This is a genomic window from Duncaniella freteri (assembly GCF_004766125.1).
GTDB lineage: Bacteria > Bacteroidota > Bacteroidia > Bacteroidales > Muribaculaceae > Duncaniella > Duncaniella freteri.
Genome location: NZ_SJSA01000001.1, coordinates 745,490 through 803,160, shown reverse-complemented (window position 1 = coordinate 803,160; position 57,671 = coordinate 745,490). Strand labels below are relative to the sequence as shown.

Here is a 57,671-nt window from a genome sequence, read left to right as displayed (position 1 = left end):
GGCATGGTGGTTGACTTCCAGACACGCCAGGGTCAGAGGGGGCCGTTCGGAATTCTCAAGATAGAGGATTTCACCGGCAGTGTGGAATTTATGCTTTTCGGTCAGACCTACATAGATTTCCATAACTACGGTATCCCAGGGACTCCGATACTTATTGCCGGACAGTATCAGCGACGGTTTGCCAATTCGGACCTTCGCTTCAATATCATGAATATACAGCTTCTTGAGAACGTCAAAGGGAAGCTCGTGAAGAATATAACCATCGAGCTGGATGTATCCAAGATGAACAAGTTCCTGATGACACTTATCGATGAGAAGGTGAAAGGTGACGGAAATCCTGAGGGAGAGTTGGCGTTCCGTGTGTTTGATCCGTCAATCAACAGGACTCTGCACATGTCGTCGGCTCGGCGCATCCATATCACCCGCGGGCTTGTGGAGGCTCTTGAGGAGGAGAACATCAGTTATTCTATAAATGATTGAACACTACTTTAGTATTATATAATAATTTTATTCAACTATTATCACTATGACATTTACCGATCAGAACGTACATGAGATTATCGCTTCGGGTCAGCCCGTAGTCATCGACTTCTGGGCCACATGGTGTGGTCCTTGCGTGCGTATGGCTCCCATCGTTGAGGAGCTCGCTCAGGAGTATGAGGGGAAAGCCGTTATCGGCAAGTATAACATAGAGGAGGAGAATGACCTCGCTATGAAATATCGCATAATGTCGATCCCCACCATCCTTTTCTTCAAGAATGGTGAGCAAGTACCCAGCCTCCGTATGGCAGGTGCTCAGCAGAAGGCTGACCTTCAGGCTCGAATCGAGGAGCTTCTCGCGCTTTAATAACGTGTAGAGTAGCCTATAACCCCAAAACATCGAAGCAGGGACAGGCTTTTGCCGCAAATTCTCTGTGTCCGTGTATTGTAACATCGGGAAACCGCTCTTGCAACATTCCAATAAGGTTGCGCAGGGCGGTTTTCTGTGCATCGGTGCGGGTGTCGGCAGGTGTCTTTCCGTCTGATTCCAGTCCTCCCACATACGCTATTCCTATGGATGTAGCATTGTAGCCTTGACAATGGGCTCCGATACGTTCCAGCGGACGGCCTTCATGGATGGAGCCGTCAAGATATATCACATAATGATAGCCTATTCCGGAAGATCCTCGGGCTTTATGCCAACGGTCGATATCTGATACTGTGACATGACGTCCGCGAGGGGTTGCGGTGCAGTGGAGAATGATTCGGTTGATGGTTCGCATAACTTTGATATGAGTGGATGATACTGCAAAGTTATGCTGTGGAAGATGCCTGGAAAGTGCGATTATATCGCACAGGACCGGATGTTATAAGGATGGTTCTTCTCTCAGATGATAGTTGTTGCGGAGAGATTCAAATAATGACGGTGATGATTTGAGTATACGGGTGTCTTCAAGTATGTCGTAGTTGAGCATGTCGGGGATGATGCGGTGTGGTACCGGTGCGACAGATGGAGCGTCGGCACTAAGCGGGATGTCGAGCCTCAGGTGATGTGATAGCTCGTCAAGTACCATCTGTGAAGCTCTTATTTTGCCTTGGCGTGAGTATCCTGCTATATGAGGTGTGGCTATTAGGGCTTGTTCAAGTAGCTGCAGGTTTATGTTGGGTTCCCCCTCCCAGCAGTCTATTCCTAAGGCAGATATTTTTCCTGATTCAAGTCCGTTAATAAGAGCAAGGGTGTCGGTTACAGGACCTCGGGCGGCGTTGAGGATCAGTGGTCTGCGTTTAAGGTTTGAGATGAAACTGTTGTCGATGAGGTGATAAGTCGGGTGATCGCCTGTTCGTGTCAGAGGGGTGTGCACTGTTATGACATCGCATTTGTCAGCGATATCGCTGAGTGAGGAAAAGCGGTATGAACCAGATGATTGCCTCTGTAGCGGAGGGTCGTTTACAATTGTCTTTATGCCGAGACCTTCTGCCCATCTGATTAGAACCGAGCCAACGTTGCCAGCACCTATCACTCCGAGAGTGATATCTGATAAGGATCTGGTGTCCCCGAGATATGTGCTGATGGCTGAGAGCACCCATTGTGCGACTGCCGGGGCATTGCATCCTGGAGCATTGGCAACGGTGATGCCGCGCGAGGCACAGTAAGGGAGGTCTATGTGGTCGGTGCCGATCGTTGCAGTGCCGATGAAACGGCATTTTGAATCTTTAAGCAGAGTGGCGTCGCAACGCGTGCGGGTGCGTATGATAATGGCATCGGCATCCTTGACGGTTTCGTTGGTTATCTCGGTGCCTGTCATCGGGATGGCTTCACCTATGGATGAGAGAGGCTTGGAGACAAAGGGGATATTGCGGTCAAATATTATCTTCATTTCAGATTAGCCCATAGATATAAGGAGGTGTATGCGGCAAAGAGCAGCACTATCAGTATGTAGCCGCGTCGCGAGGCTGTAGCCCTGAAGAAATGTCCTACCTGAAATGCCACACATGCGTTGAGGAGTGTCATATAGTCGGGAAGTGCTGTGAAGTTTATGATGGCAAGAATACCTGTATAGATGCCGAGCAAAGCAAGAAATCCGTTGTAGGCACGTGCGCGTGCGTTGAATCCGAGAATACGCAGAAGGTTGATGCTGCCTAACAGGAAACCGATAGCCATCGTAAGAAGCACGGTGCAGAGAAATGGCAGGGCTTCGGGAGATTGCAGCAGTATGGTAGGCGGGGTGAAAAATATGTGTGGCAGCTGAGGTATAGGCATGAGGTCGAGACCGAATACTATCCATGGCGGAGTGAATATGCCTATGAGTGCCGCTATGATTTTCTTTGTCCTCAGTATGCGCATCTGCGCCAGTCCTATTACGAAGAGAGGGATAAAGAAAAGGAATTTCCAGTCATATAGAGTCCCTACGCTAAGAATGGCGAATATAAGGAAAATACGACGGTTGCTGTGAGGCTCGTTGTACAGAGTGAACAGAATCCACATGCAGAATATCATGCATGCCGCCAATACCGAGGAGGTACCTGCAAAACAGCTCATGAATGGTGTGGAGCAGGTGATGAAGAGGAAGTAAGCCGCAAAGAACACTGACAGCGTGCGCAGGATATTGAACTGCCGGTTGATTGCTATCATTGCCCATGCGGTAGCCGAAAGCACAGCAAAGTTGACTCCCCAGGATAGTTCGGGCATAAAACCGAGCCATCCTGAGGGTGTCAGTGACGGAAGAGCTCTCCACGTCATCCATGCCGAGACAACCGCAATGATTGCCCCGACTCCGCGCGAGCGGATGAAGTTAGTGAAGCGTGTCTCTTTTCGGGTCATTTACGGGATTGTTCGATGGCTTTGAGATCAGCACCGATGTCGCGGCGGAAATATTTACCCTCATAGGTCACTCCGGAGGCACCAATGAACGAGTTGGCAAGAGCTTCGTCAATATCCTTGCCGTATGCGCTGCATGCTATGACACGTCCGCCTGATGTGGCGAGAGTTCCGTCAGGATGCAGTTCAGTGCCGGCATGGAAGAAGATCACATCTTCAACCTTGTCAAGCCCGGAGATTGTTTTCCCCTTGGGGTATGAGCCGGGATAGCCGCCTGACACTACCATGACGGTAGTCGCGTAGCGTGGATCGATGGAAAGGGGCATTGTGCCGAGATTGCCCTCGGCCGCTGCGCGGAGCAGAGGCAAAAGGTCGGAGGCTATGCGGAGCATCACTACTTCGGTCTCCGGATCGCCCATACGTACATTATACTCTATCACCATCGGCTCACCGTTGACCTCTATGAGTCCGAGGAATATGAACCCGCGGTAGGTGATGCCTTCCGATATGAGTCCGTTGACAGTGGGTATTATCACGCGCTCTTCAACCTTTTTCATGAATGTCTCATCGGCAAACGCCACAGGGCTTACCGCTCCCATGCCGCCAGTGTTGGGTCCGGTGTCCCCTTCGCCTATACGCTTGTAGTCCTTTGCCACAGGGAGTATGCGGTAACCTCCGTTGCCATCGGTGAGAACGAACACAGAGCATTCTATGCCTTTAAGGAATTCTTCTATCACGACTGTGGCTGATGACTTCCCAAACATGCCTGAAAGCATCTCGCGAAGTGAGTTCTTCGCTTCGTCGAGAGAGTCGATTATGAGCACACCCTTTCCGGCTGCGAGACCGTCGGCCTTCAGTACATACGGCGGGCGTAGCTCTTCAAGGAATTTTTCTCCTTCGGCGATTGTCTCAGCTGTGAAGCTGCGGTAACGTGCTGTGGGGATGCCGTGACGCACCATGAATTGTTTGGCGAAATCCTTGCTGCCTTCAAGAGCAGCTCCAGCCTTGGAAGGTCCTACTATTAGCGGCGCATGCTCACGCCCCTGAAAGTAATCGTATATTCCAGCCACAAGAGGATCTTCGTTGCCAACTACGATCATGTCGATGCTCTTTTCGTCAGAGAATTTAGCAATCGCATCAAAATCGAGGGGTGACAGGTTGACATTCTCGCCATAATTGCCTGTGCCACCGTTGCCCGGAGCAATGTACAGATGTCTGAGTGCCGGGCTTTGTGAGATTTTCCAGGCAAGGGCGCATTCGCGGCCTCCTGAGCCGAGGAGTAATACTGTCATGGGTGAAATTTTTTCCTGTAGAGTTTCGCCGGCGTTGAACGGGCTTTTTTCGGGATGATTGCTCACGGGATATCTTAGGGTATTGAGGGTTTGCTGAATGGACATTATTATATAAGGATGGAGTGGTTGGCTATGCCTTGGAGCATTTCTTATTCATTGCTTTCCTTGTTGTCGCCTGGTGCATCCGGGCGTTTCCATCCGCGTCGGCGGGTGCGCATGAACGTACCTCCTGCCGATGGGAGCGATGGCATCTTGGGTGATTCACCAAGGCTCTTGAGAGCATGGATATTGCGACGGCGTGCGAGGAGTTCTTCTGCCTCGTCACGGAAATCCTCGCGTGATGTCTCACGTCCCTGATGTCTGAAACGGCGTTCTCCTTCTCGGGCTGTTTCTTCCTTGAATTTCCTGCGACGTTCCTCGTTTCGGGCAAATCCGCCTGCTTTCGGACGGTATTTCTCGCTCAGAGGAGTGTCCTTTGGCAAGCCTCGGCGCGGACCAGAGGGCTTGTCACTGCGTTTGCCTCCCATACCTTTGCTGCGTGCGTCGCGAGTCCATTCGGAGTCGCTTTTGCGGGCTAATTTCTTGTTTCTCTCTTCACGGACGGGACGGTCGCCTTTTATGGTGCCGCCGGATGCTCGGAAGTCGCTCTTGGAGCCTTCGAAACTTACGTATTCGCGGAGTTCGCAGTCGAGACCTCCGTTCTGCATCTGTTCGCGCACCGACGGTGTAAGACCTATGTGGGTTAGGCAGTCGTCGTTGGAGGATATCACCCATGAGTGATATCCGCAGAACACACGTTTGAACTTGGTGCCCATTGTGCGGTAAAGACCTTCGAGGTCCTCGGGCTTGATACGTTCTCCATAAGGAGGATTAGTGATTATCACACCCGGAGTGCCAGCCATAGGAGCTTCTTCCCATTGCTGTATGGAACGTACTTTCAGGTTGATGTATTCGTCGACACCTGCCGAAAGCACATTGCGTTCTGCGATATCAATTGCCTTAGGAGAGATGTCGGAGCCGTATATCTTGAATGGTATTTCGCGAGGCTCTTCCCCCTCATGAAGCACGGACTCGAAAAGTTCGGGATCCCAGTCGCGCCATTGTGAGAATGGCCATGTCTCACGGTAGGAACCGGGCTTGATTCCTGCCGCGATGAGGGCCGCTTCGATAAGGAATGTTCCTGAACCGCACATAGGATCGATGAGGGGGCAGTCGCCTCTCCATCCGCTCTTGAGTATGATTCCAGCGGCGAGCACCTCATTGATCGGGGCATCGGTCTGTGCTACACGCCATCCGCGTTTGTGGAGTGATTCTCCTGATGAGTTTAGTGAAAGGGTTACGCGTGTGCCGTCGATATGTACATTGAGCATCACATCGGCATCGCTCAGTCGTACTCCGGGACGCTTGTCGGGACCGAAGCGGTCCTTGAACCAGTCGACGATTGCGTCCTTGACACGATAGGTCACGAACCTGGAGTGGGTGAATTCATTTGAATGGCTGGTGGTGTCGATTGAGAATGTCTTTCCTAAGGTTAACACACCGCCCCAGTCGTATTCCTTGACCATCTCATAGAGAGTGTCAGGGTCGGAGGCTATGAATTTGTATATGGGGCGCAGGATGCTGAGTGCGGTACGGCAACATAGGTTGGCACGATACATCATTGCGAGGTCTCCCTCAAAGGATACCATACGGCATCCCGGCTCGACATTTTCTGCCCCGAGTGTGCGGAGCTCTTCGGCGAGAACCTCTTCAAGACCTTTAAGGGTCTTGGCTACCATTTCAAATTTCTGTGACATATTGTATTTTAATATATGAGAGGGGAAAGATATTTTAGCGTGTGGAGTGGGGGAAAGGGCTGTCGGGAGGAACTTGAGTTTGCGTCATAGCCTCGGTTGGGTTACAATGTCCGGTTTCATGCCACAGGACTCTCGGAGGAGTCTCTATTTTTGTTGCCGGAGGCTGTGAGGTTAGCGTGACATCACCTGATTGTATGCGGTCAAGTGGGTGGTGTGTTCCATTATTTAAATGTATCGACTCTGCAAAGTTACGATTTTTACCCGGAATTAACACGACCGACGGATGATTTGTTGATATTTTATCATTTAAAAAGTGGGTGAATGCATGAAAATACCGGGGACATAAGAACCATAGGTTTATAAATCTCGGTGGTTCTTATGTCTCCGGTAGATATCATGTCCCCTTCGATTGAGGGGGCGGCTAAGATTGATTACAGAGCCTTGGAGATGTTGTAGCGTGCAAATTCGAGGTCGTTGGCTGCCTGGGTCGCATATTTGCGGTCAAGCTTGATGGCCTGACGTAGATTGGATGTCACCATCTGCTCGTTGCCTGTGCGTGCGCCAAGCACTGCCATCAGGTAGTAGGTAGTAGCGTCGGGGTTGGCGATAGCTGCAAGTGTTCCTTTGGCTGCATTGTAGTCTTTGTTGAGGATCTGTGCGAGAGCCGCATTGTTGCTCTTATCGTTTCCGAAAGCCTTTACAGCAGCTTTCACATCGCCCTGCTTGAGATAGAGGAGTCCGAGTGCCGGTGAAAGCTCATTGAGTCCGGCTGCCTTGCCGAAAGCGGTGTTGGCGGCACGGTAGTCATCGTTTACGAGTGCTACGAGACCCTGGTTCATCTGTGATTCGGGGGCGTTGGCGTTGATGCGTGCTGCTTTCTTGAAGCTTGCCATTGCTGCATCGTAGTCACCCTGCTGGTACTGCACCTTGCCGAGGTTGTTGAAGCCGCGGTAGTCGTTTGGGAAGAGGCGGGTGGCAGTGGTGTAGATGGCTCCCTTGCGTTTGAGGTCGTCGGTGAGTGTGGCGGTGTAGAGAAGCTCGTCGACGGTGAGAGTGGACGGATCGGTGTTGAATGCCTTGTTGAGCTGCTCATCGCTCTTTCCGATCACGTTTACGCTTGCTGTGATGCGTGAGTAGCGGAGCTGCGGAAGGATCTCTTCGGCAAGCTGGTCGAATACGCTTGAAAGGTTGCGGATTTCGCGCTCACGCTGTTCGGGATCTTTGTACATTGAGAGCACGCTGAGGATAAGGTCCTTGTCCTGGATGTTGCTTGCTGCAACGAGCTTCTGGAAGCCTTCCCAGTCCTCGGGGGTGAAGTTGGCGGTAAGTTCGCCGAACTCGGTGATGTTGTCCTTCTTGAGCTGTTTGTTGAGATAGTCGGAGGTGTTGGTCTCACGGTTCTGGGCAAGACGGGTGTTGAAGTCAATACCGCCTTCGGGAGAGGCGTATGACTGGATATTGATCTCTTCGATCACACGAGTTGTGTCGCCTGAGGCTGCGCGGAGGTCGCGGTGCAGACGGAGCACTTCATCGCTGTTGAGCTCACTCTTGCGGAGGTTTGCCTGATTGATGAGGAAGTGTATGTCGGCGGAGTATTTTTCGTTGATGATACGCTGGAACTTGTCGTTGGCAGTGGCTGGTGTGAGGGTCCCGGCATTGGCGAGTGCAGCTGTGGCTACTACACCGTTTGCCACCTTGACGCGTGGCAGTACATACTGCTTGCCTTTCTGCTGTACTTCAAAGTTGAGGTAGAGCTCGGACTTCTGCATGTCGGGCTGGTAGAGATAGTTGACAGGGATGGTCACGGTGCCTCCGTTGTCGTAGGAGATCACGGGGTTGTTGCCGCGCACTTTCTCTCCCTGGAAAGTCATGGGTGCTGCTTTCTCCTCGGTTGCGCCGTATACGAGCACCGGGGTCACTGACACAGTGGCGTTCTTGACAAAGAATTTTGCCGGGATGTGACCTGTGACGGTTGCCGGTACATGGGTGCCAACGACTTCGAGAGGATTAGGATTGGTGGTGAAATAGTCGGCTGCAAACTGGTTCATCTTCTTGCTGCATCCTGTGAGGGCCATTGCGGACCCAACGAGCAGTGCGAACCCTGAAAGCTTGTTCATAATGATTTTGACTTTGAGGTTGATTGGTTGGATGTGTGAATTGTTTTTGTCATGTGCTATGACTGGCGCAGGGCTTACCTGTGCTATATAAAGCTATTGGCAAAGGTAGTATCTATTAATGAGGAATGCAAACGGCAATTGTTAACATAATACAAAAGCTGGTGTTATATTTTTCTTTGATAGCTGTTTTTTACAGAAAACGACATTTAATTTCCGTTATTCTGACTAATTTATGCAAAAAATGTCCGAAATACAATTGGAAATATGTACCTTTGCCCTCTTAAAACACATAATAATCATTTAAGTAATTAACAATCCTTATTTTACCGAAATTAGCCGATGAGAAGATGGCGCATTGAGGACAGCATGGAGTTGTATAACATCCAGGGCTGGGGTCGTAAGTATTTCTCCATCAATACTAAGGGCAACGTGGCTGTGACTCCGCGTGAGGGGTATGCCTCGGTCGACCTTAGGGAGGTTATGGATGAACTGCAAGTGAGAGATATCACGTCGCCGGTGTTGCTGCGTTTTCCTGATATTCTCGACAACCGTATCGAGAAGATTTCCAATTGTTTCGCTGTCGCTTCACAACAGTACAACTACGAAGGTCAGAACTATATAATCTACCCTATCAAGGTCAATCAGATGCGGCCTGTGGTGGAGGAGATTGTGACCTATGGGGAGAAATTCAATATAGGACTGGAAGCCGGCTCAAAGCCTGAGCTGCATGCTGTCCTTGCTACCAATATAAGGGAGAATGCCCTCATCATCTGTAACGGCTACAAGGATAAGACTTATATTGAGCTTGCCCTCCTTGCTCAAAAGATGGGCAGGCGTATATATATCGTGGTTGAGAAACTCAACGAGTTACGTATAATTTCCGAGGTTGCCAGACGTATGAACCTGCGCCCTAATGTCGGGTTGCGTATCAAGCTTGCCTCGTCCGGTTCAGGAAAATGGGAGACGAGCGGAGGCGATCAGTCGAAGTTTGGTCTGAATTCTTCGGAACTTCTGGAGGCTTTGGATTATATGGAACGCAATAAGATGTCTGATTGCCTGAAGCTCATACATTTTCATATTGGGAGTCAGATAACCAAGATCCGTTTTATCAAGAATGCTATCCGAGAGGCTGCCCAGTTCTACGTCAATCTGTGCAATATGGGATTTGATGTGGAGTTCATAGATATTGGGGGAGGCTTGGGTGTCGACTATGACGGCTCTCGCAACTCTGCATCCGGATCGTCCATGAACTATTCAATTCAGGAGTATGCCAACGACGCTGTGTCCACTCTTGTGGATGCATGCGAAAAGAACGGATTGAAGCAGCCTAATATAATCAACGAGAGCGGACGCTCGCTCACTGCGCATCATTCAGTGCTTGTGTTTGAGGCTTTGGAGACCACTCAGCTGCCAATATGGAAAGATAACCGCGAGGTTGACGAGGGTGCTCATGAGCTCATCAAAGAATTGTACAATATATGGGACAAGATAGACCAGCAGAACATTCTTGAGAGCTGGCATGATGCCTTGCAGATACGAGAGGAGGCTCTTGACCTGTTCAGCCTTGGAATGCTCGACCTTAAGATGCGTGCTCAGATGGAGGAGCTGTTCTGGTCCATAGCGCGCGATGTGTGTGATATTGTCAACGGTATGCGCCATGCCCCAGAAGAATTGAAGAAGGTGGCAAAGATGATACCTGACAAGTATTTCTGCAACTTCTCGCTGTTTCAGTCGCTTACGGATTCATGGGCGATTGATCAGGTGTTCCCGATAATACCTCTGTCGCGTCTTGACGAGAAGCCAACTCGTACCTGTACAATTCAGGATATCACATGCGATAGTGACGGAAAGATATCTAACTTCATATCCAACACCGGAGCTACAGCAAGTTCTCTGCCTGTGCATCCTGTCAAGCCCGGCGACCCATACTATCTTGGAGTGTTCCTTGTGGGGGCATATCAGGAGATACTTGGGGACATGCATAATCTGTTTGGCGATACTAATGCTGTGCATATATCTGTATATAAAGACCGCTATGAGATAGACCGTATTATTGATGGGGAGACGGTTGCCGATGTGCTTGATTATGTGCAGTTCAATCCCAAGAAGCTTGTGCGCAATGTCGAGGCGTGGGTGACATCATCGATGAAGGAAGGCAAGATCTCTCCCGAGGAGGGTAGGGAGTTCCTTAGCAATTACCGCTCAGGACTGTATGGATATACATATATAGAGAAAGACTGATGCGCTATTTCATGCGTTTGAGCTATCGCGGGGAGCCGTTTCACGGTTGGCAATGCCAGCCTGGGGCGGTGACTGTGCAGGAGGTGATAGAGGGTGCTCTGTCACAGGTGATGCGTGCTCCGATGAAGATTGTCGGTGCCGGTCGCACTGATGCCGGGGTCAATGCCCGCATGATGGTGGCGCATTTTGATGTCGAAGCTCCGGTCGCATGCGTGTCCCGCCTTATTGCCAGCCTGAATGCTATAGTCGGCAAGGATATTGCTATACAGGATGTATATCGGGTGCCTGACGATCTGCATGCGCGGTTTGACGCCACCTCGCGCACCTATCATTATTATGCTGTCACGGAGAAGTCGCCGTTCTTTTATCCGCTTAGCTGGAAGGCTCCTGCCTCGCTGGACTTCGACGCTATGAACCGTGCGGCATCTCTTCTGCTCGCCACAAGCGACTTCACATCGTTTGCCAAGTTGCATGCCGATACCAAGACTAATATATGCCGTGTCACCCATGCCGGGTGGCATCGGGTAGGCGGTGAGGATAGCGGAGTCTGGGTGTTTGTCATCACTGCCGACCGTTTCCTGCGCAATATGGTCAGGGCTGTTGTCGGCACGCTTGTGGAGGTAGGGCGCGGAAAGATATCCGTAGAGGAGTTCGGGCGTATTATCGAGCGCAAGGACCGTTGTGCGGCAGGAACCTCGATGCCGCCTCAGGCCCTGTATCTTTGGGATGTCACTTACCCTGAGTCAGAATCGGCTAACAAACAGGAATAATAAGCCACATGTTTTAATATCTATTAACATAAACAGGCGCGTCTATGACGCGTCCGTTTGCTATCTTTGTCAGGAAATAATAACATCGCATTATGAAAAGGACTATTATTGCAATTCTCGTATTAGTCACCTCTTTGGGGCTAAGTGCTCAATCTCTCTTTTGGGACAGTTCGGATCCTGATAGGACTGTGACTTTCGGTGCTCGTCTGGGATGGAATTTCGCTAAGATGGCAGGAAAAGGCAGCGGGCTTTTTGGTGACCGAAAGGGGATTGCTGTTGGTGCGGAGGTGGATGTCAACCTTATAAAGAGTTTTTCAATCAATTCTGGTCTTTTCTTCACTATGAAGGGCGCAAAGAGAGATGGAGAGATGACAGTCGGCGACATTATGGGTGTTAAGTCCTCTTTGGCATTTGCTGTCAATTTTCTGGAACTTCCGGTATATGCGTCATATCATCTTCGTTTTACTCCGGAATCTGATCTCCAGATATTTGCCGGACCTTATTTCGGTGTCGGTGTTTACGGTAAGATGGGGCTGAAATTGCGGGACCAGGAATCGTTTGACAAGTCAAAGGTCAATCTGTTTTCCGACAACGGTTTTCATCGTTGGCAGTATGGTATCGGACTCGGAATGTCCTACACCCATGCAAGCCGTTATGTGATCGGATGGCAGTACCAGTGGGGAGTCCGTGATGTGGCTGAACTTATGGATAACCAGTGGAACACATTCCAGATTTCCGTCGGCTATAATTTCTGAAATATTTCGGAGGGATGTGTGATGGCAAATATCCATATCCCTCTTAAAAATAGTTGGATTAAAAGAGGGGGGAATTGAAGAAAAATTTCTATATTTGCACAGCCAAAAGCGCGCCTGCCTTTGTCCGGGAGCGTCTTTTGCTGTACATGGCACTCTGTCACAGATGAATAACCTTATTTGAAAATAAGATATAACTCATACATATGATAGCATTAGCAATTCAAAATGCAACCTTAGCGGTGGTCGCGCTCTGTACGGGCATCGCCTTGGTGGCTGTTGCTCTTTGGCTCGCCGGGCTTATTTCGCCACGGTCGTTCAACCCTCAGAAGGGCGAGGCTTATGAATGTGGTATCCCTACCCGTGGAGAGTCTATGGCTCAGTTCAAGGTGGGATATTATCTTTTTGCCATCCTCTTTCTGATGTTCGATGTCGAGACCGTGTTCCTCTATCCTTGGGCGGTGCGTGTGCACGAGCTGGGCACAGAGGGTCTCACAGCGATTGCAGTATTTTTCGGAATCATAGTGCTGGGTCTCGTATATGCCTGGCGGAAAGGAGCTCTTGAATGGAAGTAACTACGCAAGGCATGCCCTACGAGGCATGGAAAGATAATGAGTATATCGAGAAACTCGTAAAAGAGCTTCAGGAGAGCGGTACCAACGTGATAGTCGGTTCGCTTGACAAGCTCATCAACTGGGGGCGGTCCAACTCTATCTGGCCACTCACTTTCGCCACCAGTTGTTGCGGCATTGAGTTCGTGTCGCTTGGCGCGGCGCGTTACGACATGGCGCGTTTTGGCTGGGAAGTAGCACGTGCCTCACCTCGTCAGGCTGACTTCATGATGGTTGCAGGTACTATAGTCCACCGTATGGTGCCGGTGTTCCGCCGCCTCTATGACCAGCTTGCCGAACCGAAATATGTGATAGCCTGTGGCAGCTGTGCCATCTCTGGCGGTCCTTTCAAGAAGAGCTACCATGTGGCTATGGGCATAGAGGATATCGTGCCGGTTGACGTGTTTGTCCCCGGTTGTCCTCCTCGTCCGGAGGCTATGATATATGGCATCATGCAGCTCTCAAGAAAGATCAAGGTCGAGAAGTTCTTCGGCGGAGTCAACCGTCAGGAGAAACAGCAGGAGTTCCTGAAGTCTCATCCTGTAGAGGGTGTCAACGACTAAACCATCATTATTGTAGAATACTTATCACACCTTAATATAATGGCAAACATCCAGGAAAAGATTTCCAAGCTGTTTCCCCAGGCCGCTTTCGCTCAGACCGATGTCCTTGAGATGACCATCGCCGATGAGCAGTGGCACGACTTGGCTCACACTCTGCGTCATGATCCGGAGCTCTCATTTGACTTTCTTGTCACAATTGCCGGCATGGACTGGAAAGAGAACGGTCTTGGCTGCATCTATGAGCTTGTGGCCACCTCACGTAACGAGCGTGTATCTGTCAAAGTGATGGCTACCGGCGATCGTGAGAAGCCTTTCATTCATTCTGTGTTCGATATCTGGGATATCGCTACCGTATATGAACGTGAGGTATATGACTATTTCGGCATAATATTCGTCAACAATCCGGATATGCGTCGTCTCTTCCTTAATATTGACTGGAAGGGGTATCCGTTGCGCAAGGATTATAACGATGATCCTGATATCAATCCCGTATCCATAGAGAACGAACGTCAGACCGACTTTACCGATACATGGGTGGAACGTGAAGGCAAGATTGTGAAAGAGGAAAGACGTATATTCCAGGCTGATGATTTTGTGGTCAATATCGGTCCTCAGCATCCTGCGACTCATGGTGTGCTTCGTTTCCGCACAGCAGTCGACGGTGAGATCATAAAGAAAATCGACCTGTATCTCGGCTATATACATCGTGGCGTGGAGAAGATATGCGAGGTGGATACCTATCCTCAGACCCTCCATTTCATGGATCGTCTCGACTATTTCTCGGCGCATCCTTACCATCACTGTCTGTGCATGCTTTACGAGGAAGCTATGGGGATACAGATTTCACGCCGTGCCCAGGTGATACGAGTGCTTATGGACGAGCTCTCACGTATCGCTTCCCACTGTCTGTTCTTCGGCACCTATTGTATGGACCTTGGTGCTACTACGATGCTGTTCTATACACTGCGTGTGCGTGAGCAGATTCTCGACATCATGGAGAAGACTTGCGGAGCTCGTATGACATTCAATTATGACTGCATAGGAGGTGTGATGCAGGATCTTCACCCTGACTTTGTGAAGGATGTTCACGCCCTTCTTGATGTGCTTCCCGCCAATATCAAGGAATACAATAAGATATTTACCGGCAATGTAATTGCCCGCGACCGTATGGAGAATGTAGGTGTGCTCTCTCGTGAGGATGCCATCTCTTGGGCTGTGACAGGTCCTAACGGACGTGGCTCAGGCTGGGCATGCGATGTGCGCAAGACATTCCCCTACAGCATTTACTCCGAACTTGAGTTTGACGAGGTGGTGCGCTCTGAGGGTGATGCTATGGCCCGCTTCAAGGTGCGTATGGACGAGATGGTCCAGAGTGCACGCATCATAGCTCAGCTTATCGACAATATTCCGGAAGGGGAGTATTGCGTGAAGGTGCCTAAAGTGGTCAAGCTTCCTGCCGGCCATTGGTTCAAGATGGTGGAGGGTTGCCGCGGCACATTCGGCATATACCTTGAGAGCGATGGCTCCGCTTCACCGTATCGCCTGAAGATAGTGCCTCCGTGTCTGCCAGCCGCAGCTGTTGTTGACCACATCACTTGCGGACAGAAGATAGCCGACCTTATCACTATCGGCGGATCTATGGACTACATTGTCCCAGATATAGACCGATAGCCGAATGGATGGCTTCCACAATATAGAAATACACGATTATAATATACCAATCATATATCCATAACAAGATTATGCAAGACTTATCAGTAGGAACTGCCTGGTTTCATTCCTTCCTGCTCGGTTACATGCCCGAGTGGCTTGCTGTCACCCTTGAGTGTGTGCTCGTAGGAGTGGGGTTGATGCTCCTCTATGCGGTCCTCGCCCTGTTCTATATTCTTTTCGAGCGTAAGGTGTGTGCCTATTTCCAGTGTCGTCTCGGTCCTAACCGAGTAGGTCCCTGGGGATTGTTACAGAGTGTTGCCGATATGTTCAAGATACTTATAAAGGAGCTTATCTCGCTCAATCATATCGACAAATTCCTTTTTGCATTGGCTCCTTATCTGGTGATCATAGCTTCTATGCTCGCGTTTGCGGTGCTTCCATGGGGCAACGGTCTACAGATTATTGATTTCAATGTCGGTATCTTCTTCCTGCTCGCAGTGTCCTCGATAGGTGTGCTCGGTATACTTCTCGCAGGATGGTCGTCCAACAACAAGTTTACTCTTATCGGAGCTCTCCGTTCCGGAGCGCAGATGGTAAGCTACGAGCTTTCGATGGGCTTGTGTGTCGTTACAATGGTAGTGATGGCAGGCTCTATGAGCGTTACCGATATAGTGATGGCTCAGGAACATCTGTGGTTCATATTCTCAGGTCACATCCCTGCCATTATCGCATTTGTGATATTTATGATAGCCGGTACAGCCGAGACCAATCGTGGTCCTTTTGACCTTCCTGAAGCGGAGAGTGAGCTTACGGCAGGATACCATACCGAGTATTCTGGTATTCATTTCGGATTCTTCTATCTTGCGGAGTATCTCAATCTTTTCATTGTTTCAGGTGTGGCTGCACTGCTGTTTTTCGGCGGGTGGATGCCTCTGCATATCCCCGGGCTTGATGCATTCAACAATGTAATGGACTATATACCTTCGGTGGTATGGTTCGTAGGCAAGGCCGTCGCTCTGTCGTTCATAATCATCTGGTTCAAGTGGACATTCCCTCGTCTGCGTATTGACCAGCTGCTCACACTTGAATGGAAATATCTCCTCCCCATCAACCTGTTCAATCTTGTGCTGATGGTGATAGTGGTGACCTATAGTCTCTACCTCTAAAATACCGTTAATACCATACAAATAATGTGGCGCGTCCGCTCGTGGACCGCAATCTAATTAAAGACAATCGCGATGAGTGAAAAATATGGCAAAATCGTCCAGGTGATCGGACCTGTGGTCGACGTGATGTTTGACGGCGATGGCAATGTCATCCCTCCCATCTACACTGCTCTCAAAGTAGTGCGCCCCGACGGCACCGAACTGATACTCGAAGTGGAGCAGCATATCGGTGAAAAGACCGTACGTTGTGTGGCTATGGAGAGTACCGACGGTCTCCAGCGCGGAGCTCGTGTTGACAATCTTGAGCGTCCGATTGCTGTCCCCACCGGCGATCAGGTGAAAGGTCGTCTGCTCAACGTCATCGGTGATGCCATTGACCGTCTTCCCGCTCTCGATCGCACGGAATTGCGCCCCATACATCAGCCAGCCCCCGAGTTCGATGACCTTACAATCGGCACGGAGATTCTTTATACCGGTATAAAGGTGATCGACCTTCTTGAGCCTTATAGCAAGGGTGGCAAGATCGGTCTCTTCGGAGGCGCAGGCGTGGGCAAGACAGTGCTCATTATGGAGCTCATCAACAATATCGCCAAGGGGCATAACGGCTTCTCGGTGTTCACTGGTGTGGGAGAGCGTACACGCGAGGGTAACGATCTTCTCCGCGAGATGATTGAGAGCGGCGTTATCAAGTATGGTAAAAAATTTGAGGAAGGGATGGAAAAAGGCGAATGGAATCTTGCCGACGTGGATATGTCGCAGGTGAAGGATTCGCAGGCCGCACTCGTGTTCGGACAGATGAACGAGCCTCCGGGCGCACGTCTGCGTGTGGCTCTTTCAGGTCTTACCGTGGCTGAGCAGTTCCGCGATCAGGATGGCGGAGGTAAGGATATCCTTCTGTTCATCGACAACATCTTCCGTTTCACTCAGGCTGGTTCGGAGGTGTCCGCTCTTCTCGGACGTATGCCGTCGGCTGTTGGTTACCAGCCTACACTTGCCTCAGAGATGGGTGCACTCCAGGAGCGAATCACATCCACAAAGAACGGTTCAATCACATCGGTCCAGGCTATATATGTCCCAGCCGACGACTTGACCGACCCCGCTCCCGCCACTACATTCAGCTTCCTTGATGCCACTACAGTGTTGTCACGTAAGATCACTGAGCTTGGTATCTATCCTGCTGTAGATCCATTGGAATCCACATCTCGTATTCTCGATCCCAACATCATAGGTGAGGATCATTACAATACTGCCCAAGCTGTAAAACAGCTCCTTCAGAAGTACAACGAGCTTCAGGATATCATCGCCATCCTTGGTGTCGACGAGCTCAGCGATGAGGATAAACTTGTCGTGGCTCGTGCTCGCCGCGCACAGCGTTTCCTTTCGCAGCCGTTCCATGTGGCAGAGCAGTTTACCGGTCTGCCGGGCGTGATGGTGCCTCTGAGCGAGACTATCCGAGGCTTCAAGATGATTCTTGCCGGCGAGGTGGACGATCTGCCCGAGCAGGCATTCCTTAATGTAGGCACAATCGATGATGCTATCGCCAAAGGCAAGAAGCTTCTTGCCGAGGTGGGAGCTTGATCCGGATGTGACAGCATCTTTCCTCAAAAAGTCAACATTCTAAGAATCATAACAAGCCGATGACACTTAAGATAATTTCAGCTGATGACATTATGTTCCAGGGTGATGCCTCTGTGGTACATCTGCCCGGGACTATGGGGGCTTTCACAGTGCTTCCCGGTCACGCATCTCTAATATCCACCCTTACTCCCGGCACTGTACGCTACACCTCGGCCGATGGGGAGCATTCTGTGAAAATAGAAGGTGGTATTGTCGATGTCGACAGCGATATAGTGTCGGTGTGTATATATTAACCCTCTTGACGACGATGAAACAGATTTTCACAACAATAGTTCTTGCGCTCATCGCTCTTGTCGCTCCGGCATCAGCCATGGCTTCCGGTCATGACAGCGGGGAGAAAGAGGGTATCGATGCTCAGGCTATAATCTTTGAGCATCTTGGTGACGGCTATGGATGGGAAGTCCCGTTCAATCACCACAAGCGTATCCCTCTCCCGGTGATAGTATGGGGCTCTGACGGATTGCATGTGTTCTCTTCGTCACGTGTCACGCACGGCGATGTATATCGTGACGGTAATGCAGAGTTCAAGATTGCCGGAGCCGACAGCCCTTACAAGGGAAAGATTGTTGAGATAATCAATGGTCAGGAGGTAAAGCCGGCTGTGGATATCTCAATCACAAAGAACGTTTGCGGTGTGTTTATCGCAGTCATACTTTGTGTATGGAGCATCCTGTCAGTGGCTCGTTGGCATCGCACCCAGGGGATGAAAGGTCCCCGCAGGATGGTCGGAGCCTTAGAGTTGGTCATTCTCTTTGTGTATGACGGTGTGATCAAACCCACACTCAAGAACAAGGCAGGCAAGTTTGCTCCCTACCTCTTGACAGTGTTCTTTTTCATTCTCATAATGAACCTTCTCGGACTCATAGTGATTTTCCCCGGTGGAGCCAATCTCACCGGCAATATCGCGGTCACTCTCGTCCTTGCATTGATGACCTTGCTCATCACAAATATCTTTGCCACTAAGCATTACTGGAAAGAGATATTCAATCCCGATGTACCATGGTGGCTTAAATACCCTCTGCCGATTATGCCCCTTATAGAGGTTTTCGGTGTGTTCACCAAGCCTGCGGCATTGACTGTGCGTCTCTTCGCCAATATGATGGGCGGACATATGATAGTGATCGTGCTCACTCTTCTCATCTTTATCTTTGCGGCAATGGGTCCGGTAGTGTCCGGTGCAACCGCAGTGGTGTCGGTGATATTCTCGGTGTTCATGCTCTGTATAGATGTCCTTGTAAGTTTCATACAGGCATATGTGTTCACGATGCTTTCAACCCTGTTCATAGCTCTCGGGCAGGAAGAGGGGCATGAAAAGCATGAGGCAACAGAAAAAGCGGTAGTCCCGCATAACCCATGAGACCGTAAGTCAGGTGTCATTACTGAAATGATCGTAATAAATCCAAGAATAATTATCTCTAAAAAATAACCTCTCAAAATTCTACAGTTATGTTAGCAATGATTTTAGCAGCTATCGAAGGAACTCTTGGCATTGGTGTATGCATCGGTGCAGCAATCGCAGCAATCGCTGCCGGTCTCGGTATCGGCAAGATCGGTGGCGCAGCCATGGAGGCAATCGCCCGTCAGCCCGAATCGACTGGTGACATCCGAAGCAACATGATCGTGATCGCAGCTCTTATCGAGGGCGTTGCTCTCTTCGCTGTCATCGTCTGCGTACTTGCAATGTTCGTAGGCTAATCTTTGGCAAATCCCAGCTATGGAACTATTCACGCCTGATTTTGGCCTGATATTCTGGATGTTCGTATCGTTCGCCATCCTCTTCGTCATACTGTGGCGGTGGGGCTGGCCCGCGATTATGAAGGGAGTATCCGACCGTGCCGACCTCATCGACAAGGGTGTGGAGTATGCTCAAAGTGCCAAAGAACAGCTTGACCATGCCCGCGAAGAGGCGGATAAATACATAGCAGAAGCCCGTCGCCAGCAGGCTGATATGCTTCGTGAAGCCGATAAGATGAAGACTCAGATCATCGAGGAGGCCCGCGTTGCTGCTCAGACTGAAGCAAAAAAGGTGATGGACAACGCCAAACTGACAATCGAGCAGGAACGCAAGGTTGCTCAAGAGCAATTCCGCAACGAAGTTTCAGCCTTTGCTCTCGACATCGCCCAGAAGGTGGTGCGCAACCAGCTGAAAGAGGAGAAGGCTCAAGAGAAGCTTGTCAACTCTCTGCTCGACGAAATCGAGAAACAGAACTAAGATTTCACCCCTACTAATCTTAAGCAATGAACCAAGGTCTAATCCCCAGCCGCTATGCAAAGGCTCTTTTTGAGTATGCATCGGAGCACGATTGCGACAAACTCGTGTTTGAGCGTATGCAGGCTCTTTCCGAGGCGTTTGCTTCAGAGCCTTCTCTTGTCAAGGCTGTGAGAAATCCATATGTCTCGCGCCGTGACAAGATACAGCTGCTCACAACAGCCTCAGGCTCCACTGAGGGCGATAGCGCCATGACACGTTTCATGGAGCTGCTCGCTGACAACAATCGCCTTGATATGGCACGCGACATAGCCTTGGCTTATCTTAAGATCTATCGCCGGGAGCATAACATATGCCTCGTCACTGTCACTTCTGCCGCACCAATGGCGGAGGCTGAGGAGAAGAGGCTGAAACAGCTCATCCAGCGACACCTCGGCTCGGCTACTATGGAGTATAATCATCTGATAAATCCTGATCTCATAGGAGGCTTCCAGGTGAGCATTGACAACGAGAAACTTGACGCGTCCGTTGCCAACGAACTCAAGCAGCTGCGTCTGAAACTTTTAAACTAATCCCACATTTTACAATCAGTCTTACCAATGATTAACCCAAGCGAGATTTCTCAGGTACTGAAGCAACAGTTGGAGAATGTCAACTCTAAGGTGTCGTTTGAAGAAACCGGCATCGTCCTTGAAGTGGGAGATGGCGTAGCCCATGTGTACGGTCTCGACAACGTATGCGCCAACGAGCTCGTTGAGTTCGAGAACGGCGTCAAGGGCGTGGCTCTCAATCTTGAGGAGAGCAATGTCGGAGTCATCCTCCTCAACAACGTCAATAAGGTCACCGAAAACATGACCGTCAAGCGCACCGGTGAAATTGCTTCAATCAACGTCGGCGACGGCGTGTTTGGGCGTGTGATCAATGTGCTTGGACAACCTATAGATGGTCGTGGTCCCATATCGGGCGAGCTTCTGCCTATGCCTCTTGAGCGTAAGGCTCCAGGTGTGATTTTCCGTCAGCCTGTGAAGCAGCCGCTTCAGACCGGACTTAAGGCCATCGATTCAATGGTGCCCATAGGTCGCGGACAGCGCGAGCTTATCATCGGCGACCGTCAGATAGGTAAGACTGCCGTGGCGATCGATACTATCATCAACCAGCGTAAGAATTTTGAAGAGGGTAAGCCCGTCTACTGTATCTATGTCGCCATCGGTCAAAAGGCTTCATCGGTAGCAGCTATCGTTGAGACTCTACGTCAGCATGGCGCGCTCGACTATACTGTAGTGGTTGCAGCCACTGCGTCCGACTCGGCATCAATGCGTTATTATGCTCCGTTTGCCGGAGTGGCTATCGGCGAGTTCATCCGCGACACCGGTCGTGACGCTCTCATCGTTTATGATGACCTCTCCAAGCAGGCTGTGGCATATCGTGAGATCTCGCTCGTGCTCAAGCGTCCGTCAGGACGTGAGGCATATCCTGGTGATATCTTCTACCTGCACAGCCGTCTGCTTGAACGTGCCGCCAAGATTATCGACAATCAGCAGGTGGCAGCTAACATGAACGACCTCCCCGCATCACTCAAGGACAAGGTGAAGGGTGGAGGTTCGCTGACCGCGCTTCCTATCATCGAGACTCAGGCGGGAGACGTGTCAGCCTACATTCCTACCAATGTGATTTCAATTACTGACGGTCAGATATTCCTTGAGACCGCACTCTTCAACCGTGGTATCCGTCCTGCCATAAATGTGGGCATCTCAGTGTCGCGTGTGGGCGGTAGCGCGCAGATCAAGTCAATGAAGAAAGTTGCGGGCACTCTGAAGATCGACCAGGCTCAGTTCCGTGAGCTCGAATCGTTCACCAAGTTTGGCGGAGACATCGACGCTGTAACCGCACGCGTGATTGACAAGGGCAGAAAGAACGAGCGTCTGCTCATACAGCCCCAATATTCCCCTATGGCTGTAGAGGATGAGGTAGCAGTCATCTACTGCGGCACACGCGGACTTCTTGAGAATGTCCCGGTAGAGAAAGTGGCTGAGTTCGAGAAAAACTTCCTCCAGCTCATGCATGCCAAGCATCCTGAAGCCATGGACGCTATACGCGCCGGCAAGCTTGATGATGACATCATCGGGAAGCTCACCTCGGCGGCTGCCGAAGTAGCCGGGGCTTACAAGTAACGAAATCTAAAAAGATTAAACAGACATAAAAGTCTCATCCCACCTTCCAATACATGGCAACACTTCGCGAACTTAAAGGACGCATCGGTTCTGTGGCATCCAGTGAGAAGATCACCGGAGCTATGAAGATGATCTCATCTGCCAAGATGCACCGTGCCGAGGCCGACCTGCGGCGGCTTCTTCCATTCCGCAGCCAGATCGAGACAATCATCGGCAATCTGCTCTCAGCTGATGCAGAGTTCTCGTCACCTCTTACAGAAGAGCGCGAAGTGAAGCGTGTTGGGATAGTGGTATTAGGTTCTGACGACGGATTGTGTGGTGGTTACAATATAAATATCTTCAAGGACTTGCTCGTGCGTCTTAGAGAGTGTCGCGAGAAATGGGGCGAGGATATAGATTTCACCATCTTCACGGTCGGACGCAAGATACATAAGGCTGTAGCCAAGCTCGTTGATCATCACATCACAGAGGTAAATGACGAGAGTGTCAACTCTAAGTGTGGTCCGGATGTCATAAAGCGGTTCGCCGGTATGCTCAGCGATCGTTTCCTCTCAGGAGAGCTTGATACTGTGCAGCTTCTGTATATGAACTTTCAGAGTGTGAGCCGACAGAGAGTGCGTTATGAGCAATACCTTCCGGTAGATGCGTCGACTTTTTCCGCCGAAGGTGTGAAAGCTCTGTGTCGCCCTTACCTGTTTGAACCTGATGCCGCATCCATATTCCGTTCGGTGCTTCCGATGTTCCTGCTTTCAGTGATGCAGGAGATCTTTACTGAAAACCGTGCTTCCGAGCAGGCGGCACGCATCATGGCAATGCAGAGCGCGAACGACAATGCAAAGAACCTGCTCGAACAGCTTCAGCTTGAATATAACAAGCTGCGCCAGCAGAGCATAACCACCGAACTGCTCGATATAATCGGCGGTCAGGTGAAAAATTAGAATAAAACCAATATTCAATAGCCAATCCTTCAACATGGGTAGTGTAAAAGACTATTTCTCCAATCTCGGGTCGGGTATCGCAAGCCTTATTAAGGGTATGTCGGTCACCGGCAAGGAATTTGTCACCCCCAAGATTACCGAAGAGTACCCCGACAACCGCGACAATCTTCCAGTGGCGGACCGCTTCCGTGCGGTGCTTACGCTCAAGTATGATGATCAGGGCAACCACAAGTGTATCGCTTGCGGCACCTGCGAGCGCGTATGTCCCAATGGTACAATCAATCTTGACATCAAGCAGGTAGAGACCTGGGATGGCAAGAAGAAAAAGAAACTCGACAAGTATATGTACGATCTCGGCAGCTGCACATTCTGTCAGTTGTGTGTGTGCGGCTGTCCTACTGACGCGCTTGAGTTCAGCAATGATTTCGAGCAGGCAGTGTTCACCCGCGGAAAGCTTGTCAAGAAACTCAATTATCTTCCCGAGAAGGAGGAGCCTAAGCCCACCCCAGAGCAGATCGCCAAGATGCAGGCTGAAAAGGAAGCTAAGATCGCAGCCGCAGAGGCTAAAAAGGCAGCGGTGTCCGACGCGTCTGCCGCCGATGCAGACCCGCTTGCCGGAATTGAGCTTAACGATGCTCAGAAAAAGGCTCTTGATGCCGCAGCTTCCGACCCCGAGAAGCTTGAGAAGATTCGCGCCGCAATCATTAAGGCAGCCCAGCTCAAGGCAGCCAAGAACGGTGCTACAAATAGCTAAATCATCTACAGTATATGGAATCAGTAGGAAGTACAATTAGTTACTGGATAATCGCTGTGGCGATTGTCGTCTTTTCGGTACTTACTGTCACCACGCGTAAGATCCTTCGCGCTGCCACCTATCTGCTCTTCACCCTCTTTGCCACAGCCGCGCTTTATTTCAAGCTCGACTATGAGTTCCTCGGGGCTGTGCAGATTGCCGTTTATGCCGGAGGTATAGTGGTGCTGTTTGTATTCTCGATACTCCTTACCACACGTCCGGGTGACAACACTGCGCAACTTGAATCGCGCAAGCGAGCCCTCGGTCTGGTCGGAGCTATCGCTGCTGCCGGTGCTTGCGGATGGGCTCTTTGCTCACGTTGCGCCGACATGTTCACCTCAGTCCCCGATATGTCTAACCCCACTATGCAGGAGGTAGGCACAGCCATGCTCGGCACCGGTCACGGTCAGTATCTGCTCCCGTTCGAGGCTGTCAGTGTGTTGTTGCTCGCTTGTATTATAGGTGGCGTAGTGGTCGCCCGCAAACGTTAATCCCCCGATACGATTATGGATATAACATTAATTTGGTATCTGGTCCCCGCCCTGGTGATGTTCTGCTGCGGGGTTTACGGCTTCCTAACCCGCCGCAACATGATAGCTATGCTTATCTCGCTGGAGCTAATGCTCAACGCTGTCGATATTAACTTTGTCGTCTTTAACCGTTATCTGTTCCCCGGCACCAATGACGGCTGGATGTTCACGCTCTTCGGCATAGCCATTGCCGCCGCAGAGACCGCGCTCGCCATAGCCATCATAATCAATCTGTTCAGGGTGAGCAAGGATATCGATGTCGCCGACACAACCAAAATGAAACACTAATAGCGATATGGATATAACAATTCCTGTACTTATATTGGCTATTCCGTTCTTCATGTTCCTCTTGTTGGGACTTGCAGGCGTGAAGATGAGCCACAAGATGGCCGGCACGCTCGGCACTATCGGCATGGGCACAGTGCTTGTCCTGTCATATTACACTGCGTTCACATATTGGTTCTCCGGTGCTCCTGAATTCATTGACGGTACTACGCGTCTTCAGTACACTGTGTTCAATCAGACTTGGTTGCAGTTCACTCCTGCTCTTGCCATCAAGATAGGTTTCCTTCTTGACCCAATCTCGGCATTGATGCTTGTAGTCATCCCTACCATTTCATTTATGGTACATGTCTATTCGCTCGGCTATATGCATGGAGAGAAAGGCTTCCAGCGTTATTACGCTTTCCTGTCGCTGTTCAGTTTCTCGATGCTTGGTCTGGTTGTCGCCACCAATATCTTCCAGATGTATATATTCTGGGAGCTTGTGGGAGCTTCATCATTCCTTCTCATCGGATTCTTCTACACATTGCCCAGTGCAGTTGCGGCTTGTAAGAAGGCGTTTATCGTCACTCGTTTTGCCGACCTCGGTTTCCTTATAGGTATCCTTATCCTCTCGTTCTATACCGAACAGCTCGATTTCCTCCCGATGACACAGAATCCTCAGGCTGTGTTCGAGTCATTCGGCGGAGCTACATTCATGGGGGCTTCTGTCCTCACATGGGCGTTGGTTCTCATATTCACCGGAGGTATGGGTAAGTCGGCAATGCTTCCTCTTCACATTTGGCTCCCCGATGCGATGGAGGGTCCTACCCCAGTGTCGGCACTCATTCACGCTGCTACCATGGTGGTCGCAGGTGTTTATCTCGTCGCTCGACTCTTTCCGCTGTACATGCTTGAGGATGCTGCGCTGACATTCATCACTGTTGTCGGAGCTATCACGGCATTCTATGCAGCTTGTGTGGCATGTGCACAGATCGATATCAAGCGTATCCTCGCGTTCTCCACTATTTCGCAGATTGCGTTCATGATGGTGGCTCTTGGTGTTGCCTCCAAATATGGCGAGGCTATCCATGAGGGTCTCGGATACATGGCATCAATGTTCCATCTGTTCACTCATGCGATGTTCAAGGCACTCCTTTTCCTTGGAGCCGGTTCGCTCATCCATGCGGTTCACTCCAACAATTATACAGCCATGGGCGGTCTGCGTAAGTATATGCCCATCACCCATATCACATTCCTCATCGGCTGTCTCGCTATTGCAGGCATCTGGCCTTTTGCCGGATTCTTCTCAAAGGATGAGATTCTTACAGCATGCTTTGCCAACAGTACTTTCTGGGGAATCTGGATGATGATTGTTGCCGCTATGACAGCGTTCTACATGTTCCGTATGTACTTCCTTATCTTCTGGTGGGACAATCCCGACTATGAAGCACGAGTGAAGGAGCAGGAAGCCCACGGTCATCATGCCTCCATGCCTCATGAGTCGCCTTTCACAATGGCTTTCCCATTGGTGTTCCTTGCCATTGTATCCTGTGTGGCAGGTTGGGTGCCCTTCGGTGAGCTCGTTACTTTTGACGGTCATGAGTATCATATCCATATCGACTGGTCTATTGCAAGCATGAGTATGGGTGTGGCTATCCTTGCCATAGCATTTGCTGCATGGCTGTATATGAAGAAGAACGACAAGCCTGCGCGTATGGCTGATTCCTGCCGCTGGCTCTGGACTGCTGCCAACCGTCGTTTCTATTGGGATGAGATCTATCTTTGGATCACTCGTAAGGTTATCTTCGATAGCATCTGTAAGCCTATCGCATGGTTTGACCGTCATATCATCGATGGCACTATGGACGGATTCGCTTATGTCACCAATGTGGCATCGGGAGCTATCAAGGGACTTCAGAGCGGAAAAGTTCAGATGTATGTGTGGTGGTTCCTTATCGGAGCAGTCCTGCTCGGTGTAATTGCCGCAGTGTGCGTGCTGTAATAATGTTAATGTAGCAAATATAGTAACGATATGTTCTCAAATATATTAATCTATTTCGTGGTCATCCCCTTGATTATGCTCTTGGGGCTGTTCCTCTGCCGCGACATAAAGCAGATTCGTGCCGTGGCGGTAACCGGCTCGATCGCGCTCACCGCACTGTCGATATGGCTTCTGGTTGATTACTTAGGGCTGCGCGCCGCCGGCAATGATGCCCCCATGCTCTATCTTGGGTCGTGGGAATGGTTCGCACCTCTTAACATACATCTTGCTGTGGGTGTCGACGGTATATCTATCGCCATGCTCATACTTACAGGTGTCATTATGATCACCGGAAGCTTTGCGTCCTGGGAGATTGCCCAGCCCAAGGAATTCTTCTTATGGCTCATCCTCCTATCAACCGGTGTGTATGGCTTCTTCATATCTCTTGACCTGTTCACAATGTTCATGTTCTATGAGGTAGCTCTTATCCCGATGTATCTTCTTATCGGTGTTTGGGGGTCAGGCAACAAGAACTATTCAGCCATGAAGCTTACACTTATGCTCATGGGTGGTTCGGCTTTCCTGATGCTTGGTCTCATAGGTATATACTATCATTCCGCACCTGAGGGTCAGCCTCTGACATGGAACATTCTTGAGATTGTCGAGAATGAATCCATCTCCCTCGGATGGCAGAAGTTCCTCTTCCCGATGACATTCGTAGGTTTCGGTGTGCTTGGAGCTATGTTCCCGTTCCATACATGGTCACCTGACGGTCACGCATCGGCTCCTACGGCAGTGTCGATGCTTCATGCCGGAGTGCTTATGAAGCTTGGCGGTTACGGATGTTTCCGTGTTGCCATCTATCTTATGCCTCATGCAGCTCATGAACTCGCTTGGATATTTATCATTCTCACCGGTATCTCGGTGGTGTATGGTGCATTCAGCGCGTGTGTGCAGAACGACCTTAAGTACATCAATGCTTACTCCTCGGTGTCACACTGCGGTCTGGTGCTCTTCGCAATCCTAATGCTTAACACCACAGCGATGACCGGAGCCATCATGCAGATGCTTTCTCACGGTCTGATGACTGCTCTCTTCTTCGCGCTTATCGGTATGATATACGGACGTACTCACACTCGCGACATCCGTGAGATGGGAGGCATGATGCAGATTCTTCCCTATTTGTCGGTCTGCTATGTGATTGCAGGTATGGCATCCCTCGGACTCCCTGGCCTCTCGGGCTTCGTCGCTGAAATGACTATATTTGTCGGATCATTCCAGCACACCGATCTGTTCCACCGAGTGTTCGTCATCGTAGCATGCAGCTCGATAGTCACCACTGCGGTCTACATCCTCCGCGTGGTTGGCAAGCTCCTGTATGGTCCTGTATATGACCAGCATCATCTGTCACTCACCGATGCAAAGTGGTGGGAACGCCTGTCGACAGCCACACTCATTGTGAGTGTAGCCTGCATAGGATTCTTCCCCAATTTCTTTGCCGACCTTATCAAGTTCACATTCAGCCCAGAGATATTCACTGTCCTTGGCCTGCACTAATATCTAAGAATTAAGCAATGGATTATTCACAGTTTTTAGCCCTCAAGCAGGAGATCGGACTGCTGATAGTATTTCTGTTAGTATTCCTCTACGACACTTTCGCACCTCGTAAGTCGCAGGGGGCTCTTCCGGTAATCTCCACAGTGCTGATGCTCGTGCTTACCCTATGGGGCTTCTGTCCCACCGTCAAGGCGGATGCAGTGGCATTTGCAGGTATGTATGTGTCATCTCCGGTGATGGTGGCAATCAAGAACATTCTCAATGTGGGTGTGGTCATCGTGATGATACAGTCTATAAAGTGGGCGAACTCCGAGTTCACATCTGTGCGCCGGGGAGAGTTCTACGAACTGATTCTCCTCACGCTTTTAGGCATGTACTTCATGATATCTAGCCGTCATTTCCTTATGTTCATCATAGGTCTTGAGACAGCTTCGCTCCCCTTGTGTGCACTTGTCGCTTTCGATAAAAACCGTTATGAGAGCCATGAGGCAGCCATCAAGTATGTGCTTACCGCGGTGTTCTCCTCGGCTGTGCTTCTGATGGGTCTTTCTTATGTGTACGGACTCACAGGTTCGCTCTACTATGCGGACATAGCCCTTTTCTGTAGCTCCAATATGGGAGTAATGATGGTAGTGGCACTTGCGTTTGTCATGGCAGGTTTCGGATTCAAGATATCACTTGTTCCGTTCCATCTTTGGACAGCCGACGTATATCAGGGTGCACCCACATCGGTAACCTCATATCTCTCGGTGATATCCAAAGGCTCTGCCGCGTTTGCGTTCCTTGTGGTGCTTACCCAGGTGTTCGGCACCCTTTACTCCGCAGCATGGGAGTGGATGCTGTATGCTCTGATTGTGCTGACTATTACCGTTGGTAACCTCTTTGCAATGCGACAGGTCAACATGAAGCGTTTCCTCGCGTTCTCTTCTATTTCGCAGGCAGGATATATCATGCTTGCTGTGATAGGTGACAATGCCATGGGAGTCTCAGCCTTGATGTTCTATGTGCTTGTATATGTGTTCTCCAATCTTGCTGCATTCGGTGTGATCGGTGCTATTGAGAATGCTTCCGGCAAGCTTCTGATGACCGATTACAACGGTCTATACAGGGCCAATCCCCGCTTGGCGTTCACAATGATGCTTGCAATGTTCTCTCTGGCAGGTATTCCTCCGTTTGCAGGATTCTTCAGCAAGTTCTTTGTGTTCACATCCGCCCTTAACGGAACCGAGTCGGTGGCACTTTATGTGCTCGTGCTCATTGCGTTGATCAACACTATCATATCGTTGTACTACTATCTCCTTGTTGTCAAGGCGATGTTCATCAACGATAGCGAACAGCCTATCGCTACATTCCGTTCAGCTTGTTCGGAACGTCTGGGCATGTGGATATGTGTTGCAGGTATCATAGGTCTTGGTATCATCAGCTATTTCTACAACTATCTTCTTACAATTGGCTGACAATTGTAAAAATATCTAAAACAGTCTCCGGCTTTAGGGTGTCATCCCTACTGCCGGAGACTGCAATATCCACTATATTTTAACTTTATATTAAAATGGGTGCAATAGGCATATTTGATTCTGGTTACGGAGGTCTGACCATCCTAAAGGAGATACGCAAGGCTCTTCCGGATTATGATTATATATATCTTGGTGATAATGCAAGGGCTCCCTATGGCACGCGTTCGTTCGATGTGGTGTATGATTTCACACTTCAGGCTGTCAGGGATCTCTTTGCCCGGGGCTGCGAAATGGTGATACTTGCATGCAACACAGCTTCAGCTAAGGCGTTGCGTTCAATCCAGCAGAGGGATCTGCCTTCTATTGATCCTCAAAAAAGGGTGCTCGGAGTGATCATCCCCACCGTCGAAGCTCTCGACAAGGTGAGTGGCAACGGTAACATAGGAGTCCTTGGCACACCTGGTACAGTATCGTCGGGGACTTATGAGATCGAGATTGCCAAATTTCTTCCGGCGTTCCGGACTGTCTCGGTGGCATGTCCCATGTGGGTGCCGTTGGTTGAGAATAAGGAATATGATTCTCCCGGGGCCGATTATTTTGTTAAGAAGTATGTGGAACAGCTCTTTTCCGAAGAGCCTGAGGTTGACACTATAGTCCTTGCCTGCACACATTATCCTTTGCTCCTCAAGAAGATCGAGGCTTGTGTGGCAGGTAGAGCCAGGATTATTACCCAGGGATCGCTTGTGGCATCAAGCCTTGCCGATTATATGAAACGTCATCCCGAAATGGAGTCGCGTTGCACAACGGGTGGTACTGTCACATACCTGACAACTGAAAATCCTGACAAATTTGTTGATCTTGCCGGTATATTCATGGAGGAGCCAGTCAAGGCTACCAGAATAGAATTGTAGGAAAATATATGACATGTCTCCTCTCTCTTCAATATTCTCGTCTTTGACAATCCTAACAGTAAAAATGGTTCAACGCATCTATAAATGTCTGCTTCCCGCACTATTGTGTATCGGTGTGGAATCCTGCTCATCCGATTCTTTGCAGGGTACGGTTGACGCAGGCAGTCTGTCGATATCGGTCGAGACTGACAGCAGAGCTGTTATAGCCGGTAAAGATGGTTCGATTGTTGACACAGGATATTTGCCTGCCGATGGGACAGTATCTCTCACATTGTTTTCTTCTGTAGGAGGGTCTTCCCATACATGGGAAGACATCGGCGACTTCCCTCAGGGTGAGTATTATTTCGCCGGAAGTTATTCCCTGGAGGCAAGGAGTGGCGACACTATGATCGAGGGATTTGACACACCGGCATTCTATGGTGAGAAAACAGTACAGGTTGTCAAGGATAAGGACACACAGGCAGTAGTCAAATTGTCGCTTGCAAACTCGCTCGTAAAAGTGGTCTATACCGATGCTGCCAAGTCGGCATTCCGTTCATTATCGGCACTTGTGCATACTATAGGTGGCGTGTATCACACCTGTCTTATAGACGAAGACAGGTATCTTTGCTTGAAACCGGGCAAGACGGAGCTGTCTCTCGATGTGCAGCTCACGGATGGGAGCCGGATTGTATTTCCTGCCTATACATTGCAATCGGCTGATGCCGCTAATACCTATGAGCTGACTGTTGATTGTGAAGAGACACAGGATGGCCCGGAGTTGACTGTCAGTGGTGTGGAGGGGGACAGGTCGGTAACACTGACTGAAGAATTTATAAATGCTTCCGGACCGGTCCTCACCTCATCCTGGAATCCTGACGACATCCTGGAACTTCCCGAAGGCAATCTTCCATCCGAAGTTTATTCAGTATCCGTAGAATCCTCTGTACCGCTTACCTCTCTCATGCTATCGGTGTTGTCCTTACCCTTGGGTGAGGATGGATTTCCTGGGGAAGTGGATCTGCTTAATCTTGCTTCCGGACAGGATGTCTTGTTGCGGGAACTCGGTCTTGTCTACGATGTTGACCGTTCAGGAGGAACGGTCGATTACACCAGGCTGCTCGGACGGTTGGTGTATCTGACCTCCGAATCGGAGGTTTCGGCATTCTCTCTTGTAGCTACGAGTGCAGATGGGAAATCGTCTCAGCCTGTGACCTTATATGTGCGCTCTATGCCGGTGGAGATATCAGTGAGCAAGATATATCCTGTCACGATGGGTGTCGACAAGGCTCGTGTTGATGTCAGGTGTGACGAGTCGGGGTTCAGGGATCATGTGGAGGTTGAAATATTCGATGCAGCCGCCGACAAGTGGGACAAGATCACAGACGTGAGCATTGAGCCTATCGGAGCTCACGAGTATTCTTTGTCGTTTGGTGTGCCTTCAGGAAGCACACCTGTCGATGTCAGGGTCCTGTATTGTGAGGAGGTGCGTGCCACATTGGAAATTCAGCGTAAGATGCCTCCGTTCCGAATTGAGGTGGATGCTTTCGCCACTATGGCAGGCGTGAAAGTGATACCTGAAGACCCCTCTATGCTCGAATCCATATCTTCCATGACCCGAGTCTATGTCAATGGTGAAGAAGCTCCCCTGTACCTTCAGCTTAAAGATTTGGGAATCTTCTCTGTGATAGGGCTTTCACCGAACACTTCGTATACATTCAAGGCTACGATGATGTCGGGCGTGGACGATATAGAATTCACCCCCGAAGTCACTGTCACCACTGAAGGCACACCACAGCTTCCTAACTATGACTTTGAGGACCGCGATGAGGGTGTCAGATACAAGGGGCTTAAGTCGGGAGGCCGTTATTCCCAGACAGTAGTAGAGATATTCAACTGGCAACACTCTATAGACATAGAGCAGGAGGTGCCTAAGAACTGGGCAAATACCAATGCAAAGACATTTGCATTGTCATCGACCAATCATAACACGTGGTATATGCAGCCGTCGGTGTCGCTTACTCGCGATCCGGTGTTCAGCCAAAGTTTTGCCGTGGAGCTGTCGTGTGTAGGTTTTGATCCTAACGGTAAGCCTATACCAGATTATACTCAGGTGGGCAAGCCGTATCTTGACTATTCCCCGATTGTTCCTGAGATAGCCTATAAAGCAGCCGGCAAACTGTTTCTTGGAGATTATCGGTATGATCCGGCTACAGTCACAGAGACATATACTGAAGGCATAACGTGGAATTCTCGTCCGTCATCACTTAACGGTTACTACCGTTATTTCCCATGTGAGGGTGACCGTTCCGACAGCGGTCTTGCTATTGTAGAGGTGCTCGGAAAGCATGACGGTGAAACGGTGGTCATAGCTTCCGGGACAGCCAGACTGGAGCTCGCATCAAGCTACACTGCATTCAGTGTGCCGTTGACCTATACGATGTTCGGGGTCAAAGCATCAAGTATCAAGGTGATGTTCTCTGCATCGAGCCACATCGGGACAATCGCTGAAGAGACTCATGATGTAGTCACTGTATCTAATCCGCATACAGCCTCCTCGGTGGGTGGACGCCTGTGGATCGATAATGTCACTTTGGCTTATTGATGCCCCTTATTTTAATTTATGATATTATTTTGATTTCTATGAAACGTATTTTCACAATTTTCACACTGTTGTTTGCGGTGCTTTTTTCATCTAACGATGTATCGGCACAGTCATTGTCTGATCTGCTGCGAGGTCTCGGTCAGGGACAATCCGAATCGACATCAGGCTCTGCTGAGGGGGATTCCTCAAAGAAAGGCGGGCTTAGTGACATATTGTCGGGAGTAGCCGGAGCTCTTGGGATCGGTAATTCCAAAGCTGGCATTGAGCAGCTTGCAGGCACTTGGTCATACTATGCTCCCGCTGTGAGCTTCAAGAGTGATAATTTCCTTTTGAAAGCGGGAGGTGCCGCAGCCGCAGCGAATATAGAGAAGAAACTTGAGCCTTACTATAAGACAGCTGGTCTGACCTCTCTTGTCGTAACCATCAATACGGATTCGACATTCACATTCAAAGGTGGTCGAGCCAGCCTTAGCGGACGTATAGAGCGGAATGAACAGAATGGGACATATCTGTTCCATTTCCAGGCATTCAAGAAAGTAAACATTGGATCAATGGAGGCTTTCATATCTCTCAATGGCAAGAATGATATGACTCTGACATTCGATATATCCAAGCTCATGACATTGATGCAGAGGATCAGTGCACTATCAAGCAACACTACACTCAAAGGAGCTTCCGCACTGCTTAATAAGTATGATGGTATGACGGCGGGATTCGATCTTAAGAAGACTGCCGAAGCTACAGACACGAAGAGGTGATCCCTCGAAAAAGTCTCGTAATGGTATCGGTAATCATACCGGCATATAATGCGCAGGCATATCTCGGGGAATGTCTTGAGAGTGTGCTTGCGCAGTCGTTTTACGATTGGGAGGCTATTGTTGTCGATGACGGTTCCACGGATTGTACTTTTGAAATAGCTCAAAAGTATTCGGCTCTCGACAGAAGGATAAGGGTGCTGTCAACTGATAATAAAGGTGTCTCCTCGGCGAGGAATTCAGCTATCTCTTGCATCAAGGGTGAATGGTTCACTTTTCTTGACAGCGATGATATGCTTTATCCCTATGCTCTGAGAGCCATGCTTGATGTAGCAGAAGGTGCTGATGTGATATGCGGAGGTTGTGAGCGTGGAGACACGGTTGATGATACCAGACGGAATGTCAATAATGTCAGGCATAGGGTTGTGTCAGGTGCCGAAGCTCTTAAAGAAGGGCTTTATCAGACCGGTATCCAGGCTTCGGCTTGTGCCAAGCTGTATAAAACGGATGTTTTCAGGGATGTGATGTTTCATGCGGATATCCGTTATGAGGACCTTTTGTACTATTGTGATGTTATGATCAGGGCATCACAAGTGAGAGTGATTGATGTCCCGGTTTACTTCTATAGGGATCATTCCGGTAGCTTTGTCAACACAATGTCGTCCGATCGCCTGGATGTGTTGAATGTAGTGGAGATGATCGAGGAGAGATTTAGGCATGATGCCGGTCTGTCCGCAGCCGCACATGACCGCAGGCTGAGTGCTAATTTCAACATGTACGGATTACTGTCGGTTCACGATAGGGACGGAAGATATTCCGAAGTGAAGAAGCGTTGCTGGGAAGTGATAAAAAGATACCGTTTCGCAAGCCTGCTGAACCCTGAGGTGCGCCTGAAAAATAAGGCTGGTATTTTAGTTAGTTGCCTGGGGGGGTAATTTTAGCTCTGGTTTCGAGGCTTGTGTATAGGTGATGTTTCCCTCGATCTGATTGTTGAACAGGTCCCTTTCCGGATCGTGTATCCATCCCCATTTGTTGAAGTATCGGATCATGTTGACGATATGTATCCCGAGCATTCGGAGCGATTTGTACGATGCCGCTTCGTGGTGATGGACTATGGTTGCCCCAGGCCAATATACTGTGAGATAGTTTCGGTGTATGCGGCGTGTGAGATCGATATCCTCGGGGTACATGAAGAACCGCTCATCGAAGATTCCGGTGTCCATGAGAGCTTTTTTACGTATGAACATAAAGCTGCCCTGATGATAAGGGATGTTCCATGTGCGCTCCTGGTCGAGATGCTTGAGCAGATAACGCTCACGTATGCCACGGAACCATCCTTCAGGAAAGAACCGGCGTATGAACACATCGGCAGGGGTAGGGAGACGGCGGCATGAGTACTGTTTGTCTCCGTTTGTGCCGAGCATTTTGGGCTGAAGCATTCCTGTGGAGGGATGTGAGTCCATATATTTTTCGATATCCTTGATGATCTCCGGAAAGAATTCTACATCGCTGTTCATGACCAGATGATATTCACCCGGGAGTGGTAGTTCAAGGCGTATGGCTGTGTTATGTCCTGCGCCGTATCCGGTGTTGTCGTTTGGCAGATATGTGACTTTCGGTTTGTCTGAGCACCATTTATGCAGATGGTCGCTCCGGGAGTTGTCAATTATATATATGCGTGATACGCACCGGGAGTCGAGCGACTTCAGGCAACATTCGAGCTGTGAGAGCGGGGTATGGAATGTGACGATGGAGACACTGACCATTTCTGTTGGGGATATACATGGAAATAACGATTTTCGTACAAATTTATTGCTATTTGCAGTGAGTGTCGGAATTGTTTTGTATTTTTGCGTGGGATAAAGTGTATCCCGGGAAATATAGCTGAGGTATGAAGATATTTAGCACTGAAAATATACGCAAGATCGACCGTGTCACCATCGAAGAGGAGGGGGTGAGCTCTCAGGAGCTTATCCGCCGTGTCGCCGAGGCTGTCACGAGTGAGATTGTGGCACATTGGAGCCCCTCGACTCCCGTGGTGATTTTTGCCGGTTCTGGCAATAATGGCGCGGATGCCCTTGTGGTAGGTCGTATGTTGCTTGAGGCTGGGTTCTATCCGCGCATACTGCTTTTCAACTTCCATGGAGATTCTTTGTCAAGAGATTGCCGTCAGGCGAAGCATGATCTTCTCGCTACCGGCTATCAAGGGCTCGTAGAGATCATTGACCGTGCCGAACTTCCAACGCTCACTCCAGAGCATCTTGTGGTTGACGGTCTGTTCGGCTCAGGGCTTAGGGAGCCTTTGGAAGGTGGATTTATGATGCTTGCTCGTGTCATCAGCGAGTCAGGGGCAACAGTCATATCCATAGATGTGCCCTCGGGAATGTTTGGCGACTGGAATGCGCGTGTGATAGGGCGCAATGTGGTTCATGCCAACCTCACTATTGCCGTTCAGTTCCCTCGTCTCGCATTTTTCCTCAGTGATAATGCCGATCTTGTGGGCCGGTGGAAAGTAATTGATATCGGTCTGAGCGAACGTGCCATACTGAATACCCCCACCAAGTATTTCTATGTTGAGCGCGATGAGGTGAGTGCCGTGCTGAAATCCCGCAAGCCGTTTTCGTCAAAAGCCGATTATGGTCACGCTCTCCTGTTTTCAGGATGTTACGGAATGACCGGTGCTGCGGTCATGGCTGCACGCGGGGCATTGCGTAGCGGTGTCGGCAAGCTTACTGTGCATAGTGCGCGTGCGGCATTCCCGGTTCTTCAGGGACAGGTTCCGGAAGCATTGTTCTCTCCTGACCGTCAGGATTATGTAATATCCGATATGTCAGCCCGATTCAATTGCTCTGCTATCGGCGTAGGTCCGGGAATCGGCACAAACGATGCAACACGCGGAGCTTTAGAAACACTGATAAAGAGCTATAAACGTCCTCTTGTGATTGATGCCGACGCTCTGAATGCCATAGCGCAGAATCAGTCGCTTCTTGATCATATAGCTCCGGGCTCGATACTCACACCTCACGCCGGGGAGTTTGACAGGATATTCGGCGCACAGACTTCTGCCGAGGGAAGGCTACTCAAAGCTATAGAGGTGTCGCATCGCTATAAGATCCTTATAGTCCTTAAAGGGCATTATACAGCTACAGTGCGCCCCGACGGCAAAGTGTTCTTCAACTCTTCCGGAACCCCTGCGATGGCAACTGCCGGTAGCGGAGATGTGCTCACCGGTATCATAACTTCGTTGCTTGCACAAGGGTACAAACCGGAGTCAGCCTCAGTGGCAGGGGTGTATATCCATGGGCTTGCCGGAGAGATTGCCGCTGATACTCATGGTGAATACGGAACCACCGGAATGGATATTGCCGATGCTGTGGGACGTGCCATAAAAGTAATAATGGAATAAAAAACATTCTACCTCAAATTCTATACTTTCAAGAACGTAATGAAAAAGCAGATAATAGCGTTTGCACTCGGAGCATTGACCCTGCTGGGTGCGTCGGCTCAGAATACCTCCAAGCTTACAGCCACAAAAGCGAATGAATACGGACTTATCTATACGCTTCCGCTTACGGCATTCAATGTGACTATTGCAGTTGAAAAGACGGTCAAAACACCAGGAGAGTTTTATCAATATGCCAAGAAATATCTTAATGCCGACCCTATACTTGCCCCCTCGGTAAGCTGGCGTATCACAGAGGCTGCCATAGAGCAGACCGCTTTTCCTGATGAGCAGGAGCGTTATCTTGTCACCCTCAAGAACGGCAGTGGTGCTTTCGTAACGGTGAGTGACGACAATTTTCCTATATCACTGAATGATGAGGCTTACCGGTGGTCGTGTCCGGTGGTCAATCTGCCAGAAGCCAAGAAGGCTCGTCCTACAATCCTTCAGCTCCCTATAGCCCGCCAGGCAGTGACCCCTGAGATGATTCAGAGTAAATCGTCGGCAAAACGTGCCGAACTTGCCGCCGCCAAGATATATGAGCTTCGCAATATGCGCAGTGAGATAATTTCCGGACAGGCTGATGCCATGCCGTCCGATGGTGCAGCCATGAAACTTGCCCTTGATCAGATCGCATCACAGGAGGAGGCTTTGACTGCTATGTTTCTCGGCACGGTGCAGACCTCTACAGAGGTGCGTACATATAATGTAGATATTCCTGCCGAGGGTGCGCCTGAGCGTAGAGTTCTTGCGCGTCTGTCGATGGTCGACGGACTTGTTGCCCCCGACGATCTTTCGGGCTCACCGATATATGTTACCGTGTCTCCGCAGACTCGTGGCGCACTTCCGGTAAATGACAAGGGTATGACCAAATCATTCCCTAAAGGCGGGGTTGCTTACCGTATTCCTGGGACAGGTCTTGTAAGTGTGAGCTTTGACGGCAAGACTCTTGTCGGCGGAACATACGATGTGGCGCAATATGGTGTGGTGTTCGGTCTCGATCCGTCACTCTTCACATCGCGCAAATCACCTTCTTATCTGCATTTCAATCCTCTTACCGGAGCTATCCGGGAGCTCGGCACAATCAATAAATAGACTGTGTGTGGATAGAGGAGCATTACTCCCTCTCAAATAAAAACGATATAATCCGAGAAGTCTTGTCAGCAAAAGGCTTCTCGGATTTTTATTCCAGGTATATGGGAGCTATGAATAACTATTTATTCTTGAAAAGTTCCTGAGGGTCGGGCAGTTCAAGTACCTGTCCGTCGGCATCCATCTTTGCAATGTTTTTATTCGCATCCTCTATTTCATTTTTGGCTATCTCAAGCCACTCGGGTGAAATGCCTAATTTCCCGGCTTCTTCTTCCGATATGTCAAGACGGTAACGGCGACCTTCAAGTTTTACATATTTTATCAATATCAGGTTTATATTGCGTCGCAGTTTCAATTCCTCTCGCTTTTCTTCAGGGAGATTCTTTAGTGACTCTTCTAATTCTTCATGGTTGGGATCCTCGACTTCAATAAGTTCATACTCTGTTGCTTTTGGCGATTCAGAGTTGGAGCATCCAATTGTCAGCATCAAGGAAAAAATGGCACTAATAAGCACAAATGCAAGGTTAAAGAAATTTTTCATAATAATGTGAATAAAAATTGTTTAGAGGTTATTATAGATTTAATTTGCTATCCAGCTGCACCATCCCCCATTAGGGTCAGTCGTTTGAAATGTGATTTTTGCAGTCATATTTTTCCATAACGTTAAGATTGATTGAAATGATTTAAGGTTTTATGATACTATACGCAAATATATTAAAAAATGTTGAGCAATGCAAGTGGATGCTAATTTATTTTGAGTGATTCTTAACATTGAGCATTGAATAACATACCTGATAATCAGGATATGCTTATTGTATTTTTAACAGTAAATGATTTATGGTTATTGAAAGAGTATATAACGTCTTTGCTATTAATTATTTGCATTTGTAATGTTAATTTGCTATCTTTGTATAAACAATGATTCGGTAAAAATTACCGAAGTAGTTGAAACTTAAGTTAATATATCGAATTGTCAAATACAAATGAATCGCCAAAGCGTTCATTATAAAAATCTTAGCGTATGAACGTATTGGCGATTCTCAAAGACTTCACCTTTCGGTGTAAGTCGGTATTTGAAAATACTACAACCAAGATGAGCAAAAGGTTCCTCAACTGGCTGATTTTAACAATACGCACTGTAGCGTTGATTCCGGGCAAAGTCAATTTTACCCGGCTGTCGCGCTATGGCGGTCGTACAGCCAAGACCTTTGCTTCCAATTTCAAGACATCCGTAGACTGGATGAAAGTCAACATAGGTATGGCGCAGGATTGTTTTGGGCCGGCCGATGACATGGCAGTGGCAATCGATCCGTCGTTCATCTCAAAAGCAGGCAGACTGACGTATGGCATAGGCCGTTTCTGGTCAGGGGTGGCACAACGTGTCAAACGCGGTCTGGAGATAATGGCGATCGGGGCAATAAGTCTGAGTAAACATACATGCGTGATGCTCGGTGCTGTCCAGTCACCGAACTTCAGGACTCTTGAATCTGAGAAACAAATGTCAATGCTTGACTGGTATGTGGCACTTGTAAGGTCAAAGGCGACAGAGCTGCTCTCACTGACGGATATTCTGGTTGCCGATGCCTTTTTCTCTAAATATGAGTTTGTAAATGAAGTGATTGGCATGGGATTTCGATTTGTCGGAAGATTACGTGCCAACTCATATCTGAGGTATCTGGCCATACCGGATTCCTCCGCCCCGCGAAGACGCGGCAGAAAGAAAAAGTATGGAGAGAAAGTGGATTTCTCCAACCTTGACATGTCCGTGTTCACTTCATTCATATATGAGGATTCCAAAGGAAACAAAACCCGATGTCACACGGCGGTCGTACATTCGAGGGCATTGAAACGCGACATCCGTATCGTGGTCTGTCCGGTTGAAAACGCAGAGACTCTTCTTTACTTCTCTACCGACACCGACATGAGGCCTGAAAAGATCATCGGTTTCTACCGCACCCGCTTTCAGATTGAGTTCGGTATACGCGATGCCAAGCAGTTTACCGGACTTCAGTCACAGCAGACCCGCGACAGGGAGCGGCTTGACTTTGCGTTCAATCTTTCCTTCACAGCCCTCAATGTCTGCAAAGAGGTCATAAGGAAGGATTATCCGGATCTTTCGGTAGCGCAGTTCAAACGGCTTATGTTTGAATCTTATCTCGCCTCAACAATTATTTCGACTTGCGGAAAATCTCCGCATCTCAAAATAATTAAGAAGATAAATCATCGGTTGGCTCAGTTAGCGGCTTAGCCAAGGCTGAACAACCTCAAATTTTACCGAATCATTGTATAAAGATACCTGAAATTTATACCTTTTTTTACTATAAATCCATGAAAATAAAGCATTTTTTAGTTGCAATTGTGCTTGCCGGTTTTCCGTCTTTTGTATCGGCGCAACTTCTTCCTTATCAGAATCATGAATTGTCCGCTGAGGAGCGGGCGGAGGATCTGTGCAAACGGCTTACTCTTGAGGAGAAATCATTGTTGATGATGAATGGTTCGCCGGCTATTGAACGTCTTGGCATCCCTTCGTTTGACTGGTGGAGCGAGGCTCTTCATGGGGTTGGCAGAAACGGTCTTGCCACGGTATTCCCTTCTTGTATAGGAATGGCTGCTTCGTTTGACGATGATCTTATCGAAGAGGTGTTCACGGCTGTGAGTGATGAGGCACGTGCAAAGAATACCCTTGCGCGTCGCGAGGGGAAGAACGGTAAGTATAAAGGACTGTCATTCTGGACTCCAAATATAAATGTGTTCCGCGATCCGCGATGGGGACGCGGCCAGGAGACCTACGGTGAGGACCCATATATGAACGGACGCATGGGACTGCGTGTTGTGAAGGGTCTGCAAGGTGACGGAACCGGCAAATATTACAAGCTTCATGCCTGTGCAAAGCATTATGCAGTTCATAGCGGACCTGAAAAGACCAGGCATAGTTTTGACATAGAAAGGCTTCCTGCCCGAGAGCTTTGGGAGACATATCTACCGGCATTCAGGATGCTTGTCAAGAATGGCAAAGTGCAGCAGGTGATGTGTGCCTATCAGCGATTCGAGGGGTCCCCTTGTTGCGGGTCTGACAGGCTGCTCAATTCCATTCTGCGATATGACTGGGGGTTTGACGGACTCGTGGTTAGTGACTGCGGAGCCATAGGGGATTTTTATCGTGAAGGTCGCCATGAGGTGTCGAAAGACGCTAAGGCTGCATCAGCTTTAGGTGTGCTCAGTGGCACCGATGTGGAGTGCGGAGGTGTGTATAAGAATCTTCCCGGAGCCGTGAAGCGTGGCGATGTCAAGGAGTCGGATATTGATGTGTGTGTAAAGCGACTTCTGAAAGGTCGTTTTGAGCTTGGCGATTTTGATCCTGATTCTATCGTGCCGTGGACTTCAATCCCTATGAGTGTTGTAGGCTCTGTGAAGCATCGCGAGCTTGCCCGCAAGATGGCGCGCGAGCAGATGGTGTTGCTCAAGAACAACGGCATACTGCCTCTCTCCCCCGATGCTGCGAATATTATGGTGATGGGGCCCAATGCTGCGGATTCCACTATGATGTGGGGCATATATTATGGTCAGCCTGCTCATACGGTCACAGCTCTTGAAGGCTTGAATGCGCGTACAGGTCGTAAGCTTCCTTATGCACGTGCTTGTGCCGTCACGCGTATGACCGACCAGGAAAGTGTGTTTGGCAATTTCCACTGCTCTAAAGGGAAAGGCATGGAAGCCTCATATTGGAATAATACCGGGATGAGTGGTCAGCCGGATGTTGAGGTGGTATACACATCTGCAATCAGTCTTGACAACGGCGGCAATACGGCGTTTGCGCCAGGAGTCAATCTGACTAATTTTACCACACGCATCAAGGGCACATACACTGCCGATCGTGACGAGATGCTCAGGATGGTGTACAATAATGATGACGGTCTCCGTATCATAATAAACGGAGACACAGTGCACAACCGTTGGAAGACTGATCCGCTGAATTTCCGTGACCGTGAGTTTGCCGTTGAGAAAGGTAAGAAATATTACATTGAGGTGGACTATATGCAGCTTGAGGACGATGCCACGCTCAACTTTGATATACTGCGTTCGCGCGATGTGACTCCTGCCGATGCTGTGGCTAAGGCTAAGGATGCTGAGGTTGTGATATTTATAGGCGGTATATCTCCTGTTTACGAACGGGAGGAGGCTAAGGTGAACGAGCCTGGATTTGACAACGGCGACCGTACATCTATAGAGCTTCCTGAGCCTCAGCGAGAGATCCTTAAGGCTCTTCATTCTGCCGGCAAGAAGATAGTGTTTGTAAATTGTAGCGGAAGCGCGGTGGCTCTAACTCCTGAGAATGACGTATGCGATGCAATCCTCCAGGCATGGTATCCCGGGGAGCAGGGCGGACATGCCATTGCCGATGTGATATTCGGTGACTACAATCCCTCAGGCAAGCTTCCTGTCACTTTCTATAAGAATGACAGCCAGCTCCCTGCATTCGATGATTATCTTATGGAGGGACGTACCTATCGCTATATGAGGGAGGCTCCGCTATATCAGTTCGGATATGGTCTGAGCTATACCAGGTTTGATATCTCAAGGCCTGTATACTCCAACGATAAGATAAAGGTGCGTGTAAAGAATACCGGAAAAGTAGCCGGAACTGAGGTCGTGCAGGTGTATATGCGTCGTCCTGCGGATGCCGATGGACCTAACAAGACGCTGAGAGGGTATGCTCGTGTGACACTTGCTCCTGGAGAGAGCCGTGATGTGGTGATCGATTTCCCGAAGCATCTTTTTGAGAACTGGGACGAGAAGGAACAGGAGATGCGTGTTGTTCCCGGAGAGTATGAGCTTATGGTTGGATCATCAAGTGCTGACAGGGATCTTAAGAAAATAAAGGTTAAAATCTGATATTATCAATTATACTCGGATATTTGACAGATTCGAGGTCGGGGATAAAAAGTTTATTATTCACTCCGGTGCGCATATAGATTGCGCACCGGAGTGTTTATTTTGCACCGTGATTCTTTACGTACATATTTTTCAATATAGTTTGCAACCATTTGTATTGTAAAGAGGTTCTAATTTTATAATTTGAATGTTATGGATAAGGATTTGATATTTTTTAGCGCGGAGGGGAAAGGGTTGACCTCAACATCAGCCAATCATGTGGCGAATATGGCTAAAGAGATGATACGCACTCTTGAAGCCAGGCTTGCTGCAATGGTGTTCTATTCCACAGAAGTGTCATTGATCGGTAGCGGTTCGGTCAATGTGCTGCGTAATGGAGCTGATGCCGACGATGTGAAGAATTTGTCAGCTATAATGCACCGTGTGGCTGAGGCAAAGTCGCTTATTGCGTGGCTCAGGGAAGCGATAAAGGCAAAGGACAGGCTTATGAGAAGGACCGAGGACCTTTCATTGGAAGAGTTTGCCAAACTTGAAGGCATAAAGATTCCTGAAGTTCCAGTAATGGAGTCCGCTTTGACTGAGGATGAGTATTATGGAAGTCTGTCGCTTGAAGAACGCAACCGCTATTATGAGCTTGAGACTCTTGCTGCCGTGATCGGAAAAGAGATACATCCTGGCGGACATTTTGCAGATGCGCGTGACGATCTGGCACGGCGCACTCAGAATCCGCGTTCAGTGGAGGGTGACGGACGCGATACGCTTATATATTCCTATGAGCCATCAGTGGATGCTGGATTGATAGAGTCGGTATACTTTCATCTGCAAAAGCAGTATCGCGAGGCTCAGGCAAAGCTGAACTCTATGAAATATGAGTGCGAAAAGGCTGTCACAGACTCCAAAGTGAAGGTGCGCACCGATTATACCAATGCTTTGGAGAAGTGGAACGGTGAAATGCAAGCCATACGTTCACGCCATGCCGAATATATCCGAAAGAAAGTGAGGGAATATGGAGGGCTTAAGATTCTTATTCCTGATACCCTTGACAATATATATCAGGAGGTGTCGCGTCTTGGCAAAAACAGGATAACGGATGAGCAGAAGGTAGACCACCCGATTAGGGGGCATTATCTTTGAGTGGAACAGAATAGTCTGACTGTATGACAATTCTAACTCCCATTAGCAGGGATGTATATGCGGTATCCGACTTTCTGGTCGGATGCATCAAGTTCAGAACACTTTTGTCCGAGGCAGACATTTTTTATGAATATTCCATTGATGGCTTGATTGTCCGGAGGAAGTTTTTGTTTTTGTGGTTTGCCCGGGTTTTTGATGTCGTTATGGTTCTTGTTTGTGTCAGTCAGCCGAAATGTTCCAGCCCATCTGTACGAGGTGCCGGTATTGCAGTGATGCAATATTACGGTACCTCGTTTTTAGGGTAAAATATTAGAGGACTGTCACTCGACAGTCCTCTATAAGATGTGATAATAATTGGATTTAGTATCTACTAAAAAACTATTTCTTTGCAACCGTGGTTTTTCTTTGATTTGGTATTGATTTCTATATCTTGAAGCCCTTTATCGGACTTTTGTTTTCAACATCACAAAGATACAGTGATTGTGTTACATTGGTGTTACAACTATAGCACAATATGGTTACGGTTACATTGTGGTCAATATTTTAACATATCAAGAGTGTATAATGGGGAGGGATAAAAGAAACCATGGGGCTGTCATCTCGACAGCCCCATGGTTCTTAACCTTAAATCTAATACCATGAAAACACAGTGCAAATAATAGTAACTACATCATTATAACTATTGAGATGTGTAAAAGTTCACAGCATAGCCTGATTTAACACATGTTAACTTATTGTGCAAAAAAAAATTGTAATTTAGCATAAAATACAAAACACAGACAATGTATGAATGCACGCATTTTAGTAATTGATGATGAGGAGTCGATTTGTGAGATTCTGAGATACAATCTATTGAAGGAGGGTTACGAGGTAGATGTTGCCTACAGTGCGGAAGAAGCTTTGGAGAAGGATCTTCGTCCATATGATCTATTTATCGTAGATATTATGATGGAGCGTCTTAGCGGATTTGATTTTGCCAAGCAGCTACGTAACAGTGACAATACAGAGATTGTCCCCATAATATTCTGTTCCGCGCTCAACGGAGAGGATGATACAGTGATGGGGCTAAACATCGGTGCGGACGATTATATTACCAAGCCGTTCAAGATGAGCGAAATGATAGCAAGGGTAAACGCTGTGTTGCGTCGTGCGGCTGTTGCCCGCAAGGCTGTGCAGGCTGCTAATGCTGTCTCTGTATCGGATCAGGACCCAATGGAGAGTCGCATCGAATATCAGACTCTCTGCATAGATCCTAACGATAAGACTTGCTATATCGATGGATCTCTTGTGCCATTGACTAAAACCGAATTCGAGATATTGAGTTTTTTCCTTACCCATCGCAACCGCATTTATTCGCGTGAAGAGATAATACGTAGGGTATGGGATGACGATGTGGTGGTCACTACACGCACAATTGATACTAATATCACACGCCTACGTAAAAAGATAGGAGCTTACGGCAATAATATCGAGACCCGCCTGGGATTCGGATATGGCTTCAAGGAGAAGGATTAACTATCACTGGCAGTTGTTTCTGCCGATTGCCCTGTGCCTTTGCATAGTCTTTGGCCTGATAATATGGTATCAATATAAGCGAGAGGCGGAGTATCGTGCCGAGATGCTCACCATGCAGCTCGACCTTATCAACCGTCGCGTGCTCAAGGCTTACAACTCTGATCAGGATGTCAGACCGTTGAACTCATTTCTTGCATCCTATTTCGAGGGTTCTGCCTACGAGGATGTGCGCATATCCGTGTATCAGAATGACGGTAGACTCAGATACTCTTTGGGTACACCTCTTCCTTTCGATACGGAGTCGTTTACTGTAGTCGACTACATATCCACAGGTGATGATGAGCGCAAGGTTGTAAGCGACTCCTTAGGAGCTGTATACTTCCTTGCGACTTCCAGGAGCAGTGACGGTTATGTTGAGGTGCTTTCTGCTCTGCCGTTTGATGCGGAGGTGAGTGATGCGCTGGATGTCGACTCGATGGTATGGTTGGTGATGATGGCGTGTATACTTATGACCGTATTTGTGTCATATTATTTTACAAGGCGATTATCACGAAGTGTCACATTGCTTAAGGATTTTGCTTATAGGGCGGCGACAGGAGGGCATTTTACCGGCATTGATAAATTCCCAAAAAATGAACTCGGTGACATATCGAGAGAGATAGTCACGCTGTATCGGGAACGAGAGAATGCCGTGGATCAGATACGGCGTGAACGCAAAGTGGCAATTCACGCTATAGAGGAGAAAGCGCGCGTGACACGTCAGATGTCCAATAATATCAATCACGAGATAAAGACTCCGGTGGGTATTGTAAGAGGGTATCTTGAATCGATTCTCGGAGATCCTGACATGGATGCCGAGACTCGTACCCGCTTCCTCGAACGCATGCTGAGCAATATCGACCGTCTGACCAATCTTCTCAATGATGTATCGACCATGACTCGTCTTGAGAACGGCACTGACAAGATAGCCTTGAGTAAGGTAGATATGTATGATCTCGTATATCAGATTGATTATGATATGGGTGCCAATAATCTTGCAGGGGAGATGCAGTTCTCTTTTGACATTCCTCTGGATTGCTATGTGTCTGGTAACTATGGTCTTCTCAATGGCATGATATGCGGTCTTATACGCAATGCCTCAATGTATTCCAACGGTACCAAGATATGCCTAAAGCTGATATCGGAGAGCGATCGCTTCTATATGTTTGCTTTCTTTGACAATGGTATGGGAGTGCCAGAGGAGCATATACCTCATCTGTTTGAACGTTTCTATCGTGTTGACAACGGTCGTTCGCGCAAGCAGGGAGGCACAGGGCTCGGGCTTCCGATCGTGCGCAGCACGGTAATCACTCTCGGTGGTACCATCTCGGTTCACAACCGTTCTACCGGAGGGCTGGAATTCATCTTCTCTCTTCCAAAATGGACTGGAGAGAATTAGTCGGACATTATATGTAAGAACCGAACCGGTTGAGATATAAGAAGAACAGGAGGTCTGTTCTGTAAAAGCGTCTCAGGAATGATATTTCCAAAGATCTTTTATAACAGACCTCCTGTTCTTCTTGTATTTATCTCTTGTCGAGATTATTTCTTCAGGTCGTTAAGGAGCGTCTTGACAGCTGTGATAAGTTGGTCGTCAATGCCTTTGACAATCTTTGCTGGATCGTTTGCCACCTTGATGTCGGGTTCGAGCTGAGTGTTCTCAAGGAAGTTTCCTTCTGCTGTGCGGAAGCCGACTACAGGGATGCCGAAATATAGGCTCGGGTCCTGGAGGGTTACCCAGTTGACTGAGCTCATGGTGCCGGGTACGGGCATTCCCACAATCTTGCCCAGCTTGTTGTGCTTGTACATCCAAGGTGTGCCGTGGGCGTTGGAGTAGTTTGCTTCACCGGTGATCATTATTGATGGACGGAGCCAACGCTTGGAGGGCATTTCGCCGCTCTTCACGCCACGAATTTCCTGTGTGAGATACTTCTTTCCGCTGAAGAGCACTTCGATGTCTTCGTGCAGGCGTCCTCCACCGTTGAATCGGGTGTCGATGATTATGCCTTCACGGTCGGCATACTTGCCGAGAACGTCGGCATATATGGCTCTGTAGGATTCATCGTTCATGGATTCGAGATGCACATATCCGAGTCGTCCTCCGGATATGGAGTCGACAATATGGCGATTACGCTCCAGCCAGCGATCATAGAGCATGGTGTTGTATGCGCTGTAGTTGGTGGGTAGGATCACTTCCTCGACCTTTTCGCCTGAGGGGAGGGTAAAGGATATAAGAGTCTTGGTGCGAACGCGTGAGTTGAGTGTCGTAAGCGGGTCAGTATTGCCGTTGAGCGATTCGCCGTCGATAGCAGTGATTACTGCACCTGGAGTCATGCGTGAGTTAGCGCGGTCGAAAGGTCCTTTCTTGAGTATTTCCGACACCTTTAGTCCGTTGCCGGTGTAGGTGAGATCGTAGAGAAGTCCGAGGGATGCGGTGGGTTCCTGGCTGCCGTTTGCACGGTATCCGCTACCTGTGTGGCTCACATTTAGTTCTCCCAGAAGCTCGCTTGCAAGCTCCGAGAAGTCATAATTATTGTTGATGTGCGGTAGGAATTTGCGGTAGTTTTCGCCGTAGCCCTTCCAGTCGACACCGAACATGTCTTTGACAAGGAAACGTTTTGCTTCCTGATCAACGATGAAATCATACATGTATTCACGTTCCTTGACAGGATCGATTTCCTGTGTTGCGTTGAATGATATGGTGGTCATGTTGCCTCCGGGCAGTGACATCTTGCGGAGTGTGGAGCCAAGTAGGAACAGGTTTTTACCGGCGGCATCTGCCTGGAGTGCCACTCCTCCTGATCCCATTTTCTTGAATAGGGATACATCGCCTTTGCGGAGATTCTTTTTCCACATGTCATAGCCGTTGTCGACGCGCGACATGAAGTATAGGTTCTCTCCGTCATTGTCTACATAGTTGTCGCCGAGGCTTGATGAGAATGGGGTAAGGCGCACTATTCGGTCGCATATTCCGTCGAGTTCCACATTGACGGCATCAGCAGGTTTTGTATCATCCTTCTTGGCGTCATCTTTTTTGGAATCCTTTTTATCTTTCTTTTTGTCCTTCTTCTTATCATCCTTTGATGCGGATGATTTGTTGTTCTTCTGTGACTTCTCTACTTCCTTGAGAAGAGCGAAGTCCTCGTCGGAAAGGCGGTATCGGTCATATGCCTCACGGTTGGTGAATACCATGAGCACATCTTCGGTGCTGCCCCACGAAGCATGGTTCTTCATGCCGTAACGGTCGCTTGAGAATATTATGGCATTTCCGTTCATCACCCAGCGTGGATTGGTGTTGATATATGCATCGTTGGTGATGTTTGTCATCTCACCATTGCTGACATTGATGATGGCGATATCGTAATATGGGTCGCGCTGGTGCACATCGATTGTCGCTGCGAGCCATTCGCTGTCAGGTGACCAGTCGAGTGTGATGCCTCCGTCGCGGGCAGTGTAAGTCTCGCCGTTGGTGAGAAGGCGGGTCTTGCGTGTCTTAAGATTGGTCACCCCTATCTTGTTGCCGTCCTGGATGAATGCCATTAGCTCACCGTTGGGTGACACGAGAGGGTTCTGGCGATCAATGTTGTCTTTGGCAGGGAATACAGGTGTTTCCTCTATAAGAGTGGCATTAGAGAAATTAGGATCATCTTTACGGCTGATGGTGGCACGATAGATGTTTTTATGTCCGTCACGGTCTGATGTGTAGTAGAGAGTACGGTTGTCGGCACCCCATGACGGATAGCTCTCTCCCTGAGGGGTCTTGGTGATCTGGCGTGTGGAGGGGTATTCCACGGAGGTGACGAATATGTCGCCGTGGCTCACAAATGCAACCTGCTTGCCGTCAGGCGATACAGCTGCTCCTGCGAGTGATCCGGCCTTGCGGCGCATCACTGGTTCCACATTATCAGTCACGATGTCGATTGCAACTTTGGCAGGCTTTCCACCTTTTTCGTTTACGGTGTAGATTTCACCGTTATAGGTGAAAGCAAGTGTGCCGTTGGCTCCGCGTGAGAGGAATCTCACAGGATGGGTGGTGAATTTGGTCACTGCCGACACTTTGGAGGGGTCAGAGAGCTGGAAGGAATATACATTGAAACTTCCTCCGTTACGTTCGCTGAGGAAATATACTGTCTCTCCGTCACCGCCGATAACCGGATTGCGGTCCTCACCGCCACGAGCAGTCAGGTTGGTGTGGCTGCCTGTCTTGGCATCGTAACGCCATATGTCACGTGTCACTGAGGATGTGTGGTGTTTGCGCCATTCGTTTTCGGTGCCTTTGTCGTCCTGATAAAGAAATGAAGCTCCGTCAGGGAGATAGCTGATGCTGAGTGCAGGCGTTCCGAGTATCTGTTGCGGACGGCCACCTTCAGCTGGGACTTTATAGAGCTGACCCATGCGTGAGCTTGGGTATATGAGGCTTGCGGCCGGAGCCTGAATGTTGGCGGAGTATACTACATATTTTCCGTCGGGGGTGAATCCCTGAGGGATCTCGGAGACAGAGTGGAATGTCAACTGACACGCCGGTCCACCTTTGGCTTCCATTATGTATATGTCCTGTCCTCCGTTTCGGTCGCTTGCAAATGCAATTGACTTTCCGTCGGGTGACCATACCGGAACAGATTCGTATGATTCAGCAGTGGTGAGCCGCTTGGCTTCTCCGCCGGCGGCTGGCACAGTAAAGATGTCGCCCTTGTAGGTGAACGCAATGGTCTTTCCGTCAGGAGAGATCTGTACATCCCTCAGCCACAAAGGAGTGGCAGCTGTGACTGTCATTGTTGCGGCTGCGAAGAGGATTGATGATACTAATTTTTTCATTTATCGATTGGTTTATGATGTCGTTAAGGTCTATGGCCCCCTTTCCAGCTCAGTCTTTGCAGGTAGTCAGAAAGCCATACTCCTGCAAGGATAAGTGCACAGCCTGCGCACCCTATTATTGTCAGGGGCTCGCTGAGGATGAGCACTGAGAATATGAGTGTGATTATAGGCTGGAAATATAAGTAGTTGGAGGCTGTGACTGCTCCGATCTTAATTACGGTGTATGCCCATAGGAGGAATGCGCCAAGTGAGCATATGAGCCCGAGAAACAGAAGATTGTAGATGACAGTAGGGCGCAACAGTATCTCAAAAGGGGCTATCTCAGCTTCGATAGACAGGAATGGCAGAGCGGTGAGAACACCATAGAAGAATACTTTGCGTGTTATGAATTTTGCATCGTAGTGGGCATTGAGCGGTTTGAGTAAGAGTCCGTATATGGCCCAACAGAAGGCTGCGAGCAGTGCAAGTAAGTCGCCCAACGGATTGATGCTCATGTTGAAACTGCTGTTGAATATCACCAGCCCGACACCTATGAATGCTATTGTCGATCCTATGTAAGCACCTTTGCCCGGACGGTCGGATTTATAGACTATCCCCACAAGCAACACTGTGAGCAGCGGAGGCAGAGAGGTGATGAGCGACACATTGCTCACAAGGGTATATTCAAGCGCGACATTTTCGGCTATGAAATAGACCGAGCCGGCAACTATACCGCATAGGACGAAGAGCAACTCGTCTTTAAGATTGTTGGCGATCAGACGCTTGTGGCAAATGCTGAGCAGAGCGATGTACGCGATGGTAGAGCGGTAGATGTAGATTTCGATGGGATGAAGCCCGTTGTCGAGCAATACTCGTGTGGAGATGAAAGACAGTCCCCATGCCGTGACAGAAAGGCAGGCGAAGATGTGATAGATCCAAAGATTGCTCTTTGCGGAAACGCGTGTTGTTTCCATAAAATGAGAACGTGTTTTAACCGGTATTATTTAGCGGTTGGTTGATGATTGAATAAACTTATTGCAAATGTACAATATATTTTTCAAAAGTCAAAATAGATAAAAGAGCGGGGATAGTGATTGTTTTCCATAGGAAAAACTTAATTTTGTAATTCGAAAATGTATTGATTCAGCAACCGTAAAAATCAGATATCTGTAACCATGAAAAAATTTAAGTCAGCCATTTTTCTTATGCTGTGTCCTCTTGTTATGTTTGGTGCATCGGGTGTAAAGCTTATCCCGGCTCCAGGAGCAACGAATGTCAATATCGACACACGTCTGTCAATGATTTTTGATATGCCACCATCGGTGGGTGATGCAGGTGTAGTTCGTATTCACGATGCCGCTACAGGAGCAGTGGTCGATTCGCTTGACCTTTCCATTCCTGCCGGACCAACCGAGTCAACCAAGCTTCCAAAACCGCCATATACACTTACTCCTTATCTTTACGACGGTCCGCGTCGCACAAATGCCGATACGGAGCCTGGCACTCCTTCAGGGTCGGCAGCCCGGGCTGCCGGATGTTATCAGTTGAACATTATAGGTGGATTTACCGACGGTTTTCATTTCTATCCTGTGATAGTCACAGGAAATAAGGCTGAGATATATCCGCACAATAATCTGCTTCAATACGGTAGGGAATATTATGTCACAATAGATCCCGGTGTTGTAAAGAGTGCGGATGGAAAGTTCAGAGGGATATTGAAAAGTGACGGATGGCGATTCTCCACCAAGCCTGCGTCTCCATCGTCTGAACAGCGTGATATCATCGTTGCTGCCGACGGTTCTGGTGATTTCAATACAGTGCAGGGGGCAATGGACTTTATTCCGGATAATAATCAGGAGCCTTATCGTGTGTATGTACGGAATGGAGATTATGAAGAGTTGGTGTATTTCCGGAATAAACGCGGTGTAACTATAGAAGGTGAATCCCGTGAAGGTGTGTATATACATTATCCTAACAATGAGGTGTTCAATCCTCATCCCGATGATGTTTCCACCAATGAATGGTCCGGTACATTCCCTTCACGCCGTGCTCCATTCATGGCTGATAATTGCACCGATATGATACTTAAGAATTTTACGGTCGCGACCACTTGCCGAGGTCAGGCTGAGGGGCTTCTGCTTATGGGGGAACGCAACACTGTAAAGGATGTCACCATCATCGGTGACGGAGATGCCTTACAGGTCAACGGATCTACCTATTTTGAGAATTGTCGCATCGAGGGGGGCGGTGACACCGTGTTAGGCCGTGGTCCGGCATTTTTCAAAGGATGTACTCTCACATCTCGCGGGCCGTTTGCGTGGATACGCAATGGCTCTGCTAACCACGGCAATGTATTTGTCGACTGTACATTTATCGGCGAAGATGGACACCTGCCTTGCCTTGCACGCACCAACGGTACATATCCGCATTGTGAAATGGTGCTGATAGATTGCCGGTTGCAGGGCATATCACCTGAAGGGTGGGGAGGCTTAGAGCGCGGTCCATACGACTATGTACGCTATTGGGAGTACAATTCCACCAATCTTTCTGATGGAAAACCGGCTGATGTGAGCCGTCGTGCTTCCGGGTCACGCCAGTTGAGCCTTCCGGCTGATTCTGCCGTGATACGTGCCTATCGTAATCCGCGTTGGGTGCTCGGATGGAAATGATATGAAGAAGCCGTCGTAACTCTCTGAGGAGGTGCAAAACGAATGCAGGATTGCTGCTACAAGCAATCCTGCATTCGTTTTGTATCTGTTAATGTCAGTTTTTTCAGTTCATTTCCAATCGGCGAGATATGGGTTGGCTTGCCGGGGAGCTACAGGTTCCTGATTGGGAGTCCAGTCTGCCATGTATTCATGTGTAGCCGACTTGTTGCTGGAGGAGTTGTCGGGTGTGGGCAGCGATATAGGAAGCCCATAACTTGAATAATCAAAAAATAAAGTTTCCATGTAGGTTCTGTTTAAAAAGTAAGAAAGAAAGCTGTATTTACGGTTGGTTAATGTTTAACAATCTGCTATGATATAATGTTCATAGAAAATGCAGGTTTAACATTTGTTGTCAAAAAAATGTTTTGTTAGATTTAGTGTTTCAAAAATATGTAATTATAATCGCAAAGATAATGATAAAATAAATGTTTTGCAAGTTTTTAACTTGCAAAAAGTAATAATAATGTATAAATAGGATTTGCCCGGAATGCCGGGCAAATCCTATTTATACATTATTATCGTGTAGCGTCTGTTACTTCTAAAGTGTGACTTCGCCGCATAGGTTTACAGCGAAGCGTGCTGCGACAGCCGAGGGTGTAAGTCCGAGACCGAATAGATACATGAGTTTAGTGATGGCAGCTTCGGATGTCATGTCATGTCCTGAAATGACGCCGCATCTGGCAAGGCGATCGCCGGACACGTAACGTCTGGAATGCACACCACCGTTGACACATTGGGTTACATTGACTATCACAATCCCGCTTTCCACTGTGTTCTTGATCTCTTCAAGGAACCAAGTGGCTGTCGGGGCATTGCCGGCACCATATGTGCGCAGCACTATACCCTTGATTCCCGGAGTGTTGAGGATATGGTGAAGTGCCTCTCTGCTCATCCCTGGATGAAGGTCTACCGTGATCACACCCCTGTCCATGTTGGTGGCAACGTGCAGAGGCCGACGTTCATTTGGCCTGCGCAATGCCTTTTCCTGGAAATGTATACCGAGTCCGATCTTGGCGAGTTCAGGATAATTATTGCTCTTGAAAGCATTGAAGTTGTCGGCACTCATTTTGGTGGACCGATTGCCTCTCCACAGATAGTTCTCAAACAGAATTGCCACTTCCTGTACCATCGGGTCTCCGTTGTAGTCGGTTGCGGCTGCAATCTGGAGAGCTGTGATGAGATTCTCTTCACCATCGGTACGTACCTCGCCTATAGGTAACTGGGAGCCTGTGATTATGACTGGCTTGTCAAGATGTGCGAGCATGAATGACAACGCCGAGGCAGTGTAGGCCATTGTATCCGTGCCGTGGAGCACTACGAATCCGTCGTAACGGTCATAATTGTCCTCAATTGCGTGGGCTATCTCTTTCCAGCCTTCAGGTCCCATGTCACATGAGTCGATGGGTGTGAACTGGATATTGTCGATATGATACTCAAGCATCTTGATTTTGGGAACGTTGTCGATGAGGTGCGAGAAGTCGAAAGGCTCAAGAGCCTTTGTCTCAGCGTTCTCGATCATACCGATGGTGCCTCCTGTATAGATGATGAGGATGCGAGGAGTATGTGCCATAACTGTTGATTATTATCCGGGCGTGTTACTATTATCCGATCTTTGACCCGGGGGCAACCTGAGCGGATGGGGTGAGGAGCACTATTGAGCCGTCGCTGTTTTCTGCGGAGAGGATCATGCCTTGTGATTCAATGCCTTTGAGTTTGCGAACAGGAAGATTGGCTATGAAGCACACCTGTTTGCCCACAAGATCCTCGGGGTTGTAGTATTTGGCAATGCCTGAGACGATGGTGCGTTTCTCCATGCCGTCATCGATGAGGAAGCGGAGAAGCTTGTCGGCCTTTGGTACCTTTGTGCATTCAAGCACAGTACCCACACGCAGGTCGCTGCGGCAGAAAGTGTCAAAATCCACATCCTCGGCCTGTGGTTCAGGTTTCCATGCTGCGATCTCATTGGCTTTCTTGGTGTCGAGCAGTTTCTGCACCTGAGCCTGGATGGTGGAGTCCTCGATCTTTTCAAACAGTAGTTCGGGTTTGCCGAGCTCGGTGCCTATGGATACGAGGTCGGTTTCTCCAAGTTTATCCCATCTCATGTCATTGAGATGAAGCATTTCAGCAAGTCGGGCAGTTGTGAATGGGATGAACGGCTCGAAGGCTATGGCAATGTTGGCGCATATCTGCAAAGCTACGTTAAGGATGGTCTCGGTGCGAGCCATGTCGGTCTTCACTACGCGCCATGGTTCTGTCTCCTGGAGATATCTGTTTCCTACTCGGGCTATCTCCATCGCCTGCTTGAGTGCTTCACGGAAATGGAATGTATCGAGGGCTTCGGTCTCGGCCTTTATGGCTCCCTTCATATCCTCAATGGCCTGACGATCAGTGTCGGTAAGCTCTCCGGCGGCAGGTACTACCCCTCCGAAGAATTTGTGTGTGAGGACAAGTGCTCGGTTGACGAAGTTGCCAAGGATCGCCACAAGCTCATTATTGTTGCGGGCCTGGAAGTCAGCCCATGTGAAGTCGTTGTCCTTGGTTTCGGGTGCATTGGCAGTGAGTACGTAACGTAACACATCCTGTTTGCCGGGCATATCCTTGAGGTATTCGTGGAGCCATACAGCCCAGTTTCGGGATGTTGATATCTTGTCGCCTTCAAGATTGAGGAACTCGTTGGCTGGAACATTGTCGGGGAGCTGGAAATTATCGCCGTAAGCCATAAGCATGGCGGGGAACACGATGCAGTGGAACACGATATTGTCCTTGCCGATGAAGTTTATGATACGTGTCTCGGGGTCTTTCCAGTAGCGTTCCCAGCTGTCGGGCATGAGCTCTTTTGTGTTTGATATGTATCCGATTGGTGCATCGAACCACACATACAGCACCTTGCCCTCGGCACCTTCCACCGGAACAGGCACACCCCAGTTTAGGTCGCGGCTCACAGCGCGTGGCTGGAGTCCTCCGTCGAGCCATGACTTGCACTGTCCGTACACATTGGTTTTCCATTCCTTATGTCCGTCGAGTATCCATTCACGTAGCTTGTTCTCCCAACGGTCGAGAGGCAGATACCAATGGGTTGTCTCACGCATCTTCACCGGTTCGCCTGTGAGTGCCGAACAAGGATTGATCAGGTCAGTGACATTCAGCGATGACCCGCAAGCCTCGCACTGGTCGCCATATGCACGCTCGTTACCGCATTTCGGGCAGGTGCCTATCACATAGCGGTCAGCAAGAAATTCGCCGCCTTTCTCGTCGTAGGGCTGTAGGGCGGTCTGAACAGTGAATTCCCCCTTGTCGTAGAGACGGCGGAAGAATTCCGACGCAGTGTCATGATGTATGCGCGATGTGGTGCGGGAATAGATGTCAAACGATACTCCAAGCTCTTCCAGTGAATCCTTGATGATGGCATGGTAGCGGTCCACTATCTCCTGAGAGGTGACTCCTTCCTTGCGGGCACGCAGAGTGATGGGCACTCCGTGCTCGTCACTGCCGCCTATCATCACAACGTCCTCGCCTTTGAGGCGCAGGAAACGTGCATATATATCGGCAGGTACATATACTCCGGCAAGATGGCCGATATGTACAGGTCCGTTGGCATAGGGGAGAGCTGTGGTTATGAGTGTGCGCTTGAAATTCTTTTCCATTGCGATAATTTTGAGCGATGTTTTTGATTTATAGTGCAAAATTACATCTTCCCCGCGACATTTCCAAGAGAGATTTTCAGTTTGGGTGATAGTGAATGAGCATGGTTACAAAATCAAAAGAGCATGGCCGCAGTTTATGTCGCGACCATGCTCTTTTGATTCTATCATGATTCTTCTGTGCATTGTCATGATTCTCTGATGTCGGAGTGTCAGTAAGGCTGCTCTTCTGTGAAATCGACTACACCTGGCTGGAACTCAATGGTGTCAAGGACGTAGGAGTTGTTTATGATTATATTGTAGATGTATGAGTAGCCCTGATTCCATGTATTTACATCTCCGGACAAGAGTGGGAACAGCATCTTT

At 49.0% G+C, this 57,671-nt stretch carries 49 protein-coding genes (2 of these 49 running past the window's edge); 35 read left to right on the top strand and 14 right to left on the bottom strand.

Features of this window, described 5'->3' with window-relative positions; translation table 11 throughout:
- A protein-coding gene (gene dnaE, locus EZ315_RS03420; protein WP_135470632.1) for a DNA polymerase III subunit alpha crosses the window boundary here: on the top strand, positions 1–480 show its 3' end. Its footprint begins 3,333 nt before the window's first position; only the last 480 of its 3,813 coding nucleotides appear in the window; the start codon falls outside the window, past its left edge; the stop codon is at positions 478–480.
- A gap of 40 nt (positions 481–520) precedes the next feature.
- Entirely contained in the window at positions 521–847 is a 327-nt protein-coding gene (trxA, locus tag EZ315_RS03415; RefSeq protein ID WP_135470631.1) for a thioredoxin, read from the top strand.
- 16 nt (positions 848–863) lie between these two features.
- Here the strand turns inward: trxA and EZ315_RS03410 are convergent, their stop codons facing one another.
- The 6 genes from EZ315_RS03410 to EZ315_RS03385 all read right to left on the bottom strand — a co-directional run bounded on the left by EZ315_RS03410 (position 864) and on the right by EZ315_RS03385 (position 8,503).
- Positions 864–1,262, bottom strand: coding sequence for an N-acetylmuramoyl-L-alanine amidase (locus EZ315_RS03410; protein ID WP_135470629.1), 399 nt, complete (start codon positions 1,260–1,262; stop codon positions 864–866).
- A gap of 84 nt (positions 1,263–1,346) precedes the next feature.
- A complete protein-coding gene (locus EZ315_RS03405; protein WP_135470627.1) occupies positions 1,347–2,357 on the bottom strand; it encodes a 4-phosphoerythronate dehydrogenase in 1,011 nt (336 codons plus the stop codon).
- The gene (locus tag EZ315_RS03400) at positions 2,354–3,301 is read right to left on the bottom strand and encodes a hypothetical protein (RefSeq protein ID WP_135470625.1); all 948 of its coding nucleotides are present in this window, start codon (positions 3,299–3,301) and stop codon (positions 2,354–2,356) included. The genes EZ315_RS03405 and EZ315_RS03400 overlap by 4 nt, the downstream gene beginning before the upstream one ends.
- Positions 3,298–4,590, bottom strand: a complete 1,293-nt coding sequence (gene purD, locus EZ315_RS03395) for a phosphoribosylamine--glycine ligase (protein WP_135470624.1) — start codon at positions 4,588–4,590, stop codon at positions 3,298–3,300. The genes EZ315_RS03400 and purD overlap by 4 nt, the downstream gene beginning before the upstream one ends.
- 149 nt (positions 4,591–4,739) lie before the next feature.
- The gene (locus tag EZ315_RS03390) at positions 4,740–6,386 is read right to left on the bottom strand and encodes a THUMP domain-containing protein (RefSeq protein WP_135470622.1); all 1,647 of its coding nucleotides are present in this window, start codon (positions 6,384–6,386) and stop codon (positions 4,740–4,742) included.
- Between the two features lie 431 nt (positions 6,387–6,817).
- Entirely contained in the window at positions 6,818–8,503 is a 1,686-nt protein-coding gene (locus EZ315_RS03385; protein ID WP_135470620.1) for a tetratricopeptide repeat protein, read from the bottom strand.
- A gap of 339 nt (positions 8,504–8,842) precedes the next feature.
- Here EZ315_RS03385 and speA point away from each other — a divergent pair, with 339 nt between their 5' ends.
- The 25 genes from speA to EZ315_RS03260 all read left to right on the top strand — a co-directional run bounded on the left by speA (position 8,843) and on the right by EZ315_RS03260 (position 34,982).
- Complete coding sequence (gene speA, locus EZ315_RS03380; RefSeq protein WP_135470618.1) at positions 8,843–10,744, top strand: biosynthetic arginine decarboxylase; 1,902 nt, start codon at positions 8,843–8,845, stop codon at positions 10,742–10,744.
- Complete coding sequence (gene truA / locus EZ315_RS03375; protein WP_170957516.1) at positions 10,741–11,514, top strand: tRNA pseudouridine(38-40) synthase TruA; 774 nt, start codon at positions 10,741–10,743, stop codon at positions 11,512–11,514. The genes speA and truA overlap by 4 nt, the downstream gene beginning before the upstream one ends.
- Positions 11,515–11,606: 92 nt before the next feature.
- Positions 11,607–12,269 carry a porin family protein gene (locus EZ315_RS03370; protein ID WP_135470614.1) on the top strand — a complete coding sequence of 221 codons (663 nt, stop codon included), beginning with the start codon at positions 11,607–11,609 and terminating at the stop codon, positions 12,267–12,269.
- Between the two features lie 203 nt (positions 12,270–12,472).
- On the top strand, positions 12,473–12,841 hold the full coding sequence (locus tag EZ315_RS03365) for an NADH-quinone oxidoreductase subunit A (RefSeq protein WP_135470613.1): 369 nt from the start codon (positions 12,473–12,475) through the stop codon (positions 12,839–12,841).
- Positions 12,832–13,440, top strand: coding sequence for an NADH-quinone oxidoreductase subunit B (locus EZ315_RS03360; protein ID WP_135470611.1), 609 nt, complete (start codon positions 12,832–12,834; stop codon positions 13,438–13,440). Before EZ315_RS03365 ends, EZ315_RS03360 begins: the two co-directional genes overlap by 10 nt.
- A gap of 39 nt (positions 13,441–13,479) precedes the next feature.
- Positions 13,480–15,111, top strand: a complete 1,632-nt coding sequence (locus tag EZ315_RS03355; RefSeq protein ID WP_135470609.1) for an NADH-quinone oxidoreductase subunit D-related protein — start codon at positions 13,480–13,482, stop codon at positions 15,109–15,111.
- Positions 15,112–15,182: 71 nt separating this feature from the next.
- Positions 15,183–16,259: an NADH-quinone oxidoreductase subunit NuoH gene (nuoH, locus tag EZ315_RS03350; RefSeq protein WP_135470607.1), complete on the top strand. Its 1,077-nt coding sequence runs from the start codon at positions 15,183–15,185 to the stop codon at positions 16,257–16,259.
- Positions 16,260–16,331: 72 nt separating this feature from the next.
- Positions 16,332–17,837 carry a F0F1 ATP synthase subunit beta gene (gene atpD / locus EZ315_RS03345; protein WP_135470606.1) on the top strand — a complete coding sequence of 502 codons (1,506 nt, stop codon included), beginning with the start codon at positions 16,332–16,334 and terminating at the stop codon, positions 17,835–17,837.
- Between the two features lie 59 nt (positions 17,838–17,896).
- Complete coding sequence (locus EZ315_RS03340; RefSeq protein WP_135470604.1) at positions 17,897–18,130, top strand: F0F1 ATP synthase subunit epsilon; 234 nt, start codon at positions 17,897–17,899, stop codon at positions 18,128–18,130.
- 14 nt (positions 18,131–18,144) lie between these two features.
- The gene (atpB, locus tag EZ315_RS03335; protein ID WP_135470603.1) at positions 18,145–19,254 is read left to right on the top strand and encodes a F0F1 ATP synthase subunit A; all 1,110 of its coding nucleotides are present in this window, start codon (positions 18,145–18,147) and stop codon (positions 19,252–19,254) included.
- A gap of 89 nt (positions 19,255–19,343) precedes the next feature.
- Complete coding sequence (gene atpE, locus EZ315_RS03330) at positions 19,344–19,592, top strand: ATP synthase F0 subunit C (protein ID WP_135470601.1); 249 nt, start codon at positions 19,344–19,346, stop codon at positions 19,590–19,592.
- Between the two features lie 19 nt (positions 19,593–19,611).
- A complete protein-coding gene (gene atpF / locus EZ315_RS03325) occupies positions 19,612–20,109 on the top strand; it encodes a F0F1 ATP synthase subunit B (protein ID WP_135470600.1) in 498 nt (165 codons plus the stop codon).
- Positions 20,110–20,135: 26 nt separating this feature from the next.
- Positions 20,136–20,678 carry an ATP synthase F1 subunit delta gene (atpH, locus tag EZ315_RS03320; RefSeq protein ID WP_135470598.1) on the top strand — a complete coding sequence of 181 codons (543 nt, stop codon included), beginning with the start codon at positions 20,136–20,138 and terminating at the stop codon, positions 20,676–20,678.
- Between the two features lie 27 nt (positions 20,679–20,705).
- A complete protein-coding gene (atpA, locus tag EZ315_RS03315) occupies positions 20,706–22,277 on the top strand; it encodes a F0F1 ATP synthase subunit alpha (protein WP_135470596.1) in 1,572 nt (523 codons plus the stop codon).
- 53 nt (positions 22,278–22,330) lie between these two features.
- Positions 22,331–23,215: an ATP synthase F1 subunit gamma gene (gene atpG / locus EZ315_RS03310; protein ID WP_135470595.1), complete on the top strand. Its 885-nt coding sequence runs from the start codon at positions 22,331–22,333 to the stop codon at positions 23,213–23,215.
- 34 nt (positions 23,216–23,249) lie between these two features.
- Complete coding sequence (locus EZ315_RS03305; protein ID WP_135470593.1) at positions 23,250–23,969, top strand: NuoI/complex I 23 kDa subunit family protein; 720 nt, start codon at positions 23,250–23,252, stop codon at positions 23,967–23,969.
- A 14-nt stretch (positions 23,970–23,983) separates the two neighbouring features.
- Complete coding sequence (locus EZ315_RS03300; RefSeq protein ID WP_135470591.1) at positions 23,984–24,499, top strand: NADH-quinone oxidoreductase subunit J family protein; 516 nt, start codon at positions 23,984–23,986, stop codon at positions 24,497–24,499.
- A 15-nt stretch (positions 24,500–24,514) separates the two neighbouring features.
- Positions 24,515–24,826 (top strand): NADH-quinone oxidoreductase subunit NuoK, encoded by a 312-nt coding sequence (nuoK, locus tag EZ315_RS03295; protein WP_135470589.1) that lies wholly within the window; start codon positions 24,515–24,517, stop codon positions 24,824–24,826.
- Between the two features lie 7 nt (positions 24,827–24,833).
- On the top strand, positions 24,834–26,804 hold the full coding sequence (gene nuoL / locus EZ315_RS03290) for an NADH-quinone oxidoreductase subunit L (RefSeq protein WP_135470587.1): 1,971 nt from the start codon (positions 24,834–24,836) through the stop codon (positions 26,802–26,804).
- A 30-nt stretch (positions 26,805–26,834) separates the two neighbouring features.
- The gene (locus EZ315_RS03285) at positions 26,835–28,340 is read left to right on the top strand and encodes a complex I subunit 4 family protein (protein WP_135470586.1); all 1,506 of its coding nucleotides are present in this window, start codon (positions 26,835–26,837) and stop codon (positions 28,338–28,340) included.
- A gap of 17 nt (positions 28,341–28,357) precedes the next feature.
- Entirely contained in the window at positions 28,358–29,797 is a 1,440-nt protein-coding gene (locus EZ315_RS03280) for an NADH-quinone oxidoreductase subunit N (RefSeq protein ID WP_135470584.1), read from the top strand.
- A gap of 95 nt (positions 29,798–29,892) precedes the next feature.
- Positions 29,893–30,708 carry a glutamate racemase gene (gene murI / locus EZ315_RS03275; protein WP_135470582.1) on the top strand — a complete coding sequence of 272 codons (816 nt, stop codon included), beginning with the start codon at positions 29,893–29,895 and terminating at the stop codon, positions 30,706–30,708.
- Between the two features lie 64 nt (positions 30,709–30,772).
- Complete coding sequence (locus EZ315_RS03270; protein WP_170957447.1) at positions 30,773–33,292, top strand: DUF4493 domain-containing protein; 2,520 nt, start codon at positions 30,773–30,775, stop codon at positions 33,290–33,292.
- 38 nt (positions 33,293–33,330) lie between these two features.
- Complete coding sequence (locus EZ315_RS03265) at positions 33,331–34,050, top strand: lipocalin-like domain-containing protein (RefSeq protein ID WP_170957446.1); 720 nt, start codon at positions 33,331–33,333, stop codon at positions 34,048–34,050.
- 20 nt (positions 34,051–34,070) lie between these two features.
- Entirely contained in the window at positions 34,071–34,982 is a 912-nt protein-coding gene (locus EZ315_RS03260) for a glycosyltransferase family 2 protein (RefSeq protein WP_135470577.1), read from the top strand.
- Here EZ315_RS03260 and EZ315_RS03255 read toward each other — a convergent pair.
- On the bottom strand, positions 34,959–35,813 hold the full coding sequence (locus tag EZ315_RS03255; protein WP_135470575.1) for a glycosyltransferase family 2 protein: 855 nt from the start codon (positions 35,811–35,813) through the stop codon (positions 34,959–34,961). The two genes, EZ315_RS03260 and EZ315_RS03255, sit on opposite strands and share 24 nt — an antisense overlap.
- A 125-nt stretch (positions 35,814–35,938) precedes the next feature.
- Here EZ315_RS03255 and EZ315_RS03250 point away from each other — a divergent pair, with 125 nt between their 5' ends.
- Both EZ315_RS03250 and EZ315_RS03245 read left to right on the top strand, forming a co-directional pair.
- Entirely contained in the window at positions 35,939–37,453 is a 1,515-nt protein-coding gene (locus EZ315_RS03250) for an NAD(P)H-hydrate dehydratase (RefSeq protein WP_135470573.1), read from the top strand.
- Positions 37,454–37,492: 39 nt separating this feature from the next.
- Positions 37,493–38,584 (top strand): DUF4831 family protein, encoded by a 1,092-nt coding sequence (locus EZ315_RS03245; protein ID WP_135470571.1) that lies wholly within the window; start codon positions 37,493–37,495, stop codon positions 38,582–38,584.
- 118 nt (positions 38,585–38,702) lie between these two features.
- On the opposite strand, the gene EZ315_RS03240 is transcribed toward EZ315_RS03245, so the two are convergent.
- Positions 38,703–39,068, bottom strand: coding sequence for a hypothetical protein (locus tag EZ315_RS03240; protein WP_135470569.1), 366 nt, complete (start codon positions 39,066–39,068; stop codon positions 38,703–38,705).
- Positions 39,069–39,602: 534 nt separating this feature from the next.
- Between EZ315_RS03240 and EZ315_RS03235 the strand changes: the two genes are divergently transcribed.
- From EZ315_RS03235 to EZ315_RS03215, 5 genes are all read left to right on the top strand, one after another.
- Positions 39,603–40,829: a transposase gene (locus EZ315_RS03235; RefSeq protein WP_135470567.1), complete on the top strand. Its 1,227-nt coding sequence runs from the start codon at positions 39,603–39,605 to the stop codon at positions 40,827–40,829.
- A gap of 80 nt (positions 40,830–40,909) precedes the next feature.
- Positions 40,910–43,474: a xylan 1,4-beta-xylosidase gene (gene xyl3A, locus EZ315_RS03230; protein ID WP_135470565.1), complete on the top strand. Its 2,565-nt coding sequence runs from the start codon at positions 40,910–40,912 to the stop codon at positions 43,472–43,474.
- Positions 43,475–43,666: 192 nt separating this feature from the next.
- Positions 43,667–44,608, top strand: a complete 942-nt coding sequence (locus EZ315_RS03225; protein WP_135470563.1) for a hypothetical protein — start codon at positions 43,667–43,669, stop codon at positions 44,606–44,608.
- A 786-nt stretch (positions 44,609–45,394) separates the two neighbouring features.
- A complete protein-coding gene (locus EZ315_RS03220) occupies positions 45,395–46,123 on the top strand; it encodes a response regulator transcription factor (RefSeq protein ID WP_135470561.1) in 729 nt (242 codons plus the stop codon).
- Entirely contained in the window at positions 46,101–47,561 is a 1,461-nt protein-coding gene (locus tag EZ315_RS03215) for a sensor histidine kinase (RefSeq protein ID WP_135470559.1), read from the top strand. Before EZ315_RS03220 ends, EZ315_RS03215 begins: the two co-directional genes overlap by 23 nt.
- Positions 47,562–47,704: 143 nt before the next feature.
- Here the strand turns inward: EZ315_RS03215 and EZ315_RS03210 are convergent, their stop codons facing one another.
- Positions 47,705–50,977 (bottom strand): S41 family peptidase, encoded by a 3,273-nt coding sequence (locus EZ315_RS03210; RefSeq protein WP_135470557.1) that lies wholly within the window; start codon positions 50,975–50,977, stop codon positions 47,705–47,707.
- A 23-nt stretch (positions 50,978–51,000) separates the two neighbouring features.
- Entirely contained in the window at positions 51,001–51,930 is a 930-nt protein-coding gene (locus EZ315_RS03205; RefSeq protein WP_135470555.1) for a DMT family transporter, read from the bottom strand.
- A 201-nt stretch (positions 51,931–52,131) separates the two neighbouring features.
- On the opposite strand from EZ315_RS03205, the gene EZ315_RS03200 reads away from it, so the two are divergent.
- The gene (locus EZ315_RS03200) at positions 52,132–53,625 is read left to right on the top strand and encodes a pectinesterase family protein (RefSeq protein ID WP_242452489.1); all 1,494 of its coding nucleotides are present in this window, start codon (positions 52,132–52,134) and stop codon (positions 53,623–53,625) included.
- Positions 53,626–53,733: 108 nt separating this feature from the next.
- Here EZ315_RS03200 and EZ315_RS16300 read toward each other — a convergent pair whose 3' ends face one another.
- The 4 genes from EZ315_RS16300 to EZ315_RS03185 form a co-directional block, all read right to left on the bottom strand.
- Positions 53,734–53,907, bottom strand: coding sequence for a hypothetical protein (locus tag EZ315_RS16300; RefSeq protein WP_160658155.1), 174 nt, complete (start codon positions 53,905–53,907; stop codon positions 53,734–53,736).
- Positions 53,908–54,202: 295 nt separating this feature from the next.
- A complete protein-coding gene (locus EZ315_RS03195) occupies positions 54,203–55,234 on the bottom strand; it encodes an asparaginase (protein WP_135470553.1) in 1,032 nt (343 codons plus the stop codon).
- Positions 55,235–55,265: 31 nt separating this feature from the next.
- Positions 55,266–57,308: a methionine--tRNA ligase gene (gene metG / locus EZ315_RS03190; RefSeq protein ID WP_135470551.1), complete on the bottom strand. Its 2,043-nt coding sequence runs from the start codon at positions 57,306–57,308 to the stop codon at positions 55,266–55,268.
- Positions 57,309–57,517: 209 nt separating this feature from the next.
- Positions 57,518–57,671, bottom strand: the end of a protein-coding gene (locus EZ315_RS03185; protein ID WP_160658152.1) for a fimbrillin family protein. Its footprint extends 836 nt past the window's final position; the window shows 154 of its 990 coding nt (coding positions 837–990); the start codon falls outside the window, past its right edge; its stop codon occupies positions 57,518–57,520.

What these genes read in the sequence shown, in the direction of transcription:
- atpG (WP_135470595.1), top strand. Translation starts at nt 22,331, where the DNA reads ATGGCAACACTTCGCGAACTTAAAGGACGCATCGGTTCTGTGGCATCC.
- EZ315_RS03385 (WP_135470620.1), bottom strand. Translation starts at nt 8,503, where the DNA reads ATGAACAAGCTTTCAGGGTTCGCACTGCTCGTTGGGTCCGCAATGGCC.
- atpE (WP_135470601.1), top strand. Translation starts at nt 19,344, where the DNA reads ATGTTAGCAATGATTTTAGCAGCTATCGAAGGAACTCTTGGCATTGGT.
- EZ315_RS03360 (WP_135470611.1), top strand. Translation starts at nt 12,832, where the DNA reads ATGGAAGTAACTACGCAAGGCATGCCCTACGAGGCATGGAAAGATAAT.
- EZ315_RS16300 (WP_160658155.1), bottom strand. Translation starts at nt 53,907, where the DNA reads ATGGAAACTTTATTTTTTGATTATTCAAGTTATGGGCTTCCTATATCG.
- EZ315_RS03285 (WP_135470586.1), top strand. Translation starts at nt 26,835, where the DNA reads ATGTTCTCAAATATATTAATCTATTTCGTGGTCATCCCCTTGATTATG.
- murI (WP_135470582.1), top strand. Translation starts at nt 29,893, where the DNA reads ATGGGTGCAATAGGCATATTTGATTCTGGTTACGGAGGTCTGACCATC.
- atpB (WP_135470603.1), top strand. Translation starts at nt 18,145, where the DNA reads ATGAAACAGATTTTCACAACAATAGTTCTTGCGCTCATCGCTCTTGTC.
- EZ315_RS03200 (WP_242452489.1), top strand. Translation starts at nt 52,132, where the DNA reads ATGAAAAAATTTAAGTCAGCCATTTTTCTTATGCTGTGTCCTCTTGTT.
- purD (WP_135470624.1), bottom strand. Translation starts at nt 4,590, where the DNA reads ATGACAGTATTACTCCTCGGCTCAGGAGGCCGCGAATGCGCCCTTGCC.
- atpA (WP_135470596.1), top strand. Translation starts at nt 20,706, where the DNA reads ATGATTAACCCAAGCGAGATTTCTCAGGTACTGAAGCAACAGTTGGAG.
- EZ315_RS03365 (WP_135470613.1), top strand. Translation starts at nt 12,473, where the DNA reads ATGATAGCATTAGCAATTCAAAATGCAACCTTAGCGGTGGTCGCGCTC.
- EZ315_RS03405 (WP_135470627.1), bottom strand. Translation starts at nt 2,357, where the DNA reads ATGAAGATAATATTTGACCGCAATATCCCCTTTGTCTCCAAGCCTCTC.
- EZ315_RS03255 (WP_135470575.1), bottom strand. Translation starts at nt 35,813, where the DNA reads ATGGTCAGTGTCTCCATCGTCACATTCCATACCCCGCTCTCACAGCTC.
- EZ315_RS03370 (WP_135470614.1), top strand. Translation starts at nt 11,607, where the DNA reads ATGAAAAGGACTATTATTGCAATTCTCGTATTAGTCACCTCTTTGGGG.
- EZ315_RS03195 (WP_135470553.1), bottom strand. Translation starts at nt 55,234, where the DNA reads ATGGCACATACTCCTCGCATCCTCATCATCTATACAGGAGGCACCATC.
- xyl3A (WP_135470565.1), top strand. Translation starts at nt 40,910, where the DNA reads ATGAAAATAAAGCATTTTTTAGTTGCAATTGTGCTTGCCGGTTTTCCG.
- EZ315_RS03355 (WP_135470609.1), top strand. Translation starts at nt 13,480, where the DNA reads ATGGCAAACATCCAGGAAAAGATTTCCAAGCTGTTTCCCCAGGCCGCT.
- EZ315_RS03305 (WP_135470593.1), top strand. Translation starts at nt 23,250, where the DNA reads ATGGGTAGTGTAAAAGACTATTTCTCCAATCTCGGGTCGGGTATCGCA.
- atpF (WP_135470600.1), top strand. Translation starts at nt 19,612, where the DNA reads ATGGAACTATTCACGCCTGATTTTGGCCTGATATTCTGGATGTTCGTA.
- EZ315_RS03280 (WP_135470584.1), top strand. Translation starts at nt 28,358, where the DNA reads ATGGATTATTCACAGTTTTTAGCCCTCAAGCAGGAGATCGGACTGCTG.
- EZ315_RS03250 (WP_135470573.1), top strand. Translation starts at nt 35,939, where the DNA reads ATGAAGATATTTAGCACTGAAAATATACGCAAGATCGACCGTGTCACC.
- nuoH (WP_135470607.1), top strand. Translation starts at nt 15,183, where the DNA reads ATGCAAGACTTATCAGTAGGAACTGCCTGGTTTCATTCCTTCCTGCTC.
- EZ315_RS03260 (WP_135470577.1), top strand. Translation starts at nt 34,071, where the DNA reads ATGGTATCGGTAATCATACCGGCATATAATGCGCAGGCATATCTCGGG.
- EZ315_RS03205 (WP_135470555.1), bottom strand. Translation starts at nt 51,930, where the DNA reads ATGGAAACAACACGCGTTTCCGCAAAGAGCAATCTTTGGATCTATCAC.
- metG (WP_135470551.1), bottom strand. Translation starts at nt 57,308, where the DNA reads ATGGAAAAGAATTTCAAGCGCACACTCATAACCACAGCTCTCCCCTAT.
- EZ315_RS03240 (WP_135470569.1), bottom strand. Translation starts at nt 39,068, where the DNA reads ATGCTGACAATTGGATGCTCCAACTCTGAATCGCCAAAAGCAACAGAG.
- EZ315_RS03390 (WP_135470622.1), bottom strand. Translation starts at nt 6,386, where the DNA reads ATGTCACAGAAATTTGAAATGGTAGCCAAGACCCTTAAAGGTCTTGAA.
- EZ315_RS03210 (WP_135470557.1), bottom strand. Translation starts at nt 50,977, where the DNA reads ATGAAAAAATTAGTATCATCAATCCTCTTCGCAGCCGCAACAATGACA.
- EZ315_RS03410 (WP_135470629.1), bottom strand. Translation starts at nt 1,262, where the DNA reads ATGCGAACCATCAACCGAATCATTCTCCACTGCACCGCAACCCCTCGC.
- speA (WP_135470618.1), top strand. Translation starts at nt 8,843, where the DNA reads ATGAGAAGATGGCGCATTGAGGACAGCATGGAGTTGTATAACATCCAG.
- EZ315_RS03340 (WP_135470604.1), top strand. Translation starts at nt 17,897, where the DNA reads ATGACACTTAAGATAATTTCAGCTGATGACATTATGTTCCAGGGTGAT.
- EZ315_RS03270 (WP_170957447.1), top strand. Translation starts at nt 30,773, where the DNA reads ATGGTTCAACGCATCTATAAATGTCTGCTTCCCGCACTATTGTGTATC.
- EZ315_RS03400 (WP_135470625.1), bottom strand. Translation starts at nt 3,301, where the DNA reads ATGACCCGAAAAGAGACACGCTTCACTAACTTCATCCGCTCGCGCGGA.
- nuoK (WP_135470589.1), top strand. Translation starts at nt 24,515, where the DNA reads ATGGATATAACATTAATTTGGTATCTGGTCCCCGCCCTGGTGATGTTC.
- atpD (WP_135470606.1), top strand. Translation starts at nt 16,332, where the DNA reads ATGAGTGAAAAATATGGCAAAATCGTCCAGGTGATCGGACCTGTGGTC.
- atpH (WP_135470598.1), top strand. Translation starts at nt 20,136, where the DNA reads ATGAACCAAGGTCTAATCCCCAGCCGCTATGCAAAGGCTCTTTTTGAG.
- EZ315_RS03245 (WP_135470571.1), top strand. Translation starts at nt 37,493, where the DNA reads ATGAAAAAGCAGATAATAGCGTTTGCACTCGGAGCATTGACCCTGCTG.
- EZ315_RS03220 (WP_135470561.1), top strand. Translation starts at nt 45,395, where the DNA reads ATGAATGCACGCATTTTAGTAATTGATGATGAGGAGTCGATTTGTGAG.
- EZ315_RS03235 (WP_135470567.1), top strand. Translation starts at nt 39,603, where the DNA reads ATGAACGTATTGGCGATTCTCAAAGACTTCACCTTTCGGTGTAAGTCG.
- nuoL (WP_135470587.1), top strand. Translation starts at nt 24,834, where the DNA reads ATGGATATAACAATTCCTGTACTTATATTGGCTATTCCGTTCTTCATG.
- EZ315_RS03300 (WP_135470591.1), top strand. Translation starts at nt 23,984, where the DNA reads ATGGAATCAGTAGGAAGTACAATTAGTTACTGGATAATCGCTGTGGCG.
- EZ315_RS03225 (WP_135470563.1), top strand. Translation starts at nt 43,667, where the DNA reads ATGGATAAGGATTTGATATTTTTTAGCGCGGAGGGGAAAGGGTTGACC.
- EZ315_RS03265 (WP_170957446.1), top strand. Translation starts at nt 33,331, where the DNA reads ATGAAACGTATTTTCACAATTTTCACACTGTTGTTTGCGGTGCTTTTT.
- EZ315_RS03215 (WP_135470559.1), top strand. Translation starts at nt 46,101, where the DNA reads ATGGCTTCAAGGAGAAGGATTAACTATCACTGGCAGTTGTTTCTGCCG.